Origin of the sequence: Pseudomonas sp. ICMP 3272 (assembly GCF_001466905.1) — a bacterium.
In the GTDB taxonomy this organism is placed as follows: Bacteria; Pseudomonadota; Gammaproteobacteria; order Pseudomonadales; family Pseudomonadaceae; genus Aquipseudomonas; species Aquipseudomonas amygdali.
The window spans coordinates 56679-113080 of the sequence record NZ_LKEK01000043.1; the positions used below are offsets into that span (position 1 = coordinate 56679).

A 56402-nucleotide genomic window follows, 5' to 3' on the forward strand; every position below is an offset into this window, starting at 1 on the left:
CCTTCGGTGTTGATAAAGCGGAAGGTGTGGATACCAAAGCCCTGCATGGTGCGCAGACTTTTCGGAATGGCACGGTCGGACATGGTCCACAGCACCATGTGCGCGGATTCCGGCACCAGCGAAACGAAGTCCCAGAAGGTGTCGTGAGCCGAGCCCCCGGTCGGGATTTCGTTATGCGGCTCTGGTTTTACCGCGTGCACGAAGTCAGGAAACTTGATGGCGTCCTGAATGAAAAAGATCGGCATGTTGTTGCCGACCAGATCGAAGTTGCCTTCTTCGGTGTAGAGCTTGACCGCAAAACCACGCACGTCGCGCACGGTATCGCCCGAGCCGCGCGGGCCCTGAACGGTAGAGAAGCGCACGAACACCGGGGTCTTCTTGCCCGGATCACGCAGGAAGCCCGCTTTACTCAGCGCGCCATGGTCTTCATACGTCTGGAAATAACCATGTGCCGCGGTGCCGCGGGCGTGAACGATACGCTCCGGAATACGCTCATGGTCAAAGTGCGTGATCTTTTCACGCATGATGAAGTCTTCAAGCAGTGACGGGCCACGGCTGCCGACTTTCAGGGTGTTCTGGTTATCGGAAATCTTGACACCGTGATTGGTGCGCAGGGCCTGCTGGGTCGCGTCCGAGCGGAACTGCTCAAGGCTTTCCAGCTTCTCATTGGTATTGCCACGGTCCAGGGTGTCGGTCCCTGCCAATTCGCTCTTGGGCGTTGCGGTTACAGGTGGTGCGTTCTTGCTAGCCATCAGAGACTCCTTATCTCGCCCCAATCGTTGAGTTGGGTTCGCTGAATACGACTTCCCTGGCGTAAGCGGGAAATCACGGTATCCAAGAAGTGACCGAGGCCTAAAACAGCCGTTCCCTTTATTTGTCGCACATCTTTACCAACGGTCGCGTTATGCCCGTTGCGCAGGGCAGCCTGCAAATAAATGCTAAGCACAGCGGGCCGGACAGGCTAAAATGCGCGCCCGGCTTTATCCGGCCGAGGTAACGAAGCAGGTGGCGTCCTGCCACTGCGCTGATTTTTTAACGCGCCCCACAAGGTTCGCTCCGTGATCGAGTTTCATAACGTCCACAAAACCTATCGGGTGGCAGGCAAGGAAATACCGGCCCTGCACCCTACCAGCCTGCGCGTCGACGGCGGCCAGGTGTTCGGCATCATCGGCCATTCCGGCGCTGGCAAAAGTACCCTGCTGCGCCTGATCAACCGTCTGGAGACCCCGAGCGGTGGACAGATCGTGGTTGATGGTGAAGACGTCACGGCGCTTGATGCCAAAGGCTTGCGCCGCTTCCGCCAACAAGTCGGGATGATCTTCCAGCACTTCAATCTGCTGGCCTCCAAAACCGTGGCCGACAACGTCGCCATGCCGCTGACGCTGGCCGGTGACATGCCCCGCAAGCAGATCGACCAGCGCGTGGCTGAGCTGCTGGAGCGGGTTGGATTGTCCGATCATGCGAAAAAATACCCGGCGCAATTGTCCGGCGGCCAGAAGCAGCGCGTCGGCATCGCCCGCGCCCTGGCCACCAAACCGAAAATCCTGCTGTGCGACGAAGCCACCAGCGCGCTGGACCCGCAGACCACTGCGTCGGTTTTGCAACTTTTGGCGGAGATCAACCGAGAGTTGAAGCTGACCATCGTGCTCATCACCCATGAAATGGACGTGATTCGTCGCGTCTGTGACCAGGTGGCGGTCATGGACGCTGGCGTGATTGTCGAGCAAGGCAAGGTCGCCGATGTGTTTCTGCATCCGCAGCACCCGACGACCAAGCGTTTTGTGCAGGAAGATGATCAGATCGATGAAAACGAACAGCGTGACGACTTCGCTCATGTTCAAGGCCGTATCGTGCGCCTGACCTTTCAGGGCGAGGCGACGTATGCGCCTCTGCTGGGCACCGTGGCACGCGAAACCGGCGTCGACTACAGCATTCTTGCCGGACGCATCGACCGCATCAAGGACACCCCTTACGGGCAGTTGACGCTGGCCATCACCGGCGGCGATATGGACGCTGCCTTTGCGCGCTTCACCGCCGCCGACGTTCATATGGAGGTGCTGCGCTGATGGACGCTTTTCTGAACCTGTTTTCCAATGTCGACTGGTACGAGATCTGGGTCGCCACCGGCGACACGTTGATCATGCTCGGTGTTTCGCTTGGCTTCACCATCCTGCTTGGCCTGCCGCTGGGTGTGCTGATGTTCCTCACTTCGCCGCGTCAGTTGCTGGAACACAAGCAGCTGTACGCCACGGTCGGGTTGATTGTGAACATGCTGCGTGCGTTGCCGTTCATCATCCTGCTGATCGTGATGATGCCGCTCACCGAAATCATTACCGGCACGTCTCTGGGCATTCTCGGCACGTTGCCGCCGCTGATCGCCGGTGCCACGCCGTTCTTTGCGCGTCTGGTAGAGACAGCATTGCGCGAAGTGGATCGCGGCATCATCGAAGCTACGCAGGCCATGGGTGCCACGACTCGGCAGATTATCGTCAAGGCGCTGCTGCCTGAAGCGCGCCCCGGCATTCTGGCTGCAATCACCGTTACCGCCATTGCGCTGGTGTCGTTCACCGCCATGGCCGGTGCTGTGGGCGCTGGCGGGCTGGGCGATCTAGCCATCCGATATGGTTATCAACGCTTCCAGAACGATGTGATGTTCGTGACGGTCGTATTGTTGCTGGTGCTGGTGCAGATTCTGCAAACCATCGGCGACAGACTGGTCGCGCATTTCACACATCGTTGATCGAACCGTTGGTATTGGCCCGCCTGTGCGGGCCCAAAGGAGTTGTTGCATGAAAAAACTATTGGCCATATTCGCCGCTGTTACTGCCTTGTCCGCGCAGGCCAACGAAACCCTGACCGTCGCGGCCTCTGCCGTGCCGCACGCCGAGATTCTCGAGTTCGTCAAACCGACGCTGGCCAAAGAGGGCGTGGACTTGAACATCAAGGTGTTCAATGACTACATCCAGCCTAACGTACAGGTGTCGCAGAACCGTATGGACGCGAACTTCTTCCAGCACCAGCCGTATCTGGATGAGTTCAACAAGGGCAAGGGCACAGATCTGGTGGCCGTGGCCAAGGTTCACGTAGAACCGTTCGGTGCGTACTCGGACAAGTTCAAGAAGCTGGAAGAACTGCCCAATGGTGCCAACGTTGCCCTGCCAAACGACGCCACCAATGAAGGCCGTGCCTTGCTGCTGCTGGCCAAGGCAGGTCTGATTACCTTGAAGGATCCGACCAATATCCTGTCCAAGCCTTCGGATGTCGTGAATAACCCGAAAGACCTCAAGTTCCGTGAGCTGGAAGCGGCTACGCTGCCCCGCGTACTGACTCAGGTCGATCTGGCGCTGATCAACACTAATTATGCCTTGAGCGCCAAGCTCGAGCCGACCAAGGACGCACTGATCATCGAAGGTGCCGATTCGCCCTACGCGAACATTCTGGTTGCCCGCCCGGACAACAAGGATTCAGATGCGATGAAAAAGCTGGTAGCGGCCCTGCAGAGTCCTGAAGTGAAAACCTTCCTGGCCGAAAAGTACAAAGGCGCTGTGGTTCCGGCGTTCTGATCTGATCGCACCTTGTGGTTCTCGTGCCGATGCTCTGCGTCCCTTGTGACGCAGAGCGTCGGGAACACCTTATCGCTCCCACGCTCTGCGCTCATAGTTATACAGGCGCGTCGTGGGAGCGAGCTTGCTCGCGAAGAGGCCGGTAAAGCCTCCAGAAAATAGAGCGTTTGGACCAAGTCTTCGTGAGCAATACGGATCGCCGCCCCGGTCACTCCCGCAGGAATCTCACAGGCCCTAATCCCTTTCCAGCAGCCCCGGCAATTGCTTCACCAGCTTCTGATTGTTCAGCGGTGCGCGGATAAAGCCTCGCTGCGTACCATCCGGGCCGATCAAAGCCAGATTACCGCTGTGATCGACGAAGTAGTTCGCTTTGCTGGTGTCTGCGGGAATGAACGGAATGCTCACGGCATTGGCCAGTGTCTGGATATCAGCGACAGGTGCCGTGAGGCCGATGTACTGCTTGTCGAAATAACCCAGATATTGCTTGAGCTGCTGCGGCGTGTCGCGGTCAGGGTCGACGCTGACCAGCACCACACGCATGCGCTCGACCACCTTTTCAGGTAGCTCGGTCCTGATCTGCTTTATCTGCGCCAGGGTAGTGGGGCAGATGTCCGGGCAGAAGGTGTAGCCGAAGAACATCAGCGTCCATTTGCCTTTCAAGTCATCAAGGGCCACCGTTGCGCCGTTCTGGTCCGACATGCTCAAGGCTGGCAACGGGCGGCTTTTCGGTAGCAGCACAATACCTGCATCGTTAAGTGCCGCCTGATCCTCTGACCCGCTGCCCGGCAGCAACTGGCTGAGGATCAGGCCCAGAACGAGGGCAACAATGGCGGCAGCGATAAAAACTGTTTTCTGGGTACGAGTGGTCATGGCATCAACGCGAGTAGTGATCGGCATGCGGCCAGGGATGATGGCCTATATGGCTTCGAGCGCCTAGGGCGCAGTGACATCGAACAGCGTATAGGCCAGCGTCAGGCGTTTCACCTCTGCGGGCAGGTCGCGATCAACGATGAAGCGCACGGGCATCTCGATACGCTCACCCGGCTGTAAGGTCTGTTGGGTGAAGCAGAAACATTCGGTCTTGTGAAACCACTCTGCCGCCTTCCCCGGTGAAATGCCCGGTACAGCCTGGGCTTTCATCGGTTTGTCAGTAGGGTTCTGCGCCACGAAAATCATTTCGTTGAGGGCACCAGGGGTGATTTGCATCTGGCTGGCACGCGGGTAGAACGCCCAGACCATCCCCGCAGAGTTTGTCGCGGTGAACTGCACCTCGATCTGCCGCGAAGCGTCCTGGTCGCGGTTTCTGTCATGCCCGGTCAGCAAACCATAGAGCGACGGCAATGCAAATCCGCAGATGAACATGATCACCAGCAAACAGATCAAATGCAGAGCAAGCCGCTTGGATAAAAGAGGCTGAGTCATGCCGGGCTCACTTTTTATGTCAGACAGCGTGTCGAAAGGGCTGCGGGCGGCTTCAGAGTAGCCTGCTTACATCAGCGCAAGGTGCCGTATTTATGCGCCAATGTAGGCAAATGGTCAGAAACTGAGCAAAAAACGCTTTGATATAGCCAATGCATATAAATGCGTTTCGGTTATAGCAAAAATGTCTTAGGCATTTAGTTAACCGAGCTAACGTATGACTCTCCATAACCAAACCACGGGGTTTAATGCCCTCAGGAGTCCCCACTGCCATGAACACCGCCGCATTGCGCGAGCAGATACAACTAGCCCATCAACATGAAGCCGAGACCGGCCACTTGCTGCAACAGTTGGAACAGAAGCTCCCACATCTTCATCCTGCCATTCACCTCCCGGATGTCGACGCGAAGGACGTGTTGACGCGTTTCGTCACTGCTTACATAGACTTGGTCCCCGACCTGCTGGACGCTGCTCACGAGGTCGCCGTAGAAGCCGGTATCGAAGGGCAGATAAAACCGGTACTGAAAATCGCAGAGCATTTTTTCGCAGCACCCCCTTCCATCATGGACGGACATGAAGGGCTGGAAAGCCTGCTGGACGAGGCCTATCTGGCACACAGACTGGTCGAGGAGGTGAACGATCTGTACATCAAGCATTTTGGTCAGCCGCTGATACCGTCAAATACCACGGTTGCCAGCGTGATTGCCCACCAGTTGATCGGCGAGCAATTTGCCAACCAACTGGACGAGGCGGTTCACCATGCCGTCGACAAGCTGCTTGATGATGAAAGTTTCGCGCTGGACTCCGTCGAGGCTTACCGCGAAAAACTGACCAGTCCTGATACAGGTGCAGCGTGGAAGCGCTGGCCGAGCCTGTCACGACAATTGGGTATCGGCCTGGAGCTGGAACGCTCCGTCATCTGATTCAGAGGCCCGAATCAATGTCTTCGCCCGCAATGGAAGGAGCCGGATATCGCTCCGCTGCTACGCGAAGACCCATCCGGCTCCCATCATTCCAGGCTGTAGCCCAAGGCTTTGACTATCAGGCCGCGCCCGAGCCTATCCCCGTTGTTGTGTAGATCCGCCCTTCAAGACGACGCTTCAACCCGCGCGGCTCAATGAGCAGTCGGGTGCCATGCGCGGCATTGGAACGTCCCCACTCTTCCAGCAGTTCCAGGCACGAGTGGTCTATGTAGGACAGATTGCCCAGAGGCACATGCACGGTGCTGCCCTGCGGGATAGTGCCCAGAGCCTGAGTCAGCGCCGGCACCTTGAGGAACGTTGCGGCACCGACCAGGCGCAGCTCGAATTCCTTCTCGCCCGCCAGTTCGACCACATTGATCTTCAGGCGCGAAGCCTTGAACGCCAGCTTCACCAGGGTCAGACCAAAACCGACCAGTACACCGGTCAGCAGGTCGGTGAAGATGATCGCCACGGCAGTCGCCGCATAGGTAAACATCGGCATCCGGCCATAGCGACCCAGACCACGAAACGCCTTCAGGTCGACCAGCTTCAGACCGGTATAAACCAGCACGCCAGCCAGACTCGCGACCGGAATACTCTGCAGTACGCTCGACAGCAGCAACACGAACGCCAGCAGCCACAGACCGTGGAAGATCGTCGAGAAGCGCGTGGTGGCACCGGCCTGAACATTGGCCGAGCTGCGCACGATAACGCCGGTCATCGGCAACGCACCGAGCACGCCGCAGAGCATGTTGCCCACGCCTTGAGCGCTGAGTTCCTTGTCGAAGTCCGAACGCTGGCCACTGTGCATGCGGTCAACCGCCGAGGCAGAGAGCAGCGTTTCGGCACTGGCAATGAACGCCACAACGATAGCGGCAACCAGAATGGCCGGGTCGGCCAGGTTCATCAGGTCGGCCGGGCGAAGCCAGTCGATGGCGTCGGCCAGGTTGTCAGGCACTTCGACACGCTTGACCTGCAAGGCCATGAACAGGCTGATGCCGGTGGCGATACCCACGCCCAGCAGCGCGCCGGGTACGAAGCGCAAAGACTGCGGACGAAGTTTTTCCCAGCCCCACATGATCAGCATGGTGCCCAGACCGAGCATACCGGCTTGCATGCCGGTGCCTGGTCCGAATGCCTGGATCAGTGTGGAAGGGAAGGCGATCAGATTGTCCAGCCCGGAAGGTTTGGGACCGCTGTCGAACATCACGTGTGCCTGTGACAGTACGATCAACACGCCGATACCGGCGAGCATGCCATAGACCACCGCAGGCGCCGTGACCCGGAACCAGCAGCCAAGCTTGAATCGACCTGCCAGCAGCTGAAGTAACCCGGCGAGTACCAGAATAGGACCCAGCATGGCCATGCCGTGCTCGCGTACCACTTCAAAAACCAGTACTGCCAGACCGGCTGCGGGTCCGCTGACCTGCAACGGAGAACCGGCTATCCAGCCGACTATCAGCCCGCCCACGATGCCGGTGATCAGACCTTTGGCCGGAGGCATGCCGGATGCGATGGCGATCCCCATGCACAGCGGCAGGGCGACCAGGAACACGACCACGGAAGCGAGCAGCTCCCGTGGTAAAGCGGTTTTCAATGCTGTAATACCCATGACGCTTCTCCGGGATTCTTCAGACGAGGCAAGACGGGCGACGCGCATCCTGCGCAGCCGCCATCAGCTGATAAAGAAGGGCTTGCCGTCAGTCGGACTGGTGATCAGTCGGCTGAAAAGCGTGCTTTCGGTGAAGCCATCGGCGTCGGTCCCGAACCGTCGAGCGGTATGAAACGATCGAGCTCGGCGTCATAAGCCAGGATTTCGCTGGTTTCGATGCTGTAGACCCAGCCGTGAATGAACAATTGGCCGCTGGCCATTTTTGCTGCGACCGAAGGGTGGGTGCGCAGGTGTTGCAACTGGGAAATCACGTTTTCCTGAGTCAGGACCTGCATGGTTTCCAGTTCGCCGCTGCAGCTGCAGTTCTGCTCGACTACCGTGCGGGCAACCTCGGCATGACGCAACCAGGCTTTTACCGTAGGCATCTTGTCCAGGCTGTCAGGGTTGAGCACTGCGCGCATGGCGCCGCAGTCAGAGTGTCCGCAAACGATGATGTGCTGCACGCCCAGTGCAACCACTGCGTATTCCAGAGCGGTGGACACGCCGCCGTTCATCTGGCCATACGGCGGGACGACGTTGCCGACGTTACGCGTGACGAACAGGTCGCCAGGCGAACTTTGGGTGATCAATTCGGGCACGATGCGCGAGTCGGCGCAGGTGATGAACATGGCCCGTGGCGATTGGGCAGTCGCCAGCTTCTTGAACAGTTCTTCCTGCTGGGGGAAGACCTCGTTACGAAAATGTACAAAGCCATCGACGATGTGTTTCAACGCTACGTCGGCGCTGTCTGAATGGCTTGATGTGCTGGACGACGTAGCCGAATGCTGTTTACCGATGTCTGTCATGTCTTCATCCTCTCTGACGGATTGATGTGGATTCTTCTGCCTGTTTGACCAGAGCCGGATGTGATCCCTGTAAATGGCATCACGAACAAATCCCTTGAGCGCTATCGCTGGTGACACTCCGAGTTACAGACTAATCGCCCAAGCTTAAGCGAAACTGAATGCAATGGCTCTGGGACGCGGGTTTGCACGATAGTACCAAGTTCGTTACAGCAGTGACATTTGTCCTCCTGGCGGACAAAAAGCATCGCAATCGAGTGCGAAACCGCCACGTTTGTTCAATCCAAGCCGTTTGATTGCCAGGGCATAGCGTTGAGCCAGTAGATCAGCAAACGGTCCTTCACCGCGCATCCTTGAGCCAAACTGACTGTCGTACAGCGCTCCGCCGCGGCTTTGACGAATCAGGCTCATCACATGTTCGGCGCGTTGCGGGTAGTGCGTCTTCAGCCATTCGTCGAACAGCGGCGCGACCTCCAGCGGCAGGCGCAGCATCACGTAACTTGCGCTTAGCGCGCCTGCAGCTTTCGCCTCGCTCAGCAGCGCCTCCAGTTCGCTGTCATTGATCATCGGAATCATGGGTGCGCACAGCACCCCGACGGGTACGCCCGCCTGACGCAACACCCGAATGGCCCGCAAGCGAGCCTTGGGCGCTGCTGCCCTGGGTTCAAGGATGCATTTGAGCTCGTCATCCAGTGTAGTCAGGCTGATGAATACTGAAACCAGCCGAAGTCTGGCCATCTCTGCGAGCAGGTCCAGGTCGCGGAGGATCAGCGAGCCCTTGGTAATGATGCTGACCGGGTGCCGATAGCGCAGCAGCACCTCAAGCGTGGCGCGAGTGATGCGGTATTCACGTTCGATAGGCTGATACGGGTCGGTATTGGCTCCCAGCGTGATGGGCGCACAGCGGTAGCCTGGCTTGGAGAGCTGTTGCTCCAGCAGCGCTGCGGCGTTTGTCTTGGCGATCAGCTTTGTTTCGAAATCAAGGCCCGGCGACATGTCCCAGTAGGCATGGCTGGGCCTGGCGAAACAATAAATGCAGCCGTGCTCGCAGCCGCGGTAAGGGTTGATCGAGCGATCAAAGGGGATATCCGGCGAGCTGTTGCGGGTAATGATGCTTTTGGCGGTTTCGCTGGTGACCTGAGTGCCTTGGGTCAGTGGCACTTCCTGGTACCAGCCGTCGTCCTCGGCCACGGACTGGCTGGGTGCAAAGCGATTATGCGGATTGCTGGCAGTACCGCGACCACGAACCGGATAGGGGCTGGACATCTGGCATTACTCAAATACTGTTTATGCATACAGTAAAGCATAAGGCCGTGATGGATCACTATGGCTGGCTTGTAAAACACCGCTCGTCTGACGGGCGGTGCATTGGGTTCGTCCTGCGACAGGTCAGACATCGCCCTCGTGCGTCAGCTCCAGCACGCGGTCAACCAGCTTGTTGATGCCCGATGCAGCCTCACTGATGCTTTTGGCAACCATATAGGCGGGCGTGCTGACCAGTTTTCGTGCTTCGTCTTCGACGATGTCATCGACAGCGCATGGCGCGTGGCTACCGCCCATTTTGGTAATGGCCGCAGCGGTATCCGGGTCGTTGCCGATGGTGCAGGTAACGCCGGGACCGTAGATCTTGGCCGCCAGTGCCGGGGTGATGCAGATCAGCCCGACCGGTTTGCCTGCTTCTGCGAACGCCTCTGCGAGTTCCAGCAGCCCGGCTTCCACCTGGCAGGCAGAGCCTTGCAGGGCAAGGTCGGAAAGGTTCTTCGCCGAGCCGAAACCGCCCGGGATGATCAGGGCATCAAAGTCTTCTGCATTTGCTTCGCGGATGTCCTTCACCTCACCTCGTGCAATGCGCGCAGACTCGATCAGCACATTGCGCGACTCGGGCATTTCCTCGCCAGTCAGGTGATTGATGACGTGATGCTGGGCGATGTTCGGCGCAAAGCACTGGACCTGCGCACCACGTTGATCCAGACGAAGCAGGGTAAGGACGCTTTCATGGATTTCGGCACCGTCATAGACGCCACAGCCGGACAGGATTACAGCCACTTTTTTCTGCATCGATTCGGCTCCTTGTACTTGAGCAATCTAAGGCTTCTTTTAATTCGTCCATTAATTGATCGCTTTACAGGCCGAGTGTTCAGTTCACGCTTTACAGGCTACGCAAAAATGCGTGGGGAAGGGCGGTGCTTGCTAGGTCAGGCAGCGGCTGCGCGCTGCCGCCGAGTGAGGCCTGTCAGCCTGCACTCGGGGAAGGAAACGGAGAAATTACTCGTCTGATTTTTTCGTCAGGTCGACGGGCACGGGGACAGGTGTATCCAGATCGGACGCCGCTGCCGATGCACAGAAGCGGCTCTTTTCTTCACGCTCTTCACGGGCAATACGCGCGTTCTTGATGCGTCGACGCAGCCACAGACCAAGGCCGAGCAGTATCAGTGCACCGAGCACCCAGAGTTCGTATTTCTTGACGTTGCCCAGCAAACCCTCGAGAACCGCGCCGAAATGGTAGGCCGCCGAACCCAGCGCTGCCGCCCAGACAGCCGCACCGATACCGTTGAGCAGCAGGTAACGCCCCGGTGGGTAGCCTGACAGGCCAATGGCCACGGGCATGACCGTTCGCAGCCCGTACACGAAGCGGAAGCTCAGTACCCAGATATCCGGGTGCTTGCGGACCAGCCGCAGGGCCTTGTCGCCCATGAGTTGCCAGCGAGGCTTGCGCGCCAGGAGCTTGCGGCCGTGCTTGCGCCCCATGAAATACCACAACTGGTCACCCGCATAACTGCCACAAAAGGCCACGAGGATGACGATGTTGAGGTCCATGTATCCGCGAAACGCCAGGAATCCGGCAAGAACCAGAATGGTCTCGCCTTCAAAAAAGGTGCCGAGGAACAGGGCAAAGTAGCCGAATTCGTTCAAGAAATTCTGGAGCATTGTCTGGATGCTGGCGAAATGAACGCGCAGCCTAACGCGCCCAAGGCAATCATGAAAGTGTCCATATGTGTCTCGACGTTAAAGATTCTTGCAACCACAATGGTCGTATCCCCTTGAAGGCCGTGACCGCGACGTGCAGTCGCAGGTCGAACCATGACTGTCACACATTGGTCATAATGGCGGCTTATAACTGTCGCGCTTGCCCGCGTAAGCGGGCTCAGGAGTCTCGCCGTGAGCTTTACCCCCGCCAACCGCCTGTTTCCTCTCACTCGTCTGCGCCGTAATCGCCGCGACGACTTTTCCCGTAGGCTGGTGCGTGAAAACGTTGTCACTGTCGACGATCTGATTCTTCCCGTATTTGTCCTCGATGGTGAAAACCGTCGTGAATCCATCGCCTCGATGCCCGGCGTCGAGCGCTTGAGTGTGGATCTGTTGCTCAAGGAAGCCGAACACTGGGTCGCGTTGGGTATCCCTGCGCTGGCGCTGTTCCCGGTGACACCGCCGGAAAAGAAATCCCTCGACGGTGCCGAAGCCTGGAACCCGGACGGCATCGCCCAGCGCGCGACCCGCGCCCTGCGTGACCGTTTCCCGGAGCTGGGCGTCATCACTGATGTGGCGCTGGACCCGTTCACCACCCATGGTCAGGACGGCATCCTCGACGAAGAGGGTTATGTTCAGAACGACATCACCGTCGACGCGCTGGTGAAGCAGGCGCTGTCGCACGCCGATGCCGGTGCTCAGGTGGTCGCGCCGTCGGACATGATGGACGGTCGCATTCAGGCCATCCGCGAGTCTCTGGAGCTGGCCGGGCATGTGAATGTCAGGATCATGGCCTACTCGGCGAAATACGCCAGTGCCTATTACGGGCCGTTCCGTGACGCGGTGGGTTCCTCGCTGAATCTGGGCAAGGCCAACAAGGCGTCCTATCAGATGGACCCGGCGAACAGCAACGAGGCACTGCACGAAGTTGCAGCTGACCTGGCTGAAGGTGCCGACATGGTGATGGTCAAGCCAGGCATGCCTTATCTGGACATCCTGCACAGGGTCAAGGATGAGTTCAAAGTGCCGACCTTTGTCTATCAGGTCAGTGGTGAATACGCGATGCACATGGCAGCAATCCAGAATGGTTGGCTGAGTGAAGGGGTTATTCTCGAGTCCCTCACAGCCTTCAAACGCGCCGGTGCCGACGGCATCCTTACCTACTTCGCTGTTCGCGCCGCTCAACTGTTGAAGGGGCAATAGCCTCACAGGATCATTCATGAATACCGAAGCACTCATCGAAGCCGCTGTTCAAGTCGATGTGCCGCAGGCGACGCCCGCGGTTGAACCTGACATCGAAGTAATCCCGGCCATTGAGGCGCCTGCCGCTGCGGTGCCCGCTATCGTCGCTCCGAACCTGGACGACAGCAGCCTGTATATCCACCGTGAACTGTCGCAATTGCAGTTCAACATTCGGGTACTGGAACAGGCGCTCGATGAGTCCTACCCGTTGCTGGAGCGGCTGAAGTTTCTGCTGATCTTCTCCAGCAACCTCGATGAGTTCTTCGAGATTCGTGTCGCAGGTCTGAAGAAACAGATCACCTTTGCCCGTGAACAGGCCGGTGCCGACGGTTTGCAGCCGCATCAGGCGCTGGCCAGAATCAGCGAGCTGGTGCATGGTCACGTTGATCGCCAGTACGCGATCCTCAACGACATTCTGCTCCCGGAGCTGGAAAAGCATCAGGTCCGCTTCATTCGTCGCCGTCACTGGACGGCCAAGCTCAAGGCCTGGGTACGTCGCTACTTCCGTGACGAGATCGCTCCGATCATCACCCCGATCGGTCTGGACCCGACGCACCCGTTCCCGTTGCTGGTCAACAAGAGCCTGAACTTCATTGTCGAGCTTGAAGGTATCGACGCCTTCGGTCGCGACTCGGGTCTTGCGATCATCCCGGCACCGCGTTTGCTGCCGCGTGTCATCAAGGTGCCGGAAGAGGTTTGTGGCCCAGGCGACAACTTCGTGTTCCTGTCGTCGATGATCCACGCTCACGCCGACGACCTGTTTCAGGGCATGAAGGTCAAGGGCTGCTACCAGTTCCGTCTGACCCGAAACGCCGATCTGGCGCTGGACTCGGAAGACGTGGAAGACCTGGCACGTGCCCTGCGCGGTGAGCTGTTCTCGCGTCGCTACGGCGATGCGGTACGTCTGGAAGTGGCGGATACCTGCCCTAAACATTTGTCGGACTACCTGCTCAAGCAGTTCAACCTGAACGAGTCCGAGCTGTATCAGGTCAACGGGCCGGTCAACCTGACGCGCCTGTTCAGCATTACTGGCCTGGACAGCCACCCTGAATTGCAATACCCGCCGTTCACGCCAGCGATCCCCAAACTGCTGCAGAACAGCGAAAACATTTTCAGCGTGATCAGCAAGCAGGACATTCTGCTGCTGCATCCTTTCGAGTCGTTCACGCCGGTTGTCGACCTGCTGCGTCAGGCGGCAAAGGATCCACACGTTCTGGCTGTGCGCCAGACGCTGTACCGCAGCGGTGCGAACTCGGAAATCGTCGATGCGCTGGTCGATGCGGCGCGTAACGGCAAAGAGGTCACCGCGGTGATCGAACTGCGCGCCCGTTTTGACGAAGAGTCCAACCTGCAACTGGCCAGCCGTCTTCAGGCTGCCGGTGCGGTGGTGATCTACGGTGTGGTCGGCTTCAAGACCCACGCCAAGATGATGCTGATCCTGCGTCGCGAAGCTGGCGAGATCGTGCGTTATGCACACCTAGGGACCGGTAACTATCACGCCGGTAACGCGCGTCTTTACACCGACTACAGCCTGCTGACCTCTGACGATGCGTTGTGCGAAGACGTCGGCAAACTGTTCAGCCAGTTGATCGGCATGGGCAAGACGCTGCGCATGAAGAAACTGCTGCATGCGCCGTTCACGCTCAAGAAAGGCATGCTCGACATGATTGCCCGCGAGACGCAGTTTGCGCTCGATGGCAAGCCAGCGCACATCATCGCCAAGTTCAACTCGCTGACCGATCCGAAGATCATTCGCGCGTTGTACAAGGCCAGTCAGTCCGGTGTGCGCATCGATCTGGTGGTGCGCGGCATGTGCTGCCTGCGTCCGGGCATCGCCGGGGTTTCGCACAACATCCATGTGCGCTCGATCATCGGCCGATTCCTGGAGCACACGCGCGTGTTCTACTTCCTCAACGGCGGCGACGAGCAGATGTTCCTGTCGAGTGCCGACTGGATGGAGCGCAACCTCGACAAGCGTGTTGAGACCTGCTTCCCGGTGGAAGGCAAGAAGTTGATTCTGCGTGTGAAGAAGGAGCTGGAAAGCTACCTGACCGACAACACCCACAGCTGGCTGTTGCAGCCAGACGGGCGTTACGTGCGCAGCACGCCGACCGGCAATCAGAACGCCCGAAGCGCCCAGGCGACCCTGCTGGAGCGCCTGAGCAACCCGGTTCTCAGCGTACGCTGAAGACGATGCCGACTCGGGTCAGCCACTCCGCTTCCAGCGCGAAGTCGGCCTGAGTCAGCTGGTTGTTTTCCAGCCAGCCTGTGGGGAACTCGGCGTCCAGATTCGGGCCGTCGGCACGCAGGATCACACGTGGCATCTCTTGGGTGCCACGAATGTGGTGAAACAGAATCGCAAAGCGCAACAACACGCACAGGCGAATCAGCTTGATGCCTTCTGCGCCGAAATCGGCGAACTTGTCCTTGGGAATATTGCGGCGATGACCGCGCACCAGCAGAGCGAGCATTTGCTGATCTTCGCGTGAGAAACCGGCAAGGTCAGAATGCTCGATCAGGTACGCGCCGTGCTTGTGGTAGTGATAGTGAGCAATGTCCAGGCCGATCTCATGCACCTTGGCCGCCCAGCTCAGCAGTTCGGCGTAGCTCTCGTGCTGCAATTCCCAGCTCTCGGCGACTTGCTCCAGCGCATGCAGCGCCTTGGCTTCGACGCGTGCGGCCTGTTCCAGATCAACATGGTAGCGCTCCATCAGCGAGCTGAGCGTGCGCTCACGCACGTCTTCATGATGATGACGGCCCATCAGGTCATACAGCACGCCTTCACGCAGGGCGCCTTCGCAGTGATCCATGCGCTTGAGCTCAAGCGCATCGAAGATCGCTTCCAGAATCGCCAGGCCTGCGGGGAAAATCGCGCGACGGTCTGGCTTGATGCCGTCGAAGTCGATCTTTTCGACGTCACCCAGCTTGAACAGCTTGCGCTTGAGCCAGGCCAGCCCTTCGGCATTGACCTCGCCAGCGCCGTAACCATTGGCTTTGAGCGCCAGGCCGATAGCGCGAATGGTGCCTGACGAACCAATGGCTTCATCCCACTTCAGGCGATGCAGCGCATGTTCGATGCTCATGATTTCCAGGCGAGCAGCGGTGTAGGCCTGTGCGTAACGCGCGGGTGTCACCTTGCCGTCGCGGAAGTAGCGCTGAGTAAAACTCACGCAGCCCATCTGCAGGCTTTCACGCAGCAGCGGCTCAAAGCGCTGGCCGATGATGAATTCGGTACTGCCGCCGCCGATGTCGGCGACCAGACGCTTGCCGGGGGTGTCGGCCAGTGTGTGCGAGACGCCCAGATAAATGAGGCGCGCCTCTTCACGGCCGGAGATCACTTCCACCGGATGGCCGAGGATTTCTTCGGCGCGATGAATGAAGTCGTTGCGGTTGCGGGCTTCGCGCAGCGCATTGGTGCCCACGATGCGTACGGCACCGGGCGGTAGACCATTGATCAGCTGGGCAAAGCGTTTCAGGCAGTCGAGACCGCGCTGCATGGATTCTTCGGTCAACTGGCGTTCTTCGTCGATGCCAGCGGCCAACTGCACCTTCTCGCCCAGGCGCTCAAGAATGCGAATTTCGCCCTGATTGGCTTTCGCCACAACCATATGAAAACTGTTGGAGCCCAGGTCGATGGCGGCGATCAGTGAAAAATTCTTGGGTGTTGAGTGCGGCATGGTCAGGAAATCCAGTTCGATAACCGGACCATCGTGCCACGATCCATGCCTGCCGCCAACGCGAAGCTGTCCAGGCAGCGGAAATACCCGGTATTACTCTTGAGCGTGGCGTTTGGCTATCTGATCAATGTTGCTACGCATTCCCACGCTGGAGCGTGCGGAACGATAACCTCAACTATCGTGCGCCGCTCCGCAACCTCAACTATCGTGCGGCGCTCCGCGTCGCATGCAGTTCTGGACGCTCTGCGTCCGCTCTTGAACAGGCGGCGCGGCGCAGATCTGTGACGCGGAGCGTCACGAACGGCATTCCCACGCTGGAGCGTGCGGAACGATAATCCCGACTATCGTGCGGCGCTCCGCGTCGCATGCAGTTCTGGACGCTCTGCGTCCGCTCTTGACACGCGTGCTCTACGGTGCCGATGAAGTTCGCCAGTTCCGGGGTTTTCGGGTTGGCGAAGAGTGCTTTCGGGTCGCCCACTTCATGCACCTTGCCCTGGTGCATGAACACCAGTTTGTCGCCGACTTCGCGGGCGAAGCGCATTTCGTGAGTCACCATGATCAGGGTCATGCCGTCGGCGGCCAGCTGGCGCACCACGCTGAGCACTTCGTTGACCAGCTCCGGGTCCAGCGCCGAGGTGATTTCGTCGCACAGCAACACCTTGGGCGACATCGCCAGTGCGCGGGCAATCGCTACGCGTTGCTGCTGGCCACCGGACAGGCGATCCGGGAAGGCGTCGAACTTCTCGCCCAGCCCGACGCGCTCCAGCATCTTTCTCGCCAGCTTCGCGGCTTCGGCCTTCGGCACTTTCTGCACGACCTGCGGCGCGAGCATTACGTTCTCGCCCACGCTCAGATGCGGGAACAGGTTGAACTGCTGAAACACCATGCCGACCTTCTGGCGCAGGGTGCGCAGATCGGCGCGTGCGGCGTCCAGGTATTCGCCATCGACCTCGATCACACCATCGTTGATCGACTCCAGGCCGTTGAGCGTGCGCAACAGGGTGCTTTTGCCCGAGCCGCTGCGACCGATGATCGCCACGACCTGGCCTTCTTCAACCGACAGATCGATGCCTTTGAGCACGTGATGATCGCCATAGTATTTATGCAGGGCGGAAATTCTAAGCAGAGGCATGCAGTCTCCTTTCCAGATGGCGCGCGCACAGCGACAAGGGGTAGCACAGGATGAAGTAGCCCAGAGCAACGAAGCCATAGACCATGAAAGGTTCGAACGTGGCATTGGCCAGCATGCTGCCGGTCTTGGTCAATTCGGTGAAGCCGATGATCGACGTCACCGCGGTGCCTTTGACCACCTGCACGGAGAAGCCGACCGTTGGCGCAACTGCGATACGCAGCGCCTGAGGCAATATCACGTAGCGCATCTGCTCGAACGGGGTCATCGCCAGGCTGGCAGACGCTTCCCACTGGCCCTTGGAGATCGACTCCACGCAGCCGCGCCAGATCTCGGCGAGGTAGGCGCTGGTAAACAGCGTCAAGGCCAGCGCTGCCGCTGCCCAGGGCGAAATGTTCATGCCCATCAGGGCAACACCGAAGAACACCAGAAACAGCTGCATCAGCAGTGGTGTGCCTTGAAACAGTTCTATATAGAGCTTGGCGGTCACACGCGGGCCGGTTTTTTCCGAGGTACGCATGCCCATCACCAGCAAGCCGATCAAGCCGCCACCAATGAATGCCACCAGCGACAGGGCAACGGTCCATTGCAGGCCGATCAGCAGATTGCGCAGGATGTCCCAGAGGGTGAAATCCATCAGCTGTTCCTCGATATGTAGCGACGCCCGATCCAGGCCAGCAGTTGCCGGATCAGCAGCGCCATGGCCAGGTAGATCAGCGTGGTCACAATGTAGGTTTCGAACGAGCGGAAGTTGCGTGACTGGATGAAGTTGGCAAAGAAGCTCAACTCTTCAGTGGCAATCTGCGAGCAGACCGCCGAGCCCAGCATCACAATGATGATCTGGCTGCTCAAGGCCGGCCAGACCTTGCTCAATGCCGGGATCAGGACCACGTAGCGAAACGCTTCATAACGATTCATCGCCAGCGCTGCCGACGCTTCAAGCTGTCCCTTGGGAATCGCCTGGATGCCTGCCCGAATGATTTCTGTCGAGTAGGCGCCCAGGTTGATCACCATCGCCAGCACCGCTGCCTGCCATTCCGAGATCTGCACGCCCAGCGACGGCAGGCCGAAGAAAATGAAGAACAGCTGGACCAGAAACGGTGTGTTGCGGATCAGCTCGACATAGATCGCAAAGATCGTCGCAAAGGGCTGGATCTTCCAGGCCCTCACGACGGCACCGACAATGCCGAGGCTGACGCCCAGCAGGGTGCCAATGGCCGTCAGTTCCAGCGTGAACAAAGCCCCGCGCAACAGCACATCGATGTTCTGCAGGACCGGTGTAAAGTCGAAATGATAAGCCATTGGTGAATCCTGTTACCGGAAAGCAGTGATCAGAGATCGGCAGGCAGCGGTTGCTTCAGCCATTTCTGCGACGCTTTTTCCAGCGCGCCGTCAGCCTTGGCGGCGTTGAGGATCTCGTCGACCTTGCCCAGCAGTTCCGGCTGGCCTTTGTTTACGCCGACATAAACAGGCGAATCCTTGAGTTTCACTTTCAGCGCTGGAATGCGCTTGGGGTTGCGCTCGCTGATAGCGACCATCACCACGTTGCCGCTGGCGATCAGGTCGGTCTGGCCAGCCAGGTAGGCGGCGATGGTCGAGTTGTTATCTTCAAAGCGCTTGATGGTTGCGCCTTCCGGTGCAACTTTCGACAGCTCGATGTCTTCGATCGCGCCACGGGTGACACTGATGGTCTTGCCTTTCAGGTCAGCGATGTCCTTGACCGGAGAATCAGGTGGGCCGAATACCGCCAGGTAGAACGGCGCGTAAGCGCGGGAGAAGTCGATGACTTTCTCGCGATCCGGGTTCTTGCCCAGGCTGGAGATCACCAGATCAACCTTGCCGGTGGTCAGGAACGGAATGCGGTTGGTGCTGTTGACCGGCGTCAGTTCCAGCTTGACCTTCAATTGGTCGGCCAGCAGTTGCGCGGTGTCGATGTCCAGGCCGCGAGGCTTCATGTCCGGGCCGACCGAACCGAATGGCGGGAAGTCCTGCGGAACGGCCACCTTCAGGGTGCCACGCGCTACAACGTCGTCCAGGCCGTTGGCGTGGGCGGGTGTCTGGCTCAGCATCAGGCTGGCAAACAGTGCAGCAAGCAGGGCGCTGTAACGCTTGGTCATAGAAATCTCCGGGCGAAACGTAGGATGTTGGCCTGTCTCCAGTGCACAGCGCATGCCATCCGACGATGACGTGCCATAACTCAAGCTTTGCAGCGTGTTTATGGTCTTACTGGTCTGACCAGTCAAGGCATGGTTCGCCCTGCTTTGGCGCGTTGAAAAGCCCTGTCGCCCCAGCACTGGGCGTCGCTTGCCGAATCTTCGGGATGGCGATAAAAGGGATTTTTACTGGACTGACTGGCCTGAACAGTGATGCCCCACACCTCACTCGCAGTACCCGAATCAGCCCTCCGGGCCATTCGCAAGTTGATTGCCGAGCAAGGCTACAAGCCCGGCGAAAGCCTGCCATCGCAGCGCGATCTGGCTGTTTTGCTGGGGGTCAGTCGTGCTTCATTGCGTGAGGCCTTGTCATCGCTCAGCGCATTGGGAGTGGTCAGCGTTCAGCCGGGTAAAGGCGTGTTTGTGCAGTCCATTTCTGAACCAGAACAGCGCACGAGTGGTTTTTCCTGGCCTTTTGAGGCCCAGGTTTCTCCGGCCGACACGTTTCAACTGCGCTACGCGCTGGAAGGCTTCGCTGCGGGTCTGGCGGCCGTCACCCTGACCGCTGATGAACGGGATGTGCTTGAAGACAATGTCGAAGCCATGCGTATGGAATTGCGTGCCGGTGACTTCGAGGCCGCAGCCCGGCTGGATTTCGAGTTTCACCGGCACATCCTGGTCGCCAGCGGCAATCAGGCCATGCTGGGAATCGTGACCGCAGGTGCCGACATCTTCCTTGAGAGCCAGAAAATGCCGTTCATACGTGCGGCAAGGGTCATGGAAACCTGGCAGGAGCACCGCAAGATCCTTCGCGCGCTGGCTCGGCATGCGTCGGGGCCCGCGCAAAAGGCCATGCAGGATCATATCCGCGGCGCAGCACTTCGCACCGGCATCGTGTTCGTTTCGCCTTCCAGCTGAGCCCCTGCCATAACTCCAGTCATGCACCACCATAGCCAGACTCAATGAACCTTCGCTTCCTGAATGACTTGCAGCCCGCTATGATGAGCGTCGTTTTTCGCCTATGACCTCGGAGACTTCCATGAGCAACGAAAAGATCAAACACGTCACCGACGCTAACTTCGAAGCCGAAGTACTCAAGGCTGAGGGTGCTGTGCTTGTAGACTACTGGGCTGAGTGGTGCGGTCCGTGCAAGATGATTGCCCCGGTGCTGGACGAAATCGCCGACACCTATGCAGGCAAGCTGACAATTGCCAAGCTGAATATCGATGAAAATCAGGAAACCCCTGCCAAGCATGGCGTGCGCGGTATTCCGACGTTGATGCTGTTCAAGAATGGCAACGTTGAAGCGACCAAAGTCGGTGCGCTGTCGAAGTCGCAGCTGGCCGCGTTTCTCGACGCCAACATCTGAGACGTTTCAAAGCCCCGCAAGTTGCGGGGTTTTTTTCGGGCGCTGCACTAGACGCCTGGAAAATCCGGTGGTACATTCGGCCCCGCAACGGCTTCTCCGTTGCCCCCTGCTAGCCGTCGCCGACGCTCTCCTTTCGATTTAGTACGCGATCCTGTCGCCTTCTCTGCGGCGCGGCCTCATTAAGCCAAAAGCTTAATTTCCCCCTCCATACATGATTACGTCATTCCCCATATGAACCTGACTGAACTCAAGCAAAAGCCGATTACCGAATTGCTCGAAATGGCCGAACAGGCTGGCATAGAAAATATGGCCCGTTCGCGCAAGCAGGACGTCATTTTTTCCCTGCTCAAACGGCACGCCAAAAGTGGCGAGGAAATATCCGGTGATGGCGTGCTGGAGATTCTCCAGGACGGCTTCGGTTTCCTGCGCTCTGCAGACGCTTCCTACCTGGCCGGCCCGGATGACATCTATGTCTCCCCTAGCCAGATCCGCCGTTTCAACCTGCGTACCGGCGACACCATCGTTGGCAAGATCCGTCCACCAAAGGAAGGTGAGCGTTATTTCGCTCTGCTCAAGGTCGACACGATCAACTACGACCGTCCGGAAAACGCCAAGAACAAGATTCTGTTCGAAAACCTGACGCCGCTGTTCCCGACGATTCGCATGAAGATGGAAGCCGGTAACGGTTCCACCGAAGACCTGACCGGTCGTGTGATCGATCTGTGCGCACCGATCGGTAAAGGTCAGCGTGGTCTGATCGTTGCTCCGCCGAAAGCGGGCAAGACCATCATGCTGCAGAACATCGCGTCGAACATCACGCGTAACAACCCGGAAGTGCACCTGATCGTTCTGCTGATCGATGAGCGTCCGGAAGAAGTAACCGAAATGCAGCGCACCGTGCGCGGCGAAGTGGTTGCCTCGACATTCGACGAACCGCCAACCCGTCACGTACAGGTTGCCGAAATGGTGATCGAGAAGGCCAAGCGCCTGGTCGAGCACAAGAAAGACGTCGTTATCCTGCTGGACTCCATCACTCGTCTGGCTCGCGCCTACAACACCGTCATCCCGAGCTCCGGCAAGGTACTGACCGGTGGTGTCGATGCTCATGCACTCGAGAAGCCAAAGCGCTTCTTCGGTGCTGCGCGAAACATCGAAGAAGGCGGCTCGTTGACCATCATCGCCACCGCACTGGTTGAAACCGGTTCGAAGATGGATGAAGTCATCTACGAAGAGTTCAAGGGTACTGGCAACATGGAGCTGCCTCTGGATCGCAAGATCGCAGAGAAGCGTGTGTTCCCGGCCATCAACATCAACCGCTCCGGCACACGCCGTGAAGAGCTGTTGACCGCTGATGACGAGTTGCAGCGCATGTGGATCCTGCGCAAGCTGCTGCACCCGATGGACGAAGTCGCGGCTATCGAGTTCCTGATCGACAAGCTCAAGCAGACCAAGACCAACGACGAGTTCTTCCTGTCCATGAAACGCAAGTAACTGGCAGGCTGAAACAAAAAATGGTGTCCTTCGGGGCACCATTTTTTTTGCCTGCGCGCCGCCGATTAGCTGCCTTGAAGGGCTGGAGCAGGTACGATGTGCGTCTATTTGGATAAATGGCCGGGTTAATGAAATTCAAAGATCTAAGGGATTTCGTGCAGCAGCTTGAGCAGCGCGGAGAGTTGAAACGCATCCAGATGCCGATCTCGCCTGTGCTGGAAATGACTGAAATCTGCGACCGTACCCTGCGTGCCAAGGGCCCGGCCCTGCTGTTCGAAAAACCGGTCGGCTTTGATATTCCGGTGCTGGGCAACCTGTTCGGCACGCCCGAGCGCGTGGCCATGGGCATGGGCGCAGAGGCTGTCAGTGAGTTGCGTGAAATCGGCAAGCTGCTGGCGTTTCTGAAAGAACCCGAGCCGCCCAAGGGCCTGAAAGATGCCTGGTCCAAGCTGCCTATCTTCCGCAAAGTCATCGCCATGGCCCCCAAGGTGGTCAAGGATGCGCCCTGCCAGGAGATCGTCATCGAAGGTGATGACGTCGATCTCGGCATGCTGCCCGTGCAAACCTGCTGGCCGGGCGACGTCGCACCGCTGATTACCTGGGGTCTGACGGTCACCAAGGGTCCGAACAAAGAGCGGCAGAACCTCGGCATTTACCGTCAGCAGGTCATTGGCCGCAACAAGATCATCATGCGTTGGCTCAGCCATCGTGGCGGCGCGCTGGATTTTCGCGACTGGTGCGCCAAGCATCCCGGCGAACCTTATCCGGTTGCCGTCGCGCTGGGCGCTGACCCGGCGACCATTCTCGGTGCCGTGACGCCAGTACCGGACAGCCTGTCCGAATATGCCTTCGCCGGGCTGTTGCGTGGCTCGCGCACTGAGCTGATCAAGTGCCGTGGCAGCAATCTGCAAGTGCCGGCCAGCGCCGAGATCGTGCTGGAGGGTGTGATTCATCCGGGCGAGATGGCCGACGAAGGGCCTTATGGCGACCACACCGGCTATTACAACGAAGTCGACAGCTTTCCGGTGTTGACCGTCGAGCGCATCACGCACCGTATCAAGCCGATCTACCACAGCACCTACACCGGCCGTCCACCGGATGAGCCCGCCATTCTGGGCGTCGCGCTGAACGAAGTGTTCGTGCCGATTCTGCAAAAGCAGTTTCCGGAGATCGTCGATTTTTACCTGCCGCCCGAAGGTTGCTCGTATCGCATGGCGGTGGTGACCATCAAGAAACAGTACCCCGGTCATGCGAAGCGCGTGATGCTTGGGGTCTGGTCGTTCCTGCGCCAGTTCATGTACACCAAGTTCGTGATCGTCACCGACGACGACATCAATGCTCGTGACTGGAATGACGTGATCTGGGCCATCACCACCCGCATGGACCCCAAGCGCGACACGGTCATGATCGACAACACGCCTATCGATTACCTCGATTTTGCCTCTCCGGTGTCCGGGTTGGGATCGAAAATGGGCCTGGACGCCACTAACAAATGGCCAGGCGAAACCACGCGTGAATGGGGCAGGGCTATCGTCAAGGACGAAGCCACCACACGCCGCGTGGACGAGATCTGGACTCAGTTGGGAATAGACTGATGCGCGTAACCTTGCAGCCGTCAGGTGCGGTGCTGGACACCCTGCCGGGCGAGCGGATTCTCGATGCTGCGCAGCGTCTGGGCTATGAATGCCCGCAGAGCTGTCGTAACGGTAACTGTCATATCTGCTCGGCCTTGCTGGTCGAGGGGCGAGTGATGCAGTCGGGTCAGGAGCTTGATCACGGCGAGATTCATACGTGTGTAGCAGAGCCGCTTGAAGATTGTGTTGTGCTCTGGGATGGCGTGCTGGCCAAGGGTGAACTGCCGGTGCGCAGCTTTGCCTGTCAGGTGAGCGAGTGTGTCGAAATCGGTGGCGATGTCTGGCGGGTAGGCTTGCGCGCCCCGGCAGGCAAACCACCGCGTTATCACGCCGGACAGTACCTGATGATCGAGCGGGAGAATGGCGAGAAGTCGGCATTCTCCATCGCATCGGCACCGCACAGTGGCCGTGATCTGGAGCTGCATGTACTGGCTCGTGAAGACAGTGCGCGCAGCCTGATCGAGCAACTGCAACGCAACAAAATGGCGCGGGTTGAGCTGCCGTTTGGCGATACCCACCTTGCCGAGCTGCCGGACGGGCCTTTGGTATTGATTGCTGCCGGTACAGGTATGGCGCAAATGAACAGTTTGCTTGAGTACTGTCGCTCAGCAGGCTTCAGTCACCCGGTGCATTTGTACTGGGGCGTGCGTCGGCCCGAGGACTTTTACCAGGTCAGCCACTGGGATGAGTGGGCGAAACTGCCGAACCTGTTCCTGCACAAGGTCGTCAGTGACCTGTGTGGCTGGGAAGGGCGTTGTGGTCTGCTGCACGAGGCGGTTTGCGAAGACATCAAGGACCTGTCGGCGGTTTACGTCTACGCCAGCGGCTCACCTGCCATGGTTTACGGAACGCTGGACGCTCTTGTCAGTGCCGGAATGGACGCCCACCAGATGCGCGCAGACGTATTCGCCTACGCACCGCGTCCGTGATGCCGGACTGACGGCTGCATAACTGGAGTGTAAATTGCTTTAGCTGCTTATAGCTTACGGCGATGTCAATTCGTCGCCAGACAACTTTTTGTAGAAACAGGCCTTTGGCCTGTGGCGACAACCGAACCACGACACCCTGATGCCGCTCACCCACGAGCGAGTCAGCGGGGCTCGGTAAAAACTGACAGTCAGACTGTCAGGGAGGCAAATGGAGAATCCAATCAATGAGTTGGCCGCTGCAGTGCATGACGGCCTTGGGCTGACGTATCCGCCCGTTATCGATCTGGGTCCGCAGCTTACCCGCGAGCAACTGCTCGCATCCATGGACGCCACCATGCGTCTTCATAAAGGCGGCCCGGTCTGGCTGTTCGCCTACGGCTCGCTGATCTGGCGTCCCGAGTGCACCGCCGTAGAGAGCCAGCGCGGTCGGGTGCACGGTTATCACCGCGGGCTTTACCTGTGGTCGCACGAGCACCGCGGTACGCCGGAGGTGCCGGGCCTGGTATTCGGGCTGGATCGCGGCGGTTCATGCACCGGTTTTGCCTATCGCCTGCCGGATGAGTGCCTGGAGAAATCGCTGCTGGCCTTGTGGGAGCGTGAGATGCCATATCCCTCGTATCGCCCGCACTGGCTCAATTGCCGCCTTGAAGACGGCAGGAAGGTACAGGCGCTGGGCTTCGTGCTGGAACGGCATTTGCCCAGCTACGCGGGCAACCTGCCCGACAGTGTGTTGAGTCAGGTGCTGGCCAGCGCCAGCGGGCGCTATGGAACCACCCGCGAGTACGTTGAACAGACTGCCAAGGCCCTGCGTAGCCACGCCATGCCAGACCTGAATCTGGAGGCGCGGCTCAAGCGCTGCAAGTCAGAGACCGCCTGACCGGCCTTTGGGTCAGTCCTTGGTATCGCGCGAGGTGCTGGCGACCTGTTTGTGCCGCAGCGTCGGCGCAAGGAATGCCATCGCCAGAATGCACGCGCCGATCAGCAGCACAAAGCCGCCGTCCCAGCCGAAGTGGTCGACCGTGTAGCCCATCGCAGCACTCGCCGCGACCGACCCGCCCAGGTAGCCGAACAGCCCGGTAAAGCCGGCTGCCGTACCCGCTGCCTTCTTCGGTGCCAGTTCCAGCGCCTGCAGGCCGATCAGCATGACCGGGCCGTAGATCAGGAAACCGATAGACACCAGCGCGATCATGTCGACGGTCGGGTTGCCTTCAGGGTTCAGCCAATACACCAGCGTGGCAATGGTCACCAGGAACATGAACACCATGCCGGTCAGGCCGCGATTACCCTTGAAAATCTTGTCCGACATCCAGCCGCACAGCAGCGTGCCCGGAATACCTGCCCACTCGTAAAGAAAATAGGCCCATGAGGTCTTGTCGACCGTGAAGTGCTTGGCTTCTTTCAGGTAGGTCGGGGCCCAGTCCAGCACGCCGTAGCGCAGCAGATAAACGAACACGTTGGCCATCGCGATGTACCACAGGAACTTGTTGCGCAGCACGTACTTGACGAAGATTTCCCGGGCGCTGAATTCCTCTTCGTGGCTGGCATCGTAGCCTTCCGGGTAATCGTTCTTGTAGTGCTCGATAGGCGGCAGGCCGACCGATTGCGGGGTGTCACGCATGGTCGCGAATGCGAACACCGCGACCAGCAACGCAACCGCCGCCGGCACGTAGAACGCCGCATGCCAGTCGTTGGTCCAGCCCATGCCGAGCAGGAACAGCGGGCCGATCAGGCCGCCGCCAACGTTGTGCGCCACGTTCCACACAGACACCACGCCGCCGCGCTCTTTCTGCGACCACCAGTGGACCATCGTCCGCCCGCTCGGCGGCCAGCCCATGCCCTGGGCCCAGCCATTGATGAACAACAGCACGAACATGATCGTGACACTGGACGTCGCCCACGGCGCGAAGCCGAAGATGAACATGATTCCGGCAGAAACCAATAGCCCGAAGGGCAGGAAGTAGCGCGGGTTGGAGCGGTCCGAAACAATCCCCATGAGGAATTTCGACAAGCCATAGGCAATTGCGCTGGCCGACATCGCAACGCCCAACTGACCACGCGTATAGCCCTCGTCGATCAGATACGGCATCGCCAGCGAGAAATTCTTGCGCAGCAGGTAGTAACCGGCATAGCCGATAAAGATGCCTGCGAAGATCTGCCAGCGCAGACGCCGATAAGTGCTATCGACCTTTTCTTCGGGAAGGGGTGCCTGATGCCTGGCAGGGCGGAAAAACCCAAACATGGAGAAGCTCCTGATTATTGTTTTTTTGCGAATGCGAATATTACATTTTCATTACAGAAAAAAGCAGTGCCTTTGGACTGATTTTTTGTAGGAGATACGGACGTTTTCCTGTTCTTTTATGAACATTTGGCGAGTGTTTGTATGTGTTTCAAAAGTTTGGGATGGGTCCTACAGGCGTATCGGAAGCCGCGTGCTTACTGGTCTTTCGGCAGACTTTTACCATCGTCGTCATTGCGCCGCAGCGGCGCACCACGACGATGAGCCCTTACAACAATGAGAATTTCCGCCTTCATGATTGCCGTCGCACTGGCCCCGCACGTTGGCGCGACGGAGTCATTTCTGGTGCCGGTGTACACGCCAGCACCGGTGTTTCCTCCTGAACTGGTCAAGACCCGCTACGCAGGCAAGGTCCGGGCACAGCTGTGGATAAAGTCCGACGGTCAGGTCCGCGAAGTCAGGGCCGTAGAGAGCGGCCACCCGCAACTCGCCGAAGCGGTGGAGCAGGCGCTCCGCCAGTGGCGTTACAAACCCTGGGTCGGAACAGTCGGCGCGCCGCCCATGACCACGATCACCGTGCCGGTGATTTTCGGCTCCCATGGCTATAGGCGTTTCAATACCGAAGTCACCGTCGGCCTGGGCAACATCCGTTGCGGTTACCTCAACCACGAAGTGAAATCCGCCCGCCAGGACTATCCCAAAGAGCCGCTGAGTAAAGTCGACGTGTTCTGGTACACCGGGCAGGCGCTGTTCGGCAGTCATGTTGCCCACCAGCGCAGCGAGCCCCAGCGCAAGGCGTTGCTTGAACTGCTCGGAACGTCGATACCTGCGGTAGTGAGCAACTGCAGAGGCAATCCGGATCATCTGTATGGGGATTACCTGCCTGCGCCGGTCAAGGTATTGATGGTCGGGTTGGCCGAGCAAGCGGAGGGCAGCGAATGAGCCGTGTGCTGGGCGGTATTGATCATGGTCTTCGTGAGTGCCGCGTACTTGTGGGAGTGAGCTTGCTCACGAAGAGGCCGGTACAGCCGACGGATATCTCTCGTTTCGCAAGCGCCAGCGGGAACGCCCTTCGTAAGGCTCTGCTTCACAACTCACGCCATGACTCACATTCAGGATTGGACGTAAAGTCTCCAGCAAAGCATGAGCGGGCATGGCAACGTGTTGCCCTGTGAATACGTCTTCGCGAGCAAGCTCGCTCCCACATTTGGGGCAATCCCCTTGCTTTTGAGCGAGACTCAGTCTTGGCAAGCAAAACCTATGTGGGTGACAGGTGGCATAAGGAGGGCAAGCCGGATGCGTGATGCGAAAAGAACTGTACCTGTCGAGCGGTCCGGTCATAGCGCAATTTCTCACCCTTGACGAACGTCAGGCATTGGTTGTTGAGCTGCTGGAGGCGGCGCCGGGGATTATCGCCCAATGTCAAAAAATCCGATGCGTAAGTATGTGGATTATTTGCCGGAGAATGTGAGGAAGGTGTTGTAGGAAGGGCGGGGCATCAGCGAAGTGCCAGTATCAAAGCAGTTTCAGAATGCAGCCCTGTGGTTGACGACGACCCTGTGTTTCATCAGAATGCTCGCGAGGGCTCAATAAGAGCAGGGCCTGCTCGATTCAATGACGATACCGGCGAGCAGGTGTGGATTGTGCGAGGCGTCACTCGTGCGGTAGCGGCAACTGGCGACAACGGTTGGCTTTCGACCCCTTTCAGGCCTCGTGTCTGGACGTGCTAAGCAAGCGCTGCGACTACCAGCCCTCTCGTACTCTGAAAAAGGCGCCTATGGCGCTTTTTTTGGTTTCAGAGTCCCTACTTTGATCGCCGGTCGCCTCCTAAGTATTTTGTAGGCGGTGACCACCGAGTAGAAAAATCCTCGTTCAGCTTCTTCTTGTGGCGACAAAATTGCGCACCCTCTGGCATTTCGTATGACCGTAAGTCGATGCCCATCACGCGTCTGATAACCCTCGCAATAAATCTGTGCACCTGCACTTAAAATTCCGGCAACAAATGCAGATACATCCTGAATGGTTTTGCAGCCAGACTTGGCCAGTTCATGACCGTGCCCCTGCCAAATGTGGTTGACTCCAAAACCGCTACTGAAGCCGAAATGCTTACCTACACGCAAATAAATTTCTCCGCCTGGCAAGGTCAGATTGCGGCTTTCGTACATAGAAATGTAACCGAAGCTCAACTCTCCTGAGGTCGGGTGAGGGATGCAATAATCTTTGTCTAGAGTGGAAAAGTCATAAGCTGTCGGCATATCCGCCGTGGCCAAAACAATCTGTGTTACCTGGTAAGCCAAGTCAGGCTCGGTCGGCGGCGTTAATGCTGACAAAATCAAGTCGTCCGTAACAAGCAAGGCCCGAGTCGGGAAAGCGGCTATTTTCTCACAGCTTTAATCGTGTTAACGGCGAAGTTGCTATCAGTTATTTCAAGGAGGCGGAGGTCAGGGTCGAGCATGATCTGAGTAGCGATCAGGTCTGTTTTGATGCCTTGCGTCAGTTCCACTTGATGCACAGTGCCGAGACCAAAGCGTCATCGCCTTGGTCCCGGCCTTGTCGCGAAAGATTAGTGAGTGGCGCTCATATGTTGAATCGTTTCAAGCTGGCTCAGTCCGAGCGCGCCGTGAGCGTTGATCGCGTTCGAGAAGTCTGTGATCGCGATTTCGATAGTGCCTCTCAGTACCTTGATTGCATTATCGATTTCTCGCGACGCTTCAGGTCCAAATGTCACCTCGACCGCATGGCGGGATTCGGCCTCTTTAGCGCGAGCTTCCTCGGCTTTGCGCAAGGCCAAAGCGTGCTTGGCTTCTTCGACCTGACGCTGTGCAAGTTGTAACGCGGCCTCTATGGCCCGCTGCTGCGCTGCTTGTTCCTCCGCGAGTCGTCGAGCTGCCGCTTCAGCCTCGGCTCTTGCGCGCGCTGCTCCTTCGGCTTGGGCTTCCTGGGCAAGGCGCTCAGCGTGTTGGCGACCAAGTTCTGATAGCCTGGCAAATAAGTCTTCGATGCTGCGCTTGAAGTTCTCCAAGCCAAGAATGCTGTCTAAGAAAGATCTCGCTTCGGCTACCAAATCCGCAAGGCCGCCGTTCCCGGGCGCAATTCGTATGTTTTCCTTGGGCGTATTGGCAAGCTCGATATATCCCGGCTGCAGATGTGCTCGTTTACTGCTGATCAGATGGTTTGCAGCATGTATGTATTTGTCGGCTATTTCTATATAGTTCATCCCGCTCCAGTCGCCGACGTAAGCTGCAAGCTCGGTCTGTATATGGTCAGGTAATTGCCGAAGGTGATAATTTAGTTCTTCCATGAGTGTCTTCCTTTTTTACAGTAGTTGAGCTGATGGTATAAGGGCTGTTTAGTTTTTAAATCCCGGCTTGCCATTTTTAGCTCGCCATTCTTTGATTGTTTTTAAAATACCCTTCGGGGTGTCCTCCTGACCTTCCTCGGGATAAAAGATTACGTCTGTTTGCGCTGGATGCTCTGTCACCTTTACAAAGTGCTTAACTAAACGATCCATGTGCTTAACAAACTCATCACCATGAAGTTGAATGTGTTGAGAAGAGAGTCCCCTCAAAAACTCCAGGAATTCTTCTTCGGTGTAATCTTCTAGCTTTTCTTTAAAGATCATTTTTTTGGCTCCTGTGATGATCAATATGTTGCCTTGGTGTCATAATAACCAAGTTGTCAATGTCATAAACCGCGCCGCCTTTTGAAATATAATTTTTATGATGGATTTCAAATCTCGTACGGCCTCCGGCTTGGTCGCTGAGTCTAGGGTGGGGCGCACCACCACCTCGCATTATTTCAAGGTTATTCTGAGTAAACTGTTTCCCTAGCTCGGGATCATCGGCTACGGCTATCCAGGTTGCTTTCCTCAGTGAAGCAAAATCACCAAATCGTCGTCCGCGCAGTTGATCTGCAATATGCGTCGGAATCGATGCGCCTTCTGCACGCGTTCTGTCTCCTAGCCAAACTCCAGTCACCGCTTCACCATACCTACTCGCAACCCCCGGGATCGACCTCGGGTCCTTGAACAGCAGGTAGCTATTCGGCAGCCCTGAATCAATCGGCGAGATGAGAATGTAATCATCAGGATCATCTCGATCAATCGCCGGGTAAGCTTCAAGCTCGGGTACAAAAGGTGTCACTACGTTGCCTGGATCTGTCGGCAACGCGGGTGGCCCTGCGGGTGAGCTTGTCGAACTGTCCGCCGGTTGTGCTATTGGCGTCCATATAAGGGCCGGTGTCGATTCCCCGTCTCGGATAAACTCGTAGGAATTGTTCAGTGCGTTATAGGTGAAAGTTCTTACGCGAACCTTGGTACCTACTTTCACACCATCCGCAGCTACCCAGCGTGCAGCGCCGCTTGCGCCAGCTCCATCGGACGTCAGTCGATGAGGCACATCCAGCGTGCCTTTGACGCTGGCAAGGTACTGCAGATCGATATGCGGTGGCAGGTTGAGCTGCGACAGAGGTGTGGCGATCACAGCAGGCGGCAGCTCTGAGTCGCCCAACGGTTGTGGATACATCGCCAGCAAGGTGACCAGATTGCTGCCAAGTGTTCTGGTCGCGATCCTGATGAGCTGGTCTTTCGCGATGTTGGTCGCAACGGTCCTGATGCCCGGTGCTGCGGTGGTGGTTGACGCGGGGGCAATAACTGACCACAGCTTGTTGATGCCAGCGGCCTGTCGGGATGATGTCCGATCTGCATCCTGACTCGCCGTTTTATCAGCTAGCGACAGTTCAGCATGGCGCATGGAAAGTGCTGCTGATTGTTCATTGAGCAGCGTGACCGACTCGGCAAGAAGCTTTGCTTCGTAGGTTTGAGATAACGCGTTTACCCACGCTTCATGGGCCTGCTGCACACGTTGAGGATCACCCTGGCTGAAGTACACCAAATAGTTGAGGTGGTCCTTTTGTGTGGCATGGTCAAGTTCTTGACCGGCCAGACTAATAGCCTGAGTGCGACGCTCTTCCAGTAAAGGCTGTTTGGTTGCGAGTAAGTAGTTAACGTTGGTTTTTTTCTGAAGTATCAGCTCAAGAGCCTGCTTGTCGCCTGGGTAATCAACATTCAGGTCATGACCCGGCGCTACTTCTTTTTGAAGATTATTCGGCAGCGATGCAGAAGCCAGTAAATAGTTTTGTGCAAATCCAGATTGTAACGACGGGTAGGCATTCGTCAGCGCTTCAAGAGCCAGTCGATGGGCCTGATCCTTTTCGGCCTGTGCACGTACTTGCGTTTCAATACGTTCTCGCTCGGCGGCTTCTGCCATTGCCTGGGCATGTGCCTCAGCGTGTACTCTTGCGAGGTGAGCCGCGTGTTCTGCCGCTTGCCGCTGGGCTAACGCATGCGCATCTGTTTCTTGTTGTCTTAATAGACGTCTCAGCTGTTTATTAGTGATACCTCTTCGGCGGCCGCGCCCAGGGCCTAGGCCGGTATTGCTTGGTCCGCCGCCATCGCCACCGATTCCAATGCTCCAGCCTGAGTTACCTCCGCCACTCGCTTTATTAGCAGATGCCTCAGCGGCTGCCCGGTCTGCGGACCCTAAATCTGGAGTGGGCCAGTATTTTACATATATATGTTTTTCTTGATCGTCTGCCATACAGTTCTCCTTATTAGCTGTATGGCGACTAATTAATCTGCTTTTTCTCCGTCATTGTGATATATAAATATTTTTTGACTAATACTGTATTAAGCGTGTTAATTCACCAAAACCACCACCTTCCCCACAGCCCTGCGCTCACCCAACAAATCAATCGCCTCCCCAGCCTTTTCCAGCGGATAAACCGTCGACACCAGCGGCTTCAATTTCCCTTCTTCAAACCACGCAAACAGCTGCTTGAAGTTCGCCGCATTGTCCTGCGGTTGCCGCTGAGCAAACGAGCCCCAGAACACGCCGACCACCGATGCGCCCTTAAGCAGGGTCAGGTTGACGGGCAGGTCCGGGATGCGGCCGCTGGCGAAGCCGACGACCAGCAGGCGGCCGTTCCAGGCGATGGCGCGGATGGCCTGGTCAAAAAGGTCGCCGCCGACCGGGTCGTAGATGACGTCGGCGCCGTTGCCGTTGGTGAGGCGTTTTACTTCGTCCTTGAGGCTGGTTTCGCTGTAGTTGATCAGTTCGTCTGCGCCTGCGTTTTTGGCGACTTCAAGTTTTTCAGCGCTGCTGGCGGCGGCGATGACGCGTGCGCCGAGGGCTTTACCAATTTCCACGGCGGCCAGGCCCACGCCGCCGGATGCGCCGAGCACCAGCAGGGTTTCGCCGGCTTGCAGGTTGGCGCGTTGTTTGAGCGCATGCATGGAGGTGCCGTAGGTCATGCTGAACGCCGCAGCGGTGGTGAAGTCCATGCTCGTCGGTATCGGCAGTACGTTGTAACCGGGTACAGCGACCTGCTCGGCAAAACTGCCCCAGCCGGTGAGCGCCATCACGCGGTCGCCGGGCTTGAGATGGGTTACCTTTTCACCGACGGCCGCTATCACGCCGGCGGCCTCGCCACCCGGCGAGAAAGGGAAGGGGGGCTTGAACTGGTATTTGCCCTCGATGATCAACGTGTCGGGAAAGTTGACCCCGGCGGCGTGCACGTCGAGGAGGATTTCGTTCTTTTTGATCTCGGGGCCAGGCACGTCTTCAAGCACCAGCGTGCTGGCCGGACCGAAGGCTTTGCATAACAGGGCTTTCATTAGGCTATTCCTTTTTCGGTAATGGCCGATAAAGTGAGTTAAGTGGGTTCTCGGGTCAACAAGCATGGCCCGGCCTGATAAGCACACATAAGCTGTAAGCTACGTGGCAAACCGTATTAAGGAGTGGACTGTGAAAGCGTGGATTCTGGTATTGCTGGCCTTGTCATTGCCTGTCATGGCGCAAGAGGAAGCCAAGGAAGAAGGCGGCCCGCCCAAAGCGGCCTATGTCTCGCTGACGCCGCCGTTCGTGGGCAACTACGCGCTGGATGGCGGCCCCAAGCTGCGCGTCTACAAGGCTGACATCGCGTTGCGTGTAACGGGTGCCGATGCCGAGGCGGCGGTGAAACGCAATGACGCCTTGATCCGTAATCAACTGGTGTCGTTGTTCACTCAGCAGACGGTTGATTCCATGAGCAGTGCCGAGGCGAAGGAAAACATTCGTCAGGAAGCGCTCAAGCAGGTGCAGCGCGTCATGAACGATGAAGAAGGCAAGCCGATTGTCGAAGACTTGCTGTTCAATAACTTCATCGTTCAATAACGCGTGTCAGCGCAGTGCCAGGATCGCCGTCCATTGTTCGGCGGTAACCGGCATCACTGAAAGCCGACTGCCTTTTTGCACCAGAGGCAGTTGCTCCAGCTGGCTTTGTTGCTTCAGATAACCGAGCCCCAGGACGTTCTTGAAGATATCCACAAACTCGACGTCTATGGCGCTCCACGGGTTTTTATCCGCGCTGGCCTTGGCGTCGTGATAGTGGCTGTCGGGGTCCAGTGCAGTGGGGTCCGGATAAGCGGCTTTGGCGATTTTGCCGATGCCGGCGATTCCCGGCTCCGGGCAACTGGAGTGGTAGAAAAAGAATTCGTCGCCCTCTGCCATGCTCCTTAGAAAATTACGCGCCTGATAGTTGCGCACCCCGTCCCAGCGGGCGTTACCCCGTTTTTGCAGGTCGCTGATCGAGAATTCGTCAGGCTCGGACTTCATCAGCCAATAGGCCATTGCTCTCTCTCCAGAGACAAAAGTTCACGGTATTACCGACAGTTTGATGACAAACCGACAGTCGGCTTGCGCCACTATTTGCGTACTGGTTCACGTTACCGCAAAATGCCGCCCTTTAAAGCTCCACGCTGTTGCACGGCCTATACAAAAACCGATGCTGACATCGTATTGATTTGCCTAAGGAGGGCAGTCAATGAAACGCAAGCCTGATTTACTCTGGATTCTGGTTATTCTGTTTGGCTTGGGTGTTGTGACAACCGGTTATGCGCAAAGCTTATGGACCAGCAAGGATGACGCTCCAGTCGAAATCACTCAACAACAGCAAAAAATCCCCGGCAGGCATTAAGCCCTGCTTCTGCTCTGATCGTTGACTGCCCTGTTGGCTGAACGATCAGAGTATCTGTGTCAGATACCAGCCTTTATCAGATACCGTGCTTTGCAGCGGTACATCCCAACTGGCCTGCGCCAGTCGATCCACTTTCTGACATTCGTGAGCCAGCCCGAGTAGAACCGGTTTGCGCCAGGCCTTTCTGCGTGCCAGATACGCCAGGCTGCGGTCATAAAACCCACCGCCCATGCCCAGGCGACCGCCTTCGTTATCGAACCCTACCAATGGCATCAGCACCAGATCGAGTGCCCACACATGGCGTTGTTTCGCACGGTTGATGAGAGGCTCGGGAATGCGGAAGCGATTGGGGATGAATTTTTCGCCGGGACGCACGCGCTGAAAAACCATGCGCGTGCGCGGCCATGCATTGAGCACCGGCAGGTAAGTGGCCTTGCCGCGTCGTTGTGCTTCACGCAGCAACAGCCGCGGGTCGATCTCGCCATCCATCGGCAGGTACAGCGAAACATGCCGGGCACGTCGAAACAGCGGGTGCTGCGCCAATTGGCGGTAAACATCGCGGGCTGCTGCGCGTTGCTGGCTGCGAGTCAGCGCCCTGCGTGCCTTGCGTAGCTGGCGGCGCAGTTGTGGACGGGTGAGCGATTGGGCGCTGATCATGAGCAGAAGGTCATGCAGGCTGATCCGGGAAGGGTGTTGAAACCAGGGCAGGATCGTCGTTGCCAGACAGCAGGGCTGGCAACGAACTGAATATGGACTCCCCGACGAACCGCTGTCGGTTTAGCCCTTGAACCCGAAAGTTCAAGGTGGAGATTGCAGGAGGTTTTAAGGCTTTCCGTCGAGCGGACATGCACACCAACCCCAACGTGCAACCCCCGTGGTTGTGCGTATCGGCTCAGGGACATGACCGACTGGCAAGCACTCCAGGGAGCAGCGCGAGTATACAGAAATGCCCCGCAATAATCAGCCCCGAGTTGAATCCGGTGTGCCGGGCGTGTCTGTGGCCAGCACCAGATCGACCTTGTCGAGCAGATCGCGGACCTGTTCGCGAGTCGAACCGCTGGTCTGTACGTCAGGCAAATGTTCTTTATGCAGCAGGTCGTGAGTGATGTTGAGCGCGGCCATCACAGCGATGCGATCGGCACCGATGACTTTGCCGCTGCTGCGGATTTCACGCATCTTGCCGTCCAGATAACGGGCGGCGCTTACCAGGTTGGTGCGCTCTTCCTGAGGGCAGATGATCGAGTATTCCTTGTCGAGGATCTGAACGGTAACGCTGTTGCCATTGCTCATGAGTCTTGCTCCAGGGCTTTGAGGCGCGAAATCATTGACTCGACCTTCTGCCGGGCGATTTCGTTTTTTTCAATGAGTTGGGCGCGTTCCTCGCGCCAGGTCTTTTCCTGAGCTAATAGGAGTGCATTTTGGCCTTTAAGTTGCTCGGCATACTTCAGGAGCAGCTCCACACGTTTCATCAGCGCTTGCAGGTCGGTGTCTTCCATTGTTTTCCACTGAATACTTTCTGATGAATGGCAGGGGAGGCGATGCTTGTGCTCAAGCTCGAACCGCCGTCCGGGTGATCTTGTCGCGCGGATAGTCTAGGATACAAGGCCTTCATTCTAGACATTGCGCCGTTTGGCGACTAGCTACCCATGCCCATTCAGAATTCTCCGTACAAAGCGTTCGCCACTCTGCTTAACAGTGGCGGTCACCAGGTATCCCCTGCCGAGCTGCATGGCCTGCTGCTGGGGCGTAGTTGCGCAGGTGCCGGTTTCGACAACGAAGGCTGGTTTGCCGATGCTTCGGTGCTGCTGGAAACCGAGCCGCAAGACAATATCCGCCAGGCGCTCATCGGCTTGCAAGAGATGGTCAAGGGCGAACTCACCGGTGACGACATGACCGTCGTGCTGTTGCTGCCGGGCGACGAAGAGCCGCTGACCGAGCGTGCTGCCGCGCTAGGCCAATGGTGTCAGGGGTTTCTGGCAGGCTTCGGTCTGGCCATTGGCGACAAGACCCTCGGCACCGAAGCCAAGGATGTTCTTGAGGATCTGGCGGCCATTGCCCAGGTTCAGGACGCACTGGACGAGTCCGAAGACGGCGAGACCGACTATATGGAGGTCATGGAATACATGCGCGTAGCGCCATTGTTGCTGTTCACCGAATTCAATGAGCCTGCTGCGCCGCAACCCAAGCCTTCTCTGCACTGATTGCCCATCACTGCGACACCGCGCCGCGCTGACGACAGTGCGGCCCGGTAGACTCCATCAGGACTCCTGCTGCCCATGATTCAGATCCCGAAGTCCGAATACGCCCGCCGCCGCAAGGCTCTGATGGCTCAGATGGAGCCGGACAGCATTGCCATCCTGCCCGCTGCTGCGGTTGCCATTCGCAATCGTGATGTCGAGCATATCTACCGGCAGGACAGTGACTTTCAGTACCTCAGCGGCTTTCCCGAGCCGGAAGCGGTGGTGGTGCTGATTCCCGGACGCGAATATGGCGAGTACGTTTTGTTCTGCCGTGAACGCAACCCCGAGCGCGAATTGTGGGAAGGTCTGCGCGCCGGACAGGAAGGCGCGATCCGCGATTTCGGTGCAGACGATGCATTCCCGATCAACGACATCGACGAAATTCTGCCGGGCCTCATCGAGGGCCGTGACCGGGTGTATTCGGCGATGGGCAGCAACCCTGAATTCGACCGGCACCTGATGGACTGGATCAACGTGATCCGCTCCAAGGCGCACCTCGGTGCTCAGCCGCCCAAGGAATTTGTCGCGCTGGATCATCTGTTGCACGACATGCGCCTGTACAAATCGGCGGCGGAAATCAAAGTCATGCGCAGCGCGGCGGACATCTCTGCGCGTGCCCATGTGCGAGCAATGCAGGCCTGTCGCGCAGGCCTGCACGAGTTCAGCCTGGAAGCCGAGCTGGATTACGAATTTCGCAAGGGCGGTTCGAAGATGCCTGCCTACGGCTCGATCGTGGCCTCGGGGCGCAACGGTTGCATCCTGCATTACCAGCAGAACGATGCCGTTCTCAAGGATGGCGATCTGGTGCTGATCGATGCGGGCTGCGAAATCGACTGCTATGCCAGTGACATCACCCGGACGTTTCCGGTGAGCGGCAAGTTTTCTCCCGAACAAAAAGCCATCTACGAGCTGGTGCTCAAGTCTCAGTATGCGGCTTTCGAGGCCATCGGCCCCGACAAGCACTGGAACCAGGCGCACGAAGCGACGGTCAAGGTGATTACCGCAGGGCTGGTCGAGCTGGGTTTGCTGCGAGGCGACGTCGATCAGTTGATCGAGAGCGAGGCCTACAAGATGTTTTACATGCACCGTGCCGGTCACTGGCTGGGCATGGATGTACACGACGTCGGTGAATACAAGGTCGGCGGCGAGTGGCGTGTACTGGAGGTCGGCATGACGCTGACTGTTGAACCCGGGATCTACATATCCCCCGACAATCTGGACGTCGCGAAGAAATGGCGAGGTATTGGTGTGCGAATCGAAGACGACGTGGTTGTAACCAGGCAGGGCTGTGAAATTCTGTCCGGTGGCGTGCCCAAGACCGTCGCCGAGATCGAGGCGCTGATGGCGGCTGCAAAGGCACAGGTCGCATGAGCCGCTTTAATATCGCCATCGTCGGCGGCGGATTGGTGGGTGCAAGTCTCGCGCTTTCACTGCAGGCCGGTGCCAAGGCGCGCGGCTGGAAAATCGTGCTCATCGAACCCTTCGCGCCGGGTGAGGCCTGGCAGCCCAGCTACGATGCGCGTTCTTCGGCACTGTCGTTCGGCTCGCGACGCATCTATGAGCGGCTTGGCCTCTGGCAGCAGATATCCCGCCGCGCCGAGCCGATTCTGCAAATTCAGGTCTCGGACCGTGGCCGCTTCGGAGCTACCCGTTTGTCTGCGATCGAAGAGGGTGTTCCGGCGCTCGGCTACGTAGTCGAGAACGCCTGGCTCGGTCAGGCACTGTGGGCGGCGCTGGATCGTGATGTCGTCAGTTGGCGTGTGCCGGCCGAGGTCAGGCACATGCAGCCGCTGGCCGATGGTTATCGCCTGAGCCTCAGTGACGAAACCGAACTGGATTGTGATCTGGCCGTGCTGGCCGATGGCGGTCGCTCCAGCCTGCGCGAGCAGCTGGGTATTGGAGTGCGGCAACGGCCCTACGACCAGCATGCGCTGATTGCCAATATCACGCCGAGCGAAGCTCACTGCGGGCAGGCGTTCGAACGTTTTACCGAGGACGGGCCGATGGCGCTGCTGCCATTGCCGGAAAATCGCTGTGCGCTGGTCTGGACGCGTCCGGGCAACGATACCCAGCGCCTGGCCGAGCTGGACGACCGCAGTTTTCTGGAAGAGCTGCAGGGCGTGTTTGGCTATCGCCTGGGCACGCTGCGTCAGGTCGGTGCACGGCATGTCTACCCCCTGGCGCTGATTGAGGCCGAAGAGCAGGTGCGTTCGCATCTGGTGATTCTGGGTAATGCGGCGCACAGCCTGCATCCGGTTGCCGGGCAGGGGTTCAATCTGTCCTTGCGTGACGCCGATGCACTGGCCGAGACGCTGCTGGACAGCGCCGCGCCGCCCGGTGAGTTGTCTACTCTGCAGCTCTACCGTGAGCGTCAGCGTCAGGATCAGCAATTGACCGTGGGCTTCTCCGACAAGGTGACACGCCTGTTCGGCAGCTCCCGGTCGGCGGTTGCCGCCGGGCGTAACGTCGGGTTGCTGGGCCTGGACCTGTTGCCAGCCGCCAAGCGCTGGTTTGCCCGTCAGGCGATGGGCCTGGGGACTCGATCCGATGTGTGAATCACACACTTTAAACACACGGCTTCGGCCGCAAGCGAGAACGGTTTGACCATGGAAACGCGCGCAGATGTGCTGATTGTCGGAGCCGGAATGGTCGGCAGCGCCCTTGCTCTTGCATTGGAGGGCAGCGGTCTTGATGTGCTGGTGGTCGACGGTGGGCCGCTGAGCGTCAAACCCTTTGACCAACACTCAGCTTTCGAGCCACGAGTCAGTGCCTTGTCGACAGCCAGTCAGCGAATTCTTCAGCGGCTGGGCGTATGGGAAGGCATCGCGGCCCGTCGCATCAGCCCGTACGCGCACATGCAGGTCTGGGATGGCAGCGGCACCGGGCATATTCACTTCTCTGCCTCCAGCGTGCACGCTGATGTGCTGGGCCATATCGTCGAGAACCGTGTGGTGCAGGATGCGTTGCTCGACCGCCTGCATGACAGCGACATCGGCCTGCTGGCCAATGCGCGGCTTGAGCAGATGCGCCACTCCGGAGATGACTGGCTGCTGACCCTGGCCGACGGTCGCCAGTTGCGCGCACCGCTGGTGGTGGCGGCCGATGGTGCCAATTCGGCGGTGCGCCGCCTGACCGAAACGCCGACCCGTGAATGGGATTACCTGCATCACGCCATCGTCACCAGTGTGCGTACCGCTGATTCCCACAGGAAAACTGCCTGGCAGCGTTTTACCGACGACGGCCCCTTGGCTTTTCTGCCACTGGAGCGTGAGGGCGAGCACTGGTGCTCTATTGTCTGGTCAGTCACACCGGCTGAAGCCGAGCGCCTGATGGTACTGGAAGATGACCTGTTCTGTCGTGAACTGGAGCAGGCATTCGAGGGGAGTCTGGGCCAGGTAGTGTCTGCCGATGAGCGCGTTTGTGTGCCACTGCGTCAGCGTCATGCCAAGCGTTACGTTGCCAGGGGGTTGGCGCTGATTGGCGATGCGGCACATACCATTCACCCGCTGGCCGGGCAGGGCGTGAACCTGGGTTTTCTCGACGCAGCCGTGCTGGCGCAAGTCCTGACCCACGCTGCCGGGCGTGGCGAACGCTGGTCTGACCTGCGGGTGCTGGGCCGCTACGAGCGTCGTCGCATGCCGCACAACCTGGCATTGATGGCCGCAATGGAAGGCTTCGAGCGGCTGTTTCAGGCCAACCAATTGCCACTGCGCTGGTTGCGTAATACCGGTTTGAAAATGGTCAACCGGATGCCCGAAGCCAAGGCACTGTTCGTGCGCGAAGCGTTGGGGTTGTCGGGAGATTTGCCTGAGCTGGCGCGGATTGAGCCCGCCACTACCCTATAGGGTCGGATGCGGAGCTTCGGCACGATAGTTGATGATCGTTCCTCATGCTCAGCGCACCAATCCGTTGCGATACTGCCCTGGTGTCAGTCCGGTCCAGCGTTTAAAGGCGCGGCTCAGGCTGGTGGTGTCGGTAAAGCCCAGCAGGTAGGCGATTTCGCTCAGCGAGCTTTGCGGATCGTTCATGTGCAGCAATGCCAGGTTCTGGCGGCATTGATTGAGCAGCAGGTCGTAACAGCAGCCCTCGTCGGCCAGATGACGTTGCAAACTGCGCGTGCTTAGGTGGAGGGCTTCGGCGATGGTTTTTGCGGTGGGCTCGCCATCCGGTAGAAGGGTTTCGATGGCCGAGCGCACGCGCTGTTCCCAGATCAGCGAAGGTAACGGATCGCCCCTGGATTCCTGCCCGTTTACCTGTACCGGGCCGTCGTCCAGGTGGCTGTCGAACTGATCACCGCCAAATTCCAGCAAATTCTCCTGCGCCGCAAACATCACCGGTGAGCGGAACAGATCCTGCCAGGGCTGCGGATTATCAGGTGCGGGACGTTGCAGATGCACCGCCAGCGGCGCGTAGCCCCTGCCTAACCGGTTGCGGCAGGTGCGCACATAAATGGCGGCGAATGCATCCAGCAACTCATGAGCGGGTAGCTGACACGATTTCGGCGTGCCGAAGCGGAATTCATAGCGCTCGCCCACCGTTCTGAAGTCCAGCTCCAGAGAGTCCTCAGCCATTGAGCGGTAACGTACGATGCGTTCGAAAACCTCACGCAGTGAACCGCTGGCCACCAGCGTATAGCCCAGCGCGTGGAACGACGTGGGGCTGACAAAGCGCGAGACACGCAAACCCAGGGTTGGATCGAGGCAGGCCTGTACCGCTCGCTGCCAGAGGTCGGCGGTGATGTCTGAGGGAAACTGTGCGCCGGGATCACCCAGCATACTCGGGTCTATGCCAGCGCTCTGGCACAACGCGTTGCTATCCAAGCCCAAGGCATCGAGCTGCTTGCGCAATGCAGGGGTCCAGCTGGCGAGACTGCTTGGCTCAGGCATGTGGACGCCTCTCCCTGACATGAGGTGATTCAGCGTCGGGCTGTGCCGACATGGTTTCGCGGGGCATTTCCGTTGCCTGACGCCGTGACCAAGAATGAAAGCTTTTGTGACAGTTGTACAAGTCTTTAGACACGTTTCTTGCCATCGGGCGGCAATCGTCACGTGTCAGGGGCGTCGGGCAGCGTTGAATAGGTCAAAGCGGCCTATGAATATGCTTCGATCAAGCAGTTGTCGTATAACAAAAAAACCGAGCCTTTTCAGTAAACCTCCGCGGGCCCTTTTCTTGAGGAAGCCGAGCGATGATGTCATTTGACACTGGCACGGCAAATGACTATAAATGCGCCATGTTGTACGACAACCTAAGACTTGCAGAAAATTACAACCACAAAAATAATTCAAAGAGTAACAAGTCCATGACCAGTCTGATTTCTCAGGCAATAAAAAGGTTTATATCCCCCGTTTTTTCGACTTTTTCGCACGATTGTCGGCGAATTACCTCGATAACCCTGCCTGGAACGCCCGTAACCTGAAGTTACATAAAACCAGCCGCCTCACGGTCATGGCCGCGGGACGCTCATCGCCAATCTAAAAATAAACAGGGTGAAGAGATGAAAATAAAAGGCATTCGGTGGTGGATGGTGGGGCTGGTAACAGCTGGCCTGGTCGTCAACTACCTTGCACGCAACACGCTGTCCGTCGCAGCGCCGACGCTCATGAGCGAACTGAGCATTTCCACCGAGCAGTACGCGCACATCGTTGTCGCCTGGCAGCTGTGCTACGCCATCATGCAACCGGTGGCGGGCTACATCATCGACGCCATCGGCACCAAGATGGGCTTTGCGATTTTCGCCATTGCCTGGTCGGCTGCCTGCGCTGCCGCAGCGTTCGCAACGGGCTGGCAGAGCCTGGCCATCTTCCGTGGCATGCTCGGGCTGACCGAAGCGGCGGGTCTGCCCGCAGGCGTCAAGGCCACGACCGAATGGTTTCCAGCCAAGGAGCGTTCAGTCGCCATCGGCTGGTTCAACATCGGCTCGTCGTTCGGCGCATTGCTTGCGCCCCCGTTGGTGGTCTGGGCCATTCTGCAAAGCGGCTGGGAGCTGGCGTTTCTGATTGTCGGTGGTCTGGGCATCGTGTGGAGCGGGCTATGGCTGCTGTTGTACAAGCACCCGCGTGACCAGAAGCGTCTGGGCGATGCCGAACGTGACTACATCCTCAGCGGCCAGGAATCGCGCCTCAAGGATGCACCTGCTCAGAAAGGCAGCTGGAAACGCCTGTTCAAGAACCGTAATTTCTACGCTATCGCTTCGGCGCGCATCCTGTCCGAGCCGGCCTGGCAAACCTTCAACGCATGGATCCCGCTGTACCTGATGACCGAGCGCCACATGAACATCAAGGAAGTCGCGATGTTCGCCTGGCTGCCGTTTCTGGCGGCTGACATCGGCTGTGTACTGGGCGGCTATCTGAGCCCGCTGTTTCACAAATACTGCAAGGTTTCGCTGTTCACATCCCGCAAGATGGTCATGCTGTTCGGCTGCTCATGCATGATCGGCCCGGCCTGTATCGGGCTGGTCGAAAGCCCTTACACCGCTATCGCATTGCTGTGCATCGGTGGTTTCGCGCACCAGACACTGTCCGGCGCACTGTACTCGATCACCTCCGATTCGTTCGGCAAAAACGAGGTTGCCACGGCGACTGGCATGGGCGGGATGTTCGGTTTTCTGGGCGCTGCAGCGTTCACCATGGTGTTCGGTGTGCTGGTCACCAAAATCGGTTACAGCCCACTGTTCGTGGTACTGGCGATTTTCGACATCGTCGCCGCCATTGTGGTGTGGACCGTCGCCCGTGAAGTACCGCAAAACGACGAGGCCGTGGCGCTGAGCGTTGACGAATCGGGTTCTCGAGCTGTTCCCGCAACCTGAGGCCGTCGTAATCCTGTAACGAAGCGCGGATATTCTCTGCTCTGAAAGTGATTTTTTATTAGAGGCCGTTCCTCGAAGGCAGGGGACGGCTTCTTTTTTTGCCTGATAGCTGATATTCGTTTTAGGAATTAATAAATAGCTTCTTATTCCTTAGCGAATATAACTTCCATCCCTATACTCGTCTCATGAACGCATACATGCAGGAGGCGAATCCATGCATAACGAGTCGATCCGGTATCTGATCGTGCCAGGCTGGCAAGGGTCTCCTGATGATCATTGGCAGACCCACTGGCAAAACAGCCTGCCCAACAGTACGCGCGTGGAACAGGCCGACTGGCTCAAACCACGCCGTGAGGACTGGGTGGGCGAGTTGCAACGCACGATTGCAGCACATAGCACGCCGGTGATCCTGATCGCTCACAGCCTGGGTTGCGTGACAGTCGCGCATTGGGCACAACTCGCACCGCTGGAGACCCTGCGTCAGGTGCAAGGTGCGTTGCTGGTAGCACCTGCCGACGTCGAACGTCCGAATTGCCCGCCTGCATTGCGTAATTTTGCGCCGATCCCTAATGATCTGCTGCCGTTTCCGACACAGATTGTCAGCTCTGACAATGACCCTGCGGTCAGCTCTCAGCGCGCTATGGAAATGGCCCGTCACTGGGGCGCGGAAGTCGGATTTCTGAGTCAGGCCGGGCATATCAACGTCAAGTCCGGTCATCAGCGCTGGGAGCAGGGGTTCGCCTACCTGTACCGGCTGCAAAACCGTCTGGAGCAGCATGCGCGTCGTCGCGCATGAGCGGCAGCTTGTTTATCGACCCAACGGGTCCTGTCTTTTAAACGCTTGAGCCGTCGCAAGGGCTCAGGCGGGAGTGTGTCATGAGCCTTCACGAAAATTTCGGTCAGCCGCTGCTGACTTTCCCCGATGCAGAAAAAAGCCCGCTGAGCATTCGCGCTAAAGCGCTGGTATTCATAGACCCGCGCTCGCGCCGTTTACGCGAAGAAATGGAACAGCTGGCACCTCGTTCGCTGCCGGTCTTGATCCGTGGCGAGTCCGGGACCGGCAAGGAGTTACTGGCGCGGCATATTCATCGCGGCAGTGATCGCTCGGGCTTGTTCGTTTCAGTCAACTGCGGTGCCATCAGTCCGACTTACGCCGATGCGGAGTTGTTCGGTTATGCCGCTGGAGCGCACAGCGGTTCGGTCAGCAGTCGGGCCGGCTGGTTTGGCTCGGCCAACGGCGGCACTTTGTATCTGGATGAGATCGGCGACCTGCCGCTGCCGATTCAGGTCAAGCTGCTCGCCGCCCTGGAAAACCACGAAGTCACGCGAGTTGGCGCGCACCAGCCGAGCCCGGTCGATGTGCGTCTGGTAGCCGCCACCAGCATCGATCTGGCGCAGGCGGTGGCTGCCGGAAAATTTCACGAGCGGCTTTATCACTACCTGAGCGAGGGGCGTCTTGACCTGCCGGCGTTGCGCGAGCAACCGGGCAACATCTTGCCGCTGGCCGAATATTTTGTCGGTATCTACAGCCAGCGCCTGAGCCTGCCTGTGCAACTGATCAGCGAAGACGCGCAGCGCACGCTTGAAGCCCACAGCTGGCCCGGCAACACCCGTGAGCTGGAGAACGTCATTCACTTTGCCTTGCTGGTCAGCAGCGGTGATGAAATTCGGGCTGAAGATATCAATCTGCCGGATATTGCCGCGCCGCTGACGCTGATCGAGCGTCAGGCAAAACTATTGGTTAGCGGCGGCGATCGAGAACAGCTTTGCGCGCTGCGGCGATTGCTCGAAACGGTAACGTCGCAGCTTGAGCAGAACCCTGCGTGAAGGCTTGAGACAAAAAGATATAAGTACTCGATTAAAAAGTCTTTTATCGGAATATAAAATCTCGGTAATGTCAGCATGATGTCGCAGGGTTTGGATCGCGCGACGGCAAACCATTGAGTAATAAAGCGTCATTTTCTGATGACGCTCTCGGATTTCGCTAAGGACATTGCATGAAAAAGACGTTTCTGATGACCGCGCTGGCGGCTGTGTTTTCGATTGGCCTGGCTCACGCGGGCGAAAAGCTGGTAGTCGGCGCGACGCCCGTACCGCACGCGGAAATCCTTGAGCTGATCAAGCCGACCCTGGCCAAAGAAGGCGTGGACCTGGAAATCAAGGTCTTCACTGACTACGTGCAGCCAAACGTTCAATTGAGCGAAAAGCGCCTGGATGCCAACTATTTTCAAACCAAGCCTTATCTGGATGGCTTCAATAAGGGCAAAGGTACCAATCTGGTGACTGGCGTGGGCGTACACGTCGAACCGTTCGGCGGCTACTCCAGCAAGTACAAGAAACTGGCTGATTTGCCTGAAGGCGCAACCATCGCCATTCCAAACGAAGGCAGCAACGCAGGCCGCGCGCTGTTGCTGTTGCAAAAAGGTGGCCTGATCACCCTGAAGGATCCGACCAACGCCCTGTCCACGCCGAAAGACATCGCAACCAACCCGAAGAAATTCAAATTTCGCGAACTGGAATCGGCTGTACTGCCACGTGCGTTGAAGCAGGTTGACCTTGCCCTGATCAACACCAACTACGCGCTGGAAGCCAAGCTCAATCCGAAGAAAGACGCGCTGATCATCGAAGGTGCCGATTCGCCGTACGTTAACTTCCTCGTCACCCGCGAAGACAACGCTCACACCGACGCCATCGAAAAACTGTCGAAAGCGTTGACTAGCCAGGAAGTCAAAGACTTCATCAACAAGAAGTACGACGGCGCGGTACTGCCTGCGTTCTGACCCACTGAGTGTCGTGCGTAATCCAACTATCGTGCGACGCTTCGCGTCGCATGCCGTTCTGGACGCTCTGCGTCCTCTTTCGAGCATGTGGCGCGGCACAGATCTGTGACGCAGAGTGTCACGCAAGGCACTTCGACGCTGGAGCGTACCGTACGATAATCTCGTCTATCGTGCGTCGCTCCGCATCGCCCCACAATTCCCCGCCATAAACGCCCCTGAAAACGCTTTCTCGACAAAGCGTGTCGAGTCCGGCATAGAGCCATTCACTGCGCCGGAGTGATCCAGCTGCGGGTAGTAATGCCACTCGATGCGGTCGCCGACCTTGCACGCGTCTTTCACCAGCGCGATCTGGCTGTGAACAGGTGAAATGACATCCTTGCCCCCTGTGCCTATAAAAACCGCAATGTCCGACTTTAGCGTCGGGTAGTCCGATTGGCGATTGACCTGATCAAGCGCCTTATCGGGTGAGCGTTTGAAACTGTTATTGAATGTCAGTCCATCCGCGACCACCTTGCGCTCGATGGCTTGCAGGCATTCACGCTGACTGGTTTCGAACGCAGGCTTCGCGCGGTCGCTCAGGTAATCGGCAGGATGCAGCGACGGGTCAATCAGCGCGGCAGTACTCAGTCGCAACAGGTTATAGGCCAGCGATGGCGTGACCTGATCGCGGAAGGTGTCCGGTCCGGCATGTTTCTCACGCGATTGAGCCATCGGATACGGCGTGCCGGTCGCGACTACACCGACAATGTTCAATTCGGGCGCATAAGTCTTCTGGTAGACGGCCGTTGCGAAAGCGGCGCGGCCACCCTGCGACTGCCCGAACACAACCACCTGCGAAGACAGATTGAAGTCCGCCTTCTGAACCGCCCGAATGCTGTCGAGAACGCCATACGCCAACGGACTGCTCAGCCCGAACGGGTGCAGCCCCGGCGTGCCCAAACCCTGGTAATCAGTAGCCACAATCGCATAGCCACGCCCGAGCCATTCATTCAGATAGCGCGTGTCGCGATCACTGCGCCCGGCAAAGGAAGGCGCACAGATGTCCGCGCTACCAACCGTGCCATGTGCCCACGCCATCAGCGGCCATCCGCCTTTTGGCGGCTCACCCTTGGGCATGAACAAGGCTCCTGACACTGCGACTGGCTGGTTGTTGAGCCCGTCTGTCGAGGTGTACAGGATGCGGACATTCTGTCCGGCATTCTCAAGGCTCTGTTTGGCCGTCAGCGGTTCCGAGCGCAGCAGTTGGCCCGGTGTCGACGGCACTTTATCCGGCCATGTGTAGAATGCGGGAACACCGCCTTCGCCCGGGTCTGACTGGGCAGCGGCGACAGTTTTCATGGAAGTGCCTGGCACTGCGCTGCAAGCTGCGAGCAGGACCATCAACAGGGTGGCCAGAACGGCCGAATACCTTGGCGATGAGTTCATCGGTATTTCTCCACAAGCTGACAGGAGAGGGCGCATCAGCATTGATGTATCAAGCCGATTATGACCTGAGCGATGATAACTGTCGCACGCGCTGCCAGTATTGAACGGAGTTCTCCATGCGCAAGGATTACCTCGCTTTCTTCATCTCGCTTTTCCTGTCCAGGCTGGCGGATCAGATCCTGTTGTTTATTGTGCCGCTGGTAGTGTTCCAGACCACCAACAGTGCTTCATGGGCGGGGCTGGCGTTTTTCGTCGAATCGTTACCGAGGTTTCTCGCGTTTCCGTTGTGCGGCGCGCTGTGCGACAAGTATTCGCCTATCAGAATTCTGCACATCAGCCAGGTCTACCGGGCATTGCTCTGCGTGCTGGCGATGGTGCTCTACGCACTCTTTGGTGGCATTGGATGGCTCGTGGTGCTCTCGGCATTGTGCGGGGTGCTGACCACGCAAGGCATCATGGCGCGCGAAGTGCTTATGCCGCATATCTTTCAGCACTACAGCTACACCAAAACGTTGTCCTATTCCCAGATCGCCGACCAGTCAGGGCTGGTCCTCGGGCCGCTGGTAGCGGCACTGATGCTTGAAGTGTGGGCCTGGCACTGGGTAGTGCTCTGGATCGCCGGACTATTCCTGCTGGCAGACCTCAGCATGTTGGCGTGGCAACGTCTTGGCCGTTTTAAGCTGGAAGTGTTCGAGCAGCATCAAGACATCTGGCTGCAGCCCTTGCGGATTGCGTTCGGGCATATCCGTGGCCTGGCAGAATTGAAAAAGATCATCACGCTGGCAGTAGGGGTCAACCTGATCGTCGGTGTAACTCTGGCGACCTCGGCAGCCATGGTCATCGGCGAGTACAGCGCAGGCAAGGATAACTACGCAGGGCTGCAGGCGGCGGGGGCAGTGACCACTATCGTGATCCTGTTCTTCCTGGCCCGTGTGGTGCTGCCTTTGCGGGTGCTGGGCGGTGTCGGGTATTCAATGATCGCGATCGGGGCATTTATCAGTGCCCTGAGTCCGAACCTGATTGGCTATGTGCTGGGTTTTCTGTTGATCGTCGGCTTCGACAAGATGTTCAACGTCTACATGCGCACCATCCGGCAGCGGGTGATACCGCCCCAGGACTTCGGCAAGACGGTGGGCGTTATCACACTGCTTAATAACATGTCCCAGCCCTTGGCAGGTTTGCTGGTGGCCTTGCTGGCCGCACCCTTGGGCACCCGGCAGGTCATCCTGATTCTGGCCGTGCTGACGAGCGTTATCGGGGCGGGTGCCCTGTGGTGGTTTGCAAAAGCCCGCGGCCCGTTCCCGGCTTCGATTGTTGAGGCGAATCGGGAGGCCGGGAAATGAAAATGGGGCTGAATCCGTTTCGCTGAATCTGGATGGAGTCAGGGCTTTTGAGGAAAGGCATTAACACTAGCGAAACACGCAAGCCGCTTGGGGTATGAGTCCCGCATGCTGCCCTCTGAACCTACAGAGAGCAGCACCATTACCTGCCTTTAAAACGCCAATGTCATCCGGGCATTCAGTGACTGATCCGAAGCATCGTTGCTCACCTGACCGTCGTAACTCAGGCCCACGCTCAGCGTATCGCTCAACCCCAGGTCGACACCTGCGCCGAGCACTGCGGCGCTACGGGCAATCGGTGCACCGGAGAGTTCGAAGGTGCTGCCGCCGCTGAAGGCTGAGCGGCTTTCCGGGGTGACGTCACCGTAGGCGCGACGCCAGCCCAGTGTGGCGTTGGGTTTGATCGTCACGCTGCCAGCGTTCAAGCGAGTGGCAGCGCGCAGGCCCAGGGTGCTGAAGGTGATGTGGTTGTTCTGGGACTTGTTCTCCAGGCTGATGGCGTTGCTGTTCTCGTCAAATGCGTCGGTGTCGAGGCGCACATGGGCGAGGTTGGCGAAGGGTTCGAGCAGCGCATTGCCCATTTCGATGGAGTAGCCCAGTTCGCCGAAGACCTGATTGGTCGCTGCTTTGTAGTCTTCCTTGAAGTGCTCGGACGAGCCCGGCAGGTCCAGCGTGCGCTTGGCGGTCAGTTCATGCCAGGTGCGCACTGCGCCGAGACGCAGGCCCAGTTGGCCCCATTTCGCGCCGCCATAAACGCCCAGGTGGTAGTTGTCGCTGTCGGTGGAGCCGGACGCATGGCGCAGGTCGAAGCTGCTGTTGCTGAAGCCTGCCAGCGCGCCCACACGCCAGGTGTCGTCGAGCGGTACGTCGGCGCCGAACAGCAGGCCGCTGGTGCGGGTTTCGAGGCCTGAAGCGTCGCGGCTGCTGTCGGTTTGACCGGTCGCGCCGATGGCTTGAGTCCACACCACGCCACGCGAGGCATCACCAGCCAGGGTTTGCGTAGTGCTGCCGAATGACTGCGCGGACTGCGCCTGCTGCATGCGATCGTTCATGGCGTTGCGCACCAGACGGCTGTCTTCGATCAGCGCAGATTGAGTCGATGCGTGCAGCTCGTTGGACAGAGCCTTGAAGGTCGCCTGTGCGGTTGCTGCGTCGTCCTGCACCACCTGTCGCCACAGGGCATTGCCTGCCCCCACGCTGTCGAGCCCCTGAGCAACGGCACTGGCATTGCGCGTGGTCGCCAGACTGGCGAAGGTTTGTGCGTTGCGATTCAGCGTCAGCCCGACGTCTGTCGCGGTGTAGTTCAGCGTCGGCGTAAGGAACGCGAAGTTGGTTTGCACGGCCGCAAATGCACCGCTGACGCCACCGGCTGCGGAGATAATCGAGTAACGGCTTGCTGCTACCCAGTTACCGCCTTCAACCAATGACAGCGTGCTGTTATTGATGGTCGCACGGCCGCTGGCGACGATGCGGTCGGCATTGCCATTGGCGTCCGACTCCACTTGGTAAACCGAGCCCTGAGCCAGATTGACGTCACCGTTGACGTTCAACTGGCCCACCGAATTACCCGGTGCAACCACACCGCCCTGAGCGACGTTGATGCCGCCGACGGTGCCGTTGCCCCCCAGCGTTGCGCCTTGCTGCACGCTGACGATGGAGTTGCCGAGGTTGCCATTCACTGCGAGGCGACCGGCCTGCACGGTCGTCGCGCCGGACAGGCTGCTGTTGCCGGTCAGGTTAAGCGAACCGGCACCGCGCTTGATCAACGCGCCGCTGCCCGCCAGGGTGTTGGCGAGGGTGTCGTTGGTGGACTGATCGACCACCAGCGTTGCGTTGTCGGTGATCGTGCCGCTGCCGAAGGCCTGGGCATGACCGGTCAGGGTGCCGCCGTTGATCAGCGTGCCGCCCGAGTAGGTGTTGTTGCCGGTCAGGATCAGGTTGCCCGTGCCGTTCTTGATCAGCGCACCGCTGCCGCTGATGTCGTTGCGCCAGGCGTCGATGGCGTTATAGCCGCCCAGGCTGGCGTTCATGTTGACGGTGACGTTGGAATTGAACGCGCCGTAACCATCGCCTGCGGCATACAGGTTCAAGCGACCGTAGCCACCTGACTGATCGATCACTGCGTAGCCCGACGACAGCTCAGTGGTCGCCAGAATCTCGCGGCGCTGGCTGGCGTCCAGGTACGGGAAGCGTGTTTCCAGCAGCACTTCAGCGTTGGTCGGCACGACCGGCGCGAGATTGGTCGGGCCGACCGGGTCGAAGCCGTAGGTCATGCGCGCGGTATACAGCGCCTTGTCCTGCGCATGCTGGGAAGTGCGATCGGTGGCCGGGTCGATGGCCGTCATGCAATTGTTGACGTCGCCGCCGCACTGAGCGGTGAAGTAGGCCAGCGCCTGCGCGCGAGCATCGGCGCGCAATTGCGTGTTGGCGGAATTGGACAGGTTGTCGATGGCGAAATAGGTCGCGGTGATTCGCCCGCCCATCACGTCGAAGGGCGAGTGCATGCCCGCTTCGATGCGGTTGTCGCCGATTTCCGAAGCACGCAGCATCAACTCGCTGAACCGCTCGGGGATCGCGTAGGCCAAGGCGTAGGCTGACAGGTAGGCAGCGTTGGTGTGCCCGCTGGGGAAGCCCGAGTCACTGGCCGGCGTGGTGCTTTCGGCCGGGCGCAGGGACGGCGCGACGACGAATGCCAGGCTCTGTCCGTCGAGGCTCTGCCGCCATGGCCGTGGATACAGATAGTGGGACTTGGCCGGGGTCGTGGAGGCATCGTTACGCACGGCACCGACCAGATCGACCACCTTGCCCAGCGCCGAAGATGAACTGCCTGCGCCATTGCCCTTGTCGTCGTACCTGACGGTTTTGTTGCTGTCGTCGAATTGCGTGATCGTCGTGAACGCGCCCGCGCCGGCTTTGTAAGCATCGCTCAGCGAGCCCAGGCCGCTGATGGCGCTGTAGCTCTGGTCGCGGCGGTCATCGAAGTAGGCGGCGGTTTCCTGCGCCAGCGTGCGCGAGTTGGCGCGGTCGACCACGATCTGCAGGTTGCGTCGCAGCAGGCTCTGACCGAGGGCAGTCGGCGTGCCGGTGTCCCAGGTCGCACCGGTCGTCCACAGGGTGTTGAACCCGGAGAGCAGGTCGACACCGTTTATACGATTGTCATTGGCACGGCTCGCTGCCTGAACCGAGACGGCAAGCAGCGAAAGTATCAATGACGACACCATTACATGGGCAACCGGTTTATTGGATCGCATAGCTGGCGCTTCACTCGATTCGGATGAGGCGCCGACCCTAGCAAGGCGGTCTTACACTTGGATGTATCTGTCGTGACACATTTATGCTGGCTGACGCTACACAGTGAGCCTGCGAAAAATTCAGCACTATGGATATTCCTTAACGGTATTTAAATTCTCTTTCTTATATCTATAGAGTTTCGTCTTTCAGTCACACTGTTCTGGAGTCGGAGTTCTCATGCCAGCAGCCTCCCTCGCTTTATCGCCCGCTCAACCTGCTTCGCAATCGTTCGAAGTGCGTCCATTCACCGGAAAGGTGGGCGCTGAAATCGTCGGGCTGGATCTGTCCAGACCGTTGAACGACGCAGATTTTGCGCGAGTGCATCAGGCGCATCTGGATTACCACGTTGTGGTGTTCCGCGATCAGCAGATCACGCCACAGCAGCAGGTCGATTTCAGCCGTCGTTTTGGGGTGTTGCAGATCCACGTGCTCAAGCAGTTTCTGCTGGCCAACCATCCGGAAATCCTGATCGTTTCCAACATTGTCGAGAACGAGAAGCCTGTGGGGCTGGGTGATGCCGGTAAATACTGGCATTCGGACCTGTCTTATAAAGAGCTGCCAAGCCTGGGTTCGATGCTTTACGCACAAGAGTTGCCGAGCGAAGGTGGCGACACGCTGTTCGCCGACATGCATCAAGCGTGGGACACCTTGCCGCAACACCTGCGTGATGCCGTCGAAGGGCGCTCGGCGGTTCACAGTTACACCGCGCGCTATGCCGAGGGCCATAACGCGGCCAACTGGCGTCCGACCCTGACCGCCGAGCAACTGGCCCAGGTGGTCGAAGTCAGCCACCCGATTGTTCGCACGCATCCTGAAACCGGTCGCAAGGCGTTGTTTGTCAGCGAAGGTTTCACCACCCGGATTCTTGATCTGCCGGAAGACGAGAGCCGCCAGATTCTCAACGAGATCTACGCCCACAGCGTGAAGCCCGAGCACATCTATAGGCATCAGTGGCAAGCCAACGACATGGTGTTCTGGGACAACCGTTCCCTGATTCACCTGGCTGCCGGCTGCCCGGCCCATCTGCGACGCAAACTGCATCGCACGACCATTCAAGGCACCGCGCCATTTTGATTCAGGAGAGCCGTTCATGAATGCTGTCGCGCAAGGCCACACGGCCAGCACGAGCGCCCAACCGCAACCGACTGTTCAGCACACCACTGAAGCCTTGTTGCACGTTCGTGGTGTAAGCCTTGAATACCGCACGCCAGAGCGCGTGGTACGGGCGACGCATCAGGTCAGTTTCGAGGTCGACCCGGCTGATCGTTTCGTCTTGCTCGGCCCGTCGGGCTGCGGCAAGTCGACGTTGCTCAAGGCGGTGGCCGGGTTCATTCAGCCCAGCGAAGGCGAGATTCGTCTGGCCGGCCACCAGGTCAGCGAGCCCGGTCCGGACCGCATTGTGGTGTTTCAGGAATTCGACCAGTTACCGCCTTGGAAAACCGTGATCGAGAACGTCATGTTTCCGCTGCTGGCGTCACGCACCCTGAAGCGTCCCGAGGCGCTGGAGCGCGCTCGCTATTACCTGGAAAAAGTCGGCCTCAGCGCGTTTGCCGATGCCTATCCGCATACCTTGTCCGGTGGCATGAAAGCACGCGTGGCAATTGCCCGAGCCCTGGCCATGCAGCCGAAAATCCTCTTGATGGACGAGCCGTTCGCCGCGCTTGATGCACTGACCCGGCGCAAGATGCAGGAAGAACTGCTGGAGCTATGGGACGAGGTGCGTTTCACGTTGCTGTTCGTTACCCATTCCATTGAAGAAGCGCTGGTGGTGGGCAACCGCATCCTGCTGTTGTCACCGCATCCGGGCCGTGTGCGAGCGGAAATCAACAGCCATCAATACGACCTGAAAAGCCTCGGCGGCGTTGGTTTCCAGCAAACCGCGCAGCGTATTCATCGCCTGTTGTTCGATGAGGGCGATGCCGGGCCGGTGGAGCAGGATCTGAATTTTCAGGACATCCGGATTGCTTACTAGGCGACTGCCTTGATCGTTCCCACGCTCCGCGTGGTAATGCCTTTCAGGACGCTCCGCGTCCTATCTACACGATTACCGGGAAACCCGAACCATGAGCCTCGCACCTCCCGCTCGCGAAGAATATGAAATCACGCTGGAGCCTTTCACTCAGGAAGACCTGGCCCGCGATCTACCGCTGGCACAGCGCATCTGGCAACTGGGCTGGGTGCGCAAATGCGTCATCATGATCGCTCTGGCGGTGATCTGGGAACTGGCTGCACGTTTGCAGAACAACGACCTGCTGTTGCCGAGCTTTCTGCAAACGGCAGCCGCCTTTTATGACGGGCTGATTTCCGGCGAGTTGCCGGGCAAGGTCTGGATCTCCCTGACCGTACTGATTCAGGGCTACTTGATCGGCATCGTGCTGGCGTTCGCCCTGACCACGCTGGCAGTGTCTACGCAACTGGGCCGCGACCTGCTCAGCACGCTGACCGCCATGTTCAACCCGCTACCGGCCATTGCCCTGCTGCCGCTGGCGTTGCTGTGGTTCGGGCTGGGGCAGAACAGTCTGATTTTTGTTCTTGTGCATTCGGTGCTGTGGGCGCTGGCGCTCAATACCTACGCAGGTTTTCTCGGCGTTTCGGAAACCCAGCGTATGGCCGGGCGCAACTATGGCCTTAAGGGCTTGCGCTTTGTCTGGCACATCCTGATTCCCGCTGCGCTGCCATCGATCCTCGCCGGCTTGAAAATCGGCTGGGCTTTCGCCTGGCGCACGCTGATCGCCGCCGAGCTGGTGTTTGGTGCGTCGTCCGGCAAGGGCGGGTTGGGCTGGTACATCTTCCAGAATCGTAACGAGCTGTATACCGACAAGGTTTTTGCAGGTCTGGCGGCAGTCATTCTCATCGGTCTGCTGGTCGAGAACCTGCTGTTCGCCAATATCGAGCGCCTGACCGTCAAGCGCTGGGGCATGCAGCGTTGAAGCACCATCTTTTTTTGAAAAATCAGGGTGAGAACCACATGACAACAGCATTTCATCGTCCGGCGCTGACTGCATTGGCGGCGACACTTGGCCTGTTCGGTGCCCTGCTCAGCAGTGGCGCGCAGGCGGAAGGCAAGATCAGCATCGCTCAGCAATTCGGTATCGGCTACCTGATCCTCGACGTGGTGCGCGATCAGAAACTGATCGAGAAACATGGCAAGGAGCAGGTGCTGGACATCAAGGTCGACTGGAACAGCATCTCCGGCGCCACCGCGATGAACGAAGCGCTGCTGGCCGGTGCGCTGGACGTGGTGTCGGCAGGTGTGCCGCCGATGCTGACCGTCTGGGATCGC

Annotated in this window: 53 protein-coding genes, 1 other RNA gene and 2 pseudogenes (2 of these 56 cut by a window edge); 29 read left to right on the top strand and 27 right to left on the bottom strand. The window is 58.4% G+C overall.

Going from position 1 to position 56402, the window contains the following annotated elements; translation table 11 throughout:
- Positions 1-752, bottom strand: partial view of a catalase HPII gene (katE, locus tag AO068_RS09525; protein ID WP_058408230.1) — the beginning only. Its footprint begins 1399 nt before the window's first position; only the first 752 of its 2151 coding nucleotides appear in the window; it begins with the start codon at positions 750-752; the stop codon falls past the left edge of the window.
- 306 nt (positions 753-1058) lie between these two features.
- Here katE and AO068_RS09530 point away from each other — a divergent pair, with 306 nt between their 5' ends.
- Genes AO068_RS09530 through AO068_RS09540 form a run of 3 tightly spaced genes read left to right on the top strand, consistent with a single transcriptional unit; the run spans position 1059 to position 3563 of the window.
- Positions 1059-2066 (top strand): methionine ABC transporter ATP-binding protein, encoded by a 1008-nt coding sequence (locus tag AO068_RS09530; protein WP_058408231.1) that lies wholly within the window; start codon positions 1059-1061, stop codon positions 2064-2066.
- A complete protein-coding gene (locus tag AO068_RS09535; RefSeq protein ID WP_004666537.1) occupies positions 2066-2740 on the top strand; it encodes a methionine ABC transporter permease in 675 nt (224 codons plus the stop codon). Before AO068_RS09530 ends, AO068_RS09535 begins: the two co-directional genes overlap by 1 nt.
- Positions 2741-2789: 49 nt before the next feature.
- A complete protein-coding gene (locus AO068_RS09540) occupies positions 2790-3563 on the top strand; it encodes a MetQ/NlpA family ABC transporter substrate-binding protein (RefSeq protein ID WP_002551542.1) in 774 nt (257 codons plus the stop codon).
- A gap of 234 nt (positions 3564-3797) precedes the next feature.
- Here the strand turns inward: AO068_RS09540 and AO068_RS09545 are convergent, their stop codons facing one another.
- Together AO068_RS09545 and AO068_RS09550 are read right to left on the bottom strand one after the other, a co-directional pair.
- Positions 3798-4433, bottom strand: coding sequence for an SCO family protein (locus AO068_RS09545; protein WP_080394779.1), 636 nt, complete (start codon positions 4431-4433; stop codon positions 3798-3800).
- Between the two features lie 63 nt (positions 4434-4496).
- The gene (locus tag AO068_RS09550) at positions 4497-4985 is read right to left on the bottom strand and encodes a cytochrome c oxidase assembly protein (protein ID WP_058408233.1); all 489 of its coding nucleotides are present in this window, start codon (positions 4983-4985) and stop codon (positions 4497-4499) included.
- Positions 4986-5254: 269 nt separating this feature from the next.
- Between AO068_RS09550 and AO068_RS09555 the strand changes: the two genes are divergently transcribed.
- On the top strand, positions 5255-5905 hold the full coding sequence (locus AO068_RS09555) for a hypothetical protein (RefSeq protein ID WP_002551545.1): 651 nt from the start codon (positions 5255-5257) through the stop codon (positions 5903-5905).
- Positions 5906-6023: 118 nt separating this feature from the next.
- On the opposite strand, the gene AO068_RS09560 is transcribed toward AO068_RS09555, so the two are convergent.
- The 5 genes from AO068_RS09560 to AO068_RS09580 all read right to left on the bottom strand — a co-directional run bounded on the left by AO068_RS09560 (position 6024) and on the right by AO068_RS09580 (position 11326).
- Entirely contained in the window at positions 6024-7556 is a 1533-nt protein-coding gene (locus tag AO068_RS09560) for a SulP family inorganic anion transporter (protein ID WP_003403858.1), read from the bottom strand.
- 104 nt (positions 7557-7660) lie between these two features.
- On the bottom strand, positions 7661-8401 hold the full coding sequence (locus tag AO068_RS09565; RefSeq protein WP_003432243.1) for a carbonic anhydrase: 741 nt from the start codon (positions 8399-8401) through the stop codon (positions 7661-7663).
- Positions 8402-8605: 204 nt separating this feature from the next.
- Positions 8606-9664 (bottom strand): PA0069 family radical SAM protein, encoded by a 1059-nt coding sequence (locus AO068_RS09570; protein ID WP_002551548.1) that lies wholly within the window; start codon positions 9662-9664, stop codon positions 8606-8608.
- 123 nt (positions 9665-9787) lie between these two features.
- A complete protein-coding gene (elbB, locus tag AO068_RS09575; protein ID WP_058402763.1) occupies positions 9788-10456 on the bottom strand; it encodes an isoprenoid biosynthesis glyoxalase ElbB in 669 nt (222 codons plus the stop codon).
- 207 nt (positions 10457-10663) lie between these two features.
- Positions 10664-11326, bottom strand: a complete 663-nt coding sequence (locus AO068_RS09580) for a DedA family protein (protein ID WP_004655204.1) — start codon at positions 11324-11326, stop codon at positions 10664-10666.
- Positions 11327-11557: 231 nt separating this feature from the next.
- Between AO068_RS09580 and hemB the strand changes: the two genes are divergently transcribed.
- Complete coding sequence (hemB, locus tag AO068_RS09585) at positions 11558-12568, top strand: porphobilinogen synthase (RefSeq protein WP_058408234.1); 1011 nt, start codon at positions 11558-11560, stop codon at positions 12566-12568.
- Between the two features lie 16 nt (positions 12569-12584).
- Positions 12585-14795 (top strand): polyphosphate kinase 1, encoded by a 2211-nt coding sequence (gene ppk1, locus AO068_RS09590; protein ID WP_058408235.1) that lies wholly within the window; start codon positions 12585-12587, stop codon positions 14793-14795.
- On the opposite strand, the gene ppx is transcribed toward ppk1, so the two are convergent.
- The 5 genes and pseudogenes from ppx to AO068_RS09615 form a co-directional block, all read right to left on the bottom strand.
- On the bottom strand, positions 14782-16284 hold the full coding sequence (gene ppx / locus AO068_RS09595; protein ID WP_005731673.1) for an exopolyphosphatase: 1503 nt from the start codon (positions 16282-16284) through the stop codon (positions 14782-14784). The genes ppk1 and ppx overlap by 14 nt on opposite strands.
- A gap of 400 nt (positions 16285-16684) precedes the next feature.
- Positions 16685-17416 (bottom strand): annotated as a pseudogene (locus tag AO068_RS09600) (amino acid ABC transporter ATP-binding protein); the annotation flags it as partial.
- Positions 17403-18053: an amino acid ABC transporter permease gene (locus AO068_RS09605; RefSeq protein WP_032074436.1), complete on the bottom strand. Its 651-nt coding sequence runs from the start codon at positions 18051-18053 to the stop codon at positions 17403-17405. The gene AO068_RS09605 and the pseudogene AO068_RS09600, both read right to left, overlap by 14 nt.
- Positions 18050-18715, bottom strand: a complete 666-nt coding sequence (locus tag AO068_RS09610) for an amino acid ABC transporter permease (RefSeq protein WP_058408236.1) — start codon at positions 18713-18715, stop codon at positions 18050-18052. Before AO068_RS09610 ends, AO068_RS09605 begins: the two co-directional genes overlap by 4 nt.
- Before the next feature lie 29 nt (positions 18716-18744).
- Complete coding sequence (locus AO068_RS09615; RefSeq protein WP_002551557.1) at positions 18745-19530, bottom strand: transporter substrate-binding domain-containing protein; 786 nt, start codon at positions 19528-19530, stop codon at positions 18745-18747.
- 249 nt (positions 19531-19779) lie between these two features.
- Between AO068_RS09615 and AO068_RS09620 the strand changes: the two genes are divergently transcribed.
- The 6 genes from AO068_RS09620 (at position 19780) to AO068_RS09645 (ending at position 25866) form a co-directional block, all read left to right on the top strand.
- Positions 19780-20484 carry a FadR/GntR family transcriptional regulator gene (locus AO068_RS09620; RefSeq protein ID WP_004655184.1) on the top strand — a complete coding sequence of 235 codons (705 nt, stop codon included), beginning with the start codon at positions 19780-19782 and terminating at the stop codon, positions 20482-20484.
- Between the two features lie 121 nt (positions 20485-20605).
- Positions 20606-20935 (top strand): thioredoxin TrxA, encoded by a 330-nt coding sequence (trxA, locus tag AO068_RS09625; protein ID WP_004655183.1) that lies wholly within the window; start codon positions 20606-20608, stop codon positions 20933-20935.
- A 231-nt stretch (positions 20936-21166) separates the two neighbouring features.
- A complete protein-coding gene (rho, locus tag AO068_RS09630; protein ID WP_002551560.1) occupies positions 21167-22426 on the top strand; it encodes a transcription termination factor Rho in 1260 nt (419 codons plus the stop codon).
- Between the two features lie 128 nt (positions 22427-22554).
- Positions 22555-24021, top strand: a complete 1467-nt coding sequence (gene ubiD / locus AO068_RS09635) for a 4-hydroxy-3-polyprenylbenzoate decarboxylase (RefSeq protein WP_002551561.1) — start codon at positions 22555-22557, stop codon at positions 24019-24021.
- On the top strand, positions 24021-24989 hold the full coding sequence (locus tag AO068_RS09640) for a CDP-6-deoxy-delta-3,4-glucoseen reductase (RefSeq protein ID WP_058408237.1): 969 nt from the start codon (positions 24021-24023) through the stop codon (positions 24987-24989). The genes ubiD and AO068_RS09640 overlap by 1 nt, the downstream gene beginning before the upstream one ends.
- 208 nt (positions 24990-25197) lie before the next feature.
- Positions 25198-25866, top strand: coding sequence for a gamma-glutamylcyclotransferase (locus AO068_RS09645; protein WP_002551563.1), 669 nt, complete (start codon positions 25198-25200; stop codon positions 25864-25866).
- Positions 25867-25878: 12 nt separating this feature from the next.
- On the opposite strand, the gene glpT is transcribed toward AO068_RS09645, so the two are convergent.
- Positions 25879-27228: a glycerol-3-phosphate transporter gene (gene glpT, locus AO068_RS09650; protein ID WP_058408238.1), complete on the bottom strand. Its 1350-nt coding sequence runs from the start codon at positions 27226-27228 to the stop codon at positions 25879-25881.
- Between the two features lie 273 nt (positions 27229-27501).
- On the opposite strand from glpT, the gene AO068_RS09655 reads away from it, so the two are divergent.
- On the top strand, positions 27502-28167 hold the full coding sequence (locus AO068_RS09655; RefSeq protein ID WP_122265390.1) for an energy transducer TonB: 666 nt from the start codon (positions 27502-27504) through the stop codon (positions 28165-28167).
- Between the two features lie 338 nt (positions 28168-28505).
- A pseudogene (locus AO068_RS29220) lies at positions 28506-28710 on the top strand (energy transducer TonB); the annotation flags it as partial.
- A gap of 290 nt (positions 28711-29000) precedes the next feature.
- Here the strand turns inward: AO068_RS29220 and AO068_RS26780 are convergent.
- From AO068_RS26780 to AO068_RS09680, 5 genes are all read right to left on the bottom strand, one after another.
- Positions 29001-29522: a hypothetical protein gene (locus AO068_RS26780; protein ID WP_235592540.1), complete on the bottom strand. Its 522-nt coding sequence runs from the start codon at positions 29520-29522 to the stop codon at positions 29001-29003.
- A gap of 266 nt (positions 29523-29788) precedes the next feature.
- Positions 29789-30526 (bottom strand): hypothetical protein, encoded by a 738-nt coding sequence (locus AO068_RS09665; protein ID WP_058408240.1) that lies wholly within the window; start codon positions 30524-30526, stop codon positions 29789-29791.
- A gap of 48 nt (positions 30527-30574) precedes the next feature.
- Positions 30575-30847 carry a bacteriocin immunity protein gene (locus tag AO068_RS09670; RefSeq protein WP_058408241.1) on the bottom strand — a complete coding sequence of 91 codons (273 nt, stop codon included), beginning with the start codon at positions 30845-30847 and terminating at the stop codon, positions 30575-30577.
- Positions 30837-32492: an S-type pyocin domain-containing protein gene (locus AO068_RS09675; RefSeq protein ID WP_058408256.1), complete on the bottom strand. Its 1656-nt coding sequence runs from the start codon at positions 32490-32492 to the stop codon at positions 30837-30839. Before AO068_RS09675 ends, AO068_RS09670 begins: the two co-directional genes overlap by 11 nt.
- A gap of 428 nt (positions 32493-32920) precedes the next feature.
- The gene (locus AO068_RS09680; protein WP_058408242.1) at positions 32921-33898 is read right to left on the bottom strand and encodes an NADPH:quinone oxidoreductase family protein; all 978 of its coding nucleotides are present in this window, start codon (positions 33896-33898) and stop codon (positions 32921-32923) included.
- A 130-nt stretch (positions 33899-34028) separates the two neighbouring features.
- On the opposite strand from AO068_RS09680, the gene AO068_RS09685 reads away from it, so the two are divergent.
- Positions 34029-34436 carry a flagellar basal body-associated protein FliL gene (locus AO068_RS09685; RefSeq protein WP_002551568.1) on the top strand — a complete coding sequence of 136 codons (408 nt, stop codon included), beginning with the start codon at positions 34029-34031 and terminating at the stop codon, positions 34434-34436.
- A 6-nt stretch (positions 34437-34442) separates the two neighbouring features.
- On the opposite strand, the gene AO068_RS09690 is transcribed toward AO068_RS09685, so the two are convergent.
- Positions 34443-34892, bottom strand: a complete 450-nt coding sequence (locus tag AO068_RS09690; RefSeq protein ID WP_058408243.1) for an EVE domain-containing protein — start codon at positions 34890-34892, stop codon at positions 34443-34445.
- 193 nt (positions 34893-35085) lie between these two features.
- Between AO068_RS09690 and AO068_RS29005 the strand changes: the two genes are divergently transcribed.
- On the top strand, positions 35086-35238 hold the full coding sequence (locus tag AO068_RS29005; RefSeq protein WP_058402774.1) for a hypothetical protein: 153 nt from the start codon (positions 35086-35088) through the stop codon (positions 35236-35238).
- A gap of 45 nt (positions 35239-35283) precedes the next feature.
- Here AO068_RS29005 and AO068_RS09695 read toward each other — a convergent pair whose 3' ends face one another.
- The 4 genes from AO068_RS09695 to AO068_RS09705 all read right to left on the bottom strand — a co-directional run bounded on the left by AO068_RS09695 (position 35284) and on the right by AO068_RS09705 (position 36734).
- Complete coding sequence (locus AO068_RS09695) at positions 35284-35895, bottom strand: 5-formyltetrahydrofolate cyclo-ligase (RefSeq protein ID WP_058408244.1); 612 nt, start codon at positions 35893-35895, stop codon at positions 35284-35286.
- A 94-nt stretch (positions 35896-35989) separates the two neighbouring features.
- Positions 35990-36168: non-coding RNA, 6S RNA (ssrS, locus tag AO068_RS26160), on the bottom strand.
- 30 nt (positions 36169-36198) lie between these two features.
- Positions 36199-36528: a cell division protein ZapA gene (locus AO068_RS09700; protein ID WP_003317331.1), complete on the bottom strand. Its 330-nt coding sequence runs from the start codon at positions 36526-36528 to the stop codon at positions 36199-36201.
- Positions 36525-36734 carry a TIGR02449 family protein gene (locus AO068_RS09705; protein ID WP_002551573.1) on the bottom strand — a complete coding sequence of 70 codons (210 nt, stop codon included), beginning with the start codon at positions 36732-36734 and terminating at the stop codon, positions 36525-36527. The genes AO068_RS09700 and AO068_RS09705 overlap by 4 nt, the downstream gene beginning before the upstream one ends.
- A 150-nt stretch (positions 36735-36884) precedes the next feature.
- Between AO068_RS09705 and AO068_RS09710 the strand changes: the two genes are divergently transcribed.
- From AO068_RS09710 to AO068_RS09725, 4 genes are all read left to right on the top strand, one after another.
- Entirely contained in the window at positions 36885-37439 is a 555-nt protein-coding gene (locus tag AO068_RS09710; protein ID WP_005734812.1) for a YecA/YgfB family protein, read from the top strand.
- A gap of 75 nt (positions 37440-37514) precedes the next feature.
- Positions 37515-38849, top strand: a complete 1335-nt coding sequence (gene pepP, locus AO068_RS09715; protein WP_058408245.1) for a Xaa-Pro aminopeptidase — start codon at positions 37515-37517, stop codon at positions 38847-38849.
- Positions 38846-40033: a 2-octaprenyl-6-methoxyphenyl hydroxylase gene (gene ubiH / locus AO068_RS09720; RefSeq protein WP_058408246.1), complete on the top strand. Its 1188-nt coding sequence runs from the start codon at positions 38846-38848 to the stop codon at positions 40031-40033. The genes pepP and ubiH overlap by 4 nt, the downstream gene beginning before the upstream one ends.
- A gap of 51 nt (positions 40034-40084) precedes the next feature.
- Positions 40085-41323, top strand: a complete 1239-nt coding sequence (locus AO068_RS09725; protein WP_058408247.1) for a 2-octaprenyl-3-methyl-6-methoxy-1,4-benzoquinol hydroxylase — start codon at positions 40085-40087, stop codon at positions 41321-41323.
- A gap of 48 nt (positions 41324-41371) precedes the next feature.
- On the opposite strand, the gene AO068_RS09730 is transcribed toward AO068_RS09725, so the two are convergent.
- Positions 41372-42364: an AraC family transcriptional regulator gene (locus AO068_RS09730; RefSeq protein ID WP_058408248.1), complete on the bottom strand. Its 993-nt coding sequence runs from the start codon at positions 42362-42364 to the stop codon at positions 41372-41374.
- Positions 42365-42999: 635 nt separating this feature from the next.
- Between AO068_RS09730 and AO068_RS09735 the strand changes: the two genes are divergently transcribed.
- From AO068_RS09735 to AO068_RS09750, 4 genes are all read left to right on the top strand, one after another.
- Positions 43000-44283 (top strand): MFS transporter, encoded by a 1284-nt coding sequence (locus tag AO068_RS09735; RefSeq protein ID WP_058408249.1) that lies wholly within the window; start codon positions 43000-43002, stop codon positions 44281-44283.
- Between the two features lie 214 nt (positions 44284-44497).
- Positions 44498-45079 carry an alpha/beta hydrolase gene (locus tag AO068_RS09740; RefSeq protein ID WP_005734806.1) on the top strand — a complete coding sequence of 194 codons (582 nt, stop codon included), beginning with the start codon at positions 44498-44500 and terminating at the stop codon, positions 45077-45079.
- A gap of 80 nt (positions 45080-45159) precedes the next feature.
- Positions 45160-46110, top strand: a complete 951-nt coding sequence (locus AO068_RS09745) for a sigma 54-interacting transcriptional regulator (protein WP_058402781.1) — start codon at positions 45160-45162, stop codon at positions 46108-46110.
- A 170-nt stretch (positions 46111-46280) separates the two neighbouring features.
- Positions 46281-47063: a MetQ/NlpA family ABC transporter substrate-binding protein gene (locus AO068_RS09750; RefSeq protein WP_058402782.1), complete on the top strand. Its 783-nt coding sequence runs from the start codon at positions 46281-46283 to the stop codon at positions 47061-47063.
- Positions 47064-47228: 165 nt separating this feature from the next.
- On the opposite strand, the gene AO068_RS09755 is transcribed toward AO068_RS09750, so the two are convergent.
- Positions 47229-48488 carry a lipase family protein gene (locus AO068_RS09755; protein ID WP_058408250.1) on the bottom strand — a complete coding sequence of 420 codons (1260 nt, stop codon included), beginning with the start codon at positions 48486-48488 and terminating at the stop codon, positions 47229-47231.
- A 116-nt stretch (positions 48489-48604) separates the two neighbouring features.
- Between AO068_RS09755 and AO068_RS09760 the strand changes: the two genes are divergently transcribed.
- On the top strand, positions 48605-49831 hold the full coding sequence (locus AO068_RS09760; protein WP_058408251.1) for an MFS transporter: 1227 nt from the start codon (positions 48605-48607) through the stop codon (positions 49829-49831).
- A gap of 149 nt (positions 49832-49980) precedes the next feature.
- On the opposite strand, the gene AO068_RS09765 is transcribed toward AO068_RS09760, so the two are convergent.
- Positions 49981-53079, bottom strand: a complete 3099-nt coding sequence (locus AO068_RS09765) for an autotransporter domain-containing protein (protein WP_058408252.1) — start codon at positions 53077-53079, stop codon at positions 49981-49983.
- A gap of 217 nt (positions 53080-53296) precedes the next feature.
- Between AO068_RS09765 and AO068_RS09770 the strand changes: the two genes are divergently transcribed.
- The 4 genes from AO068_RS09770 to AO068_RS09785 all read left to right on the top strand — a co-directional run.
- Positions 53297-54193, top strand: coding sequence for a TauD/TfdA dioxygenase family protein (locus tag AO068_RS09770; RefSeq protein ID WP_058402787.1), 897 nt, complete (start codon positions 53297-53299; stop codon positions 54191-54193).
- 16 nt (positions 54194-54209) lie between these two features.
- Positions 54210-55091 carry an ABC transporter ATP-binding protein gene (locus AO068_RS09775; RefSeq protein WP_058408253.1) on the top strand — a complete coding sequence of 294 codons (882 nt, stop codon included), beginning with the start codon at positions 54210-54212 and terminating at the stop codon, positions 55089-55091.
- A 91-nt stretch (positions 55092-55182) separates the two neighbouring features.
- Entirely contained in the window at positions 55183-56049 is an 867-nt protein-coding gene (locus AO068_RS09780) for an ABC transporter permease (protein WP_010413585.1), read from the top strand.
- Positions 56050-56087: 38 nt separating this feature from the next.
- Positions 56088-56402, top strand: the 5' portion of a protein-coding gene (locus AO068_RS09785; protein ID WP_058408254.1) for an ABC transporter substrate-binding protein. It continues 705 nt past the right edge of the window; only the first 315 of its 1020 coding nucleotides appear in the window; its start codon is at positions 56088-56090; the stop codon falls past the right edge of the window.

What these genes read in the sequence shown, in the direction of transcription:
- AO068_RS09535 (WP_004666537.1), top strand. Translation starts at nt 2,066, where the DNA reads ATGGACGCTTTTCTGAACCTGTTTTCCAATGTCGACTGGTACGAGATC.
- AO068_RS09540 (WP_002551542.1), top strand. Translation starts at nt 2,790, where the DNA reads ATGAAAAAACTATTGGCCATATTCGCCGCTGTTACTGCCTTGTCCGCG.
- AO068_RS09545 (WP_080394779.1), bottom strand. Translation starts at nt 4,433, where the DNA reads ATGACCACTCGTACCCAGAAAACAGTTTTTATCGCTGCCGCCATTGTT.
- AO068_RS09550 (WP_058408233.1), bottom strand. Translation starts at nt 4,985, where the DNA reads ATGACTCAGCCTCTTTTATCCAAGCGGCTTGCTCTGCATTTGATCTGT.
- AO068_RS09555 (WP_002551545.1), top strand. Translation starts at nt 5,255, where the DNA reads ATGAACACCGCCGCATTGCGCGAGCAGATACAACTAGCCCATCAACAT.
- AO068_RS09560 (WP_003403858.1), bottom strand. Translation starts at nt 7,556, where the DNA reads ATGGGTATTACAGCATTGAAAACCGCTTTACCACGGGAGCTGCTCGCT.
- AO068_RS09565 (WP_003432243.1), bottom strand. Translation starts at nt 8,401, where the DNA reads ATGACAGACATCGGTAAACAGCATTCGGCTACGTCGTCCAGCACATCA.
- AO068_RS09570 (WP_002551548.1), bottom strand. Translation starts at nt 9,664, where the DNA reads ATGTCCAGCCCCTATCCGGTTCGTGGTCGCGGTACTGCCAGCAATCCG.
- elbB (WP_058402763.1), bottom strand. Translation starts at nt 10,456, where the DNA reads ATGCAGAAAAAAGTGGCTGTAATCCTGTCCGGCTGTGGCGTCTATGAC.
- AO068_RS09580 (WP_004655204.1), bottom strand. Translation starts at nt 11,326, where the DNA reads ATGCTCCAGAATTTCTTGAACGAATTCGGCTACTTTGCCCTGTTCCTC.
- ppk1 (WP_058408235.1), top strand. Translation starts at nt 12,585, where the DNA reads ATGAATACCGAAGCACTCATCGAAGCCGCTGTTCAAGTCGATGTGCCG.
- ppx (WP_005731673.1), bottom strand. Translation starts at nt 16,284, where the DNA reads ATGCCGCACTCAACACCCAAGAATTTTTCACTGATCGCCGCCATCGAC.
- AO068_RS09610 (WP_058408236.1), bottom strand. Translation starts at nt 18,715, where the DNA reads ATGGCTTATCATTTCGACTTTACACCGGTCCTGCAGAACATCGATGTG.
- AO068_RS09615 (WP_002551557.1), bottom strand. Translation starts at nt 19,530, where the DNA reads ATGACCAAGCGTTACAGCGCCCTGCTTGCTGCACTGTTTGCCAGCCTG.
- AO068_RS09620 (WP_004655184.1), top strand. Translation starts at nt 19,780, where the DNA reads ATGCCCCACACCTCACTCGCAGTACCCGAATCAGCCCTCCGGGCCATT.
- trxA (WP_004655183.1), top strand. Translation starts at nt 20,606, where the DNA reads ATGAGCAACGAAAAGATCAAACACGTCACCGACGCTAACTTCGAAGCC.
- rho (WP_002551560.1), top strand. Translation starts at nt 21,167, where the DNA reads ATGAACCTGACTGAACTCAAGCAAAAGCCGATTACCGAATTGCTCGAA.
- ubiD (WP_002551561.1), top strand. Translation starts at nt 22,555, where the DNA reads ATGAAATTCAAAGATCTAAGGGATTTCGTGCAGCAGCTTGAGCAGCGC.
- AO068_RS09640 (WP_058408237.1), top strand. Translation starts at nt 24,021, where the DNA reads ATGCGCGTAACCTTGCAGCCGTCAGGTGCGGTGCTGGACACCCTGCCG.
- AO068_RS09645 (WP_002551563.1), top strand. Translation starts at nt 25,198, where the DNA reads ATGGAGAATCCAATCAATGAGTTGGCCGCTGCAGTGCATGACGGCCTT.
- glpT (WP_058408238.1), bottom strand. Translation starts at nt 27,228, where the DNA reads ATGTTTGGGTTTTTCCGCCCTGCCAGGCATCAGGCACCCCTTCCCGAA.
- AO068_RS09655 (WP_122265390.1), top strand. Translation starts at nt 27,502, where the DNA reads ATGAGAATTTCCGCCTTCATGATTGCCGTCGCACTGGCCCCGCACGTT.
- AO068_RS09665 (WP_058408240.1), bottom strand. Translation starts at nt 30,526, where the DNA reads ATGGAAGAACTAAATTATCACCTTCGGCAATTACCTGACCATATACAG.
- AO068_RS09670 (WP_058408241.1), bottom strand. Translation starts at nt 30,847, where the DNA reads ATGATCTTTAAAGAAAAGCTAGAAGATTACACCGAAGAAGAATTCCTG.
- AO068_RS09675 (WP_058408256.1), bottom strand. Translation starts at nt 32,492, where the DNA reads ATGGCAGAAGCCGCCGAGCGAGAACGTATTGAAACGCAAGTACGTGCA.
- AO068_RS09680 (WP_058408242.1), bottom strand. Translation starts at nt 33,898, where the DNA reads ATGAAAGCCCTGTTATGCAAAGCCTTCGGTCCGGCCAGCACGCTGGTG.
- AO068_RS09690 (WP_058408243.1), bottom strand. Translation starts at nt 34,892, where the DNA reads ATGGCCTATTGGCTGATGAAGTCCGAGCCTGACGAATTCTCGATCAGC.
- AO068_RS29005 (WP_058402774.1), top strand. Translation starts at nt 35,086, where the DNA reads ATGAAACGCAAGCCTGATTTACTCTGGATTCTGGTTATTCTGTTTGGC.
- AO068_RS09695 (WP_058408244.1), bottom strand. Translation starts at nt 35,895, where the DNA reads ATGATCAGCGCCCAATCGCTCACCCGTCCACAACTGCGCCGCCAGCTA.
- AO068_RS09700 (WP_003317331.1), bottom strand. Translation starts at nt 36,528, where the DNA reads ATGAGCAATGGCAACAGCGTTACCGTTCAGATCCTCGACAAGGAATAC.
- AO068_RS09705 (WP_002551573.1), bottom strand. Translation starts at nt 36,734, where the DNA reads ATGGAAGACACCGACCTGCAAGCGCTGATGAAACGTGTGGAGCTGCTC.
- AO068_RS09710 (WP_005734812.1), top strand. Translation starts at nt 36,885, where the DNA reads ATGCCCATTCAGAATTCTCCGTACAAAGCGTTCGCCACTCTGCTTAAC.
- pepP (WP_058408245.1), top strand. Translation starts at nt 37,515, where the DNA reads ATGATTCAGATCCCGAAGTCCGAATACGCCCGCCGCCGCAAGGCTCTG.
- ubiH (WP_058408246.1), top strand. Translation starts at nt 38,846, where the DNA reads ATGAGCCGCTTTAATATCGCCATCGTCGGCGGCGGATTGGTGGGTGCA.
- AO068_RS09725 (WP_058408247.1), top strand. Translation starts at nt 40,085, where the DNA reads ATGGAAACGCGCGCAGATGTGCTGATTGTCGGAGCCGGAATGGTCGGC.
- AO068_RS09730 (WP_058408248.1), bottom strand. Translation starts at nt 42,364, where the DNA reads ATGCCTGAGCCAAGCAGTCTCGCCAGCTGGACCCCTGCATTGCGCAAG.
- AO068_RS09735 (WP_058408249.1), top strand. Translation starts at nt 43,000, where the DNA reads ATGGTGGGGCTGGTAACAGCTGGCCTGGTCGTCAACTACCTTGCACGC.
- AO068_RS09740 (WP_005734806.1), top strand. Translation starts at nt 44,498, where the DNA reads ATGCATAACGAGTCGATCCGGTATCTGATCGTGCCAGGCTGGCAAGGG.
- AO068_RS09745 (WP_058402781.1), top strand. Translation starts at nt 45,160, where the DNA reads ATGAGCCTTCACGAAAATTTCGGTCAGCCGCTGCTGACTTTCCCCGAT.
- AO068_RS09750 (WP_058402782.1), top strand. Translation starts at nt 46,281, where the DNA reads ATGAAAAAGACGTTTCTGATGACCGCGCTGGCGGCTGTGTTTTCGATT.
- AO068_RS09755 (WP_058408250.1), bottom strand. Translation starts at nt 48,488, where the DNA reads ATGAACTCATCGCCAAGGTATTCGGCCGTTCTGGCCACCCTGTTGATG.
- AO068_RS09760 (WP_058408251.1), top strand. Translation starts at nt 48,605, where the DNA reads ATGCGCAAGGATTACCTCGCTTTCTTCATCTCGCTTTTCCTGTCCAGG.
- AO068_RS09765 (WP_058408252.1), bottom strand. Translation starts at nt 53,079, where the DNA reads ATGCGATCCAATAAACCGGTTGCCCATGTAATGGTGTCGTCATTGATA.
- AO068_RS09770 (WP_058402787.1), top strand. Translation starts at nt 53,297, where the DNA reads ATGCCAGCAGCCTCCCTCGCTTTATCGCCCGCTCAACCTGCTTCGCAA.
- AO068_RS09775 (WP_058408253.1), top strand. Translation starts at nt 54,210, where the DNA reads ATGAATGCTGTCGCGCAAGGCCACACGGCCAGCACGAGCGCCCAACCG.
- AO068_RS09780 (WP_010413585.1), top strand. Translation starts at nt 55,183, where the DNA reads ATGAGCCTCGCACCTCCCGCTCGCGAAGAATATGAAATCACGCTGGAG.